The sequence below is a fragment of the Lysinibacillus sp. TE18511 genome (assembly GCF_054062295.1).
Genome location: NZ_JBSSFD010000012.1, coordinates 1 through 57671, shown reverse-complemented (window position 1 = coordinate 57671; position 57671 = coordinate 1). Strand labels below are relative to the sequence as shown.

At 35.7% G+C, this 57671-nt stretch carries 57 protein-coding genes, 3 pseudogenes, 1 riboswitch and 2 other annotated features; of the genes and pseudogenes, 48 read left to right on the top strand and 12 right to left on the bottom strand.

Annotated elements, in window-relative coordinates; translation table 11 throughout:
• Positions 1–159 precede the first annotated feature (159 nt).
• Positions 160–379, top strand: a binding site (T-box leader).
• A 182-nt stretch (positions 380–561) separates the two neighbouring features.
• From argS to recQ, 4 genes are all read left to right on the top strand, one after another.
• Entirely contained in the window at positions 562–2235 is a 1674-nt protein-coding gene (gene argS / locus ACVWXS_RS11425; protein ID WP_456958287.1) for an arginine--tRNA ligase, read from the top strand.
• Positions 2236–2404: 169 nt separating this feature from the next.
• A complete protein-coding gene (locus ACVWXS_RS11420; protein ID WP_456958286.1) occupies positions 2405–3583 on the top strand; it encodes an MFS transporter in 1179 nt (392 codons plus the stop codon).
• Between the two features lie 377 nt (positions 3584–3960).
• Positions 3961–5088, top strand: coding sequence for a TcaA NTF2-like domain-containing protein (locus ACVWXS_RS11415; RefSeq protein WP_456958285.1), 1128 nt, complete (start codon positions 3961–3963; stop codon positions 5086–5088).
• Between the two features lie 8 nt (positions 5089–5096).
• Entirely contained in the window at positions 5097–6866 is a 1770-nt protein-coding gene (gene recQ, locus ACVWXS_RS11410; protein WP_456958284.1) for a DNA helicase RecQ, read from the top strand.
• Between the two features lie 75 nt (positions 6867–6941).
• Here the strand turns inward: recQ and ACVWXS_RS11405 are convergent, their stop codons facing one another.
• Positions 6942–7289, bottom strand: coding sequence for a VOC family protein (locus ACVWXS_RS11405; protein ID WP_368634750.1), 348 nt, complete (start codon positions 7287–7289; stop codon positions 6942–6944).
• 819 nt (positions 7290–8108) lie between these two features.
• Positions 8109–8645, bottom strand: a complete 537-nt coding sequence (gene msrA, locus ACVWXS_RS11400; RefSeq protein ID WP_456958283.1) for a peptide-methionine (S)-S-oxide reductase MsrA — start codon at positions 8643–8645, stop codon at positions 8109–8111.
• A 178-nt stretch (positions 8646–8823) separates the two neighbouring features.
• On the opposite strand from msrA, the gene ACVWXS_RS11395 reads away from it, so the two are divergent.
• Together ACVWXS_RS11395 and ACVWXS_RS11390 are read left to right on the top strand one after the other, a co-directional pair.
• On the top strand, positions 8824–9774 hold the full coding sequence (locus ACVWXS_RS11395; RefSeq protein WP_456958282.1) for an LCP family protein: 951 nt from the start codon (positions 8824–8826) through the stop codon (positions 9772–9774).
• Between the two features lie 64 nt (positions 9775–9838).
• Positions 9839–11032: an AI-2E family transporter gene (locus ACVWXS_RS11390; protein WP_402987203.1), complete on the top strand. Its 1194-nt coding sequence runs from the start codon at positions 9839–9841 to the stop codon at positions 11030–11032.
• Between the two features lie 103 nt (positions 11033–11135).
• Here the strand turns inward: ACVWXS_RS11390 and ACVWXS_RS11385 are convergent, their stop codons facing one another.
• On the bottom strand, positions 11136–11996 hold the full coding sequence (locus ACVWXS_RS11385) for an alpha/beta fold hydrolase (RefSeq protein ID WP_456958281.1): 861 nt from the start codon (positions 11994–11996) through the stop codon (positions 11136–11138).
• A gap of 283 nt (positions 11997–12279) precedes the next feature.
• Here ACVWXS_RS11385 and ACVWXS_RS11380 point away from each other — a divergent pair, with 283 nt between their 5' ends.
• Complete coding sequence (locus ACVWXS_RS11380) at positions 12280–12750, top strand: NUDIX hydrolase (RefSeq protein ID WP_456958280.1); 471 nt, start codon at positions 12280–12282, stop codon at positions 12748–12750.
• A gap of 31 nt (positions 12751–12781) precedes the next feature.
• On the opposite strand, the gene ACVWXS_RS11375 is transcribed toward ACVWXS_RS11380, so the two are convergent.
• Positions 12782–13957 carry an aminotransferase class I/II-fold pyridoxal phosphate-dependent enzyme gene (locus tag ACVWXS_RS11375; RefSeq protein ID WP_456958279.1) on the bottom strand — a complete coding sequence of 392 codons (1176 nt, stop codon included), beginning with the start codon at positions 13955–13957 and terminating at the stop codon, positions 12782–12784.
• A gap of 227 nt (positions 13958–14184) precedes the next feature.
• Between ACVWXS_RS11375 and ACVWXS_RS11370 the strand changes: the two genes are divergently transcribed.
• On the top strand, positions 14185–15000 hold the full coding sequence (locus tag ACVWXS_RS11370) for a hypothetical protein (protein ID WP_456958278.1): 816 nt from the start codon (positions 14185–14187) through the stop codon (positions 14998–15000).
• A gap of 47 nt (positions 15001–15047) precedes the next feature.
• On the opposite strand, the gene ACVWXS_RS11365 is transcribed toward ACVWXS_RS11370, so the two are convergent.
• Complete coding sequence (locus tag ACVWXS_RS11365) at positions 15048–15842, bottom strand: enoyl-CoA hydratase/isomerase family protein (protein ID WP_456958277.1); 795 nt, start codon at positions 15840–15842, stop codon at positions 15048–15050.
• 367 nt (positions 15843–16209) lie between these two features.
• Here ACVWXS_RS11365 and ACVWXS_RS11360 point away from each other — a divergent pair, with 367 nt between their 5' ends.
• From ACVWXS_RS11360 to queE, 4 genes are all read left to right on the top strand, one after another.
• Positions 16210–17085: a tyrosine-type recombinase/integrase gene (locus ACVWXS_RS11360; RefSeq protein ID WP_456958276.1), complete on the top strand. Its 876-nt coding sequence runs from the start codon at positions 16210–16212 to the stop codon at positions 17083–17085.
• A gap of 252 nt (positions 17086–17337) precedes the next feature.
• Positions 17338–17384: riboswitch (PreQ1 riboswitch) on the top strand.
• Positions 17385–17748: 364 nt separating this feature from the next.
• Entirely contained in the window at positions 17749–18408 is a 660-nt protein-coding gene (gene queC, locus ACVWXS_RS11355) for a 7-cyano-7-deazaguanine synthase QueC (protein WP_456958275.1), read from the top strand.
• Positions 18409–18411: 3 nt separating this feature from the next.
• A complete protein-coding gene (queD, locus tag ACVWXS_RS11350; RefSeq protein WP_456958274.1) occupies positions 18412–18885 on the top strand; it encodes a 6-carboxytetrahydropterin synthase QueD in 474 nt (157 codons plus the stop codon).
• Positions 18878–19606, top strand: a complete 729-nt coding sequence (gene queE, locus ACVWXS_RS11345) for a 7-carboxy-7-deazaguanine synthase QueE (RefSeq protein WP_456958273.1) — start codon at positions 18878–18880, stop codon at positions 19604–19606. Before queD ends, queE begins: the two co-directional genes overlap by 8 nt.
• 119 nt (positions 19607–19725) lie before the next feature.
• Here queE and ACVWXS_RS11340 read toward each other — a convergent pair whose 3' ends face one another.
• The 3 genes from ACVWXS_RS11340 to ACVWXS_RS11330 all read right to left on the bottom strand — a co-directional run bounded on the left by ACVWXS_RS11340 (position 19726) and on the right by ACVWXS_RS11330 (position 23051).
• The gene (locus ACVWXS_RS11340) at positions 19726–20580 is read right to left on the bottom strand and encodes a transglutaminase family protein (protein WP_456958272.1); all 855 of its coding nucleotides are present in this window, start codon (positions 20578–20580) and stop codon (positions 19726–19728) included.
• A gap of 61 nt (positions 20581–20641) precedes the next feature.
• Positions 20642–21607 (bottom strand): alpha-E domain-containing protein, encoded by a 966-nt coding sequence (locus ACVWXS_RS11335; protein WP_456958271.1) that lies wholly within the window; start codon positions 21605–21607, stop codon positions 20642–20644.
• Entirely contained in the window at positions 21561–23051 is a 1491-nt protein-coding gene (locus ACVWXS_RS11330) for a circularly permuted type 2 ATP-grasp protein (protein WP_456958270.1), read from the bottom strand. Before ACVWXS_RS11330 ends, ACVWXS_RS11335 begins: the two co-directional genes overlap by 47 nt.
• Before the next feature lie 50 nt (positions 23052–23101).
• Between ACVWXS_RS11330 and ACVWXS_RS11325 the strand changes: the two genes are divergently transcribed.
• From ACVWXS_RS11325 to ACVWXS_RS11245, 17 genes are all read left to right on the top strand, one after another.
• Positions 23102–23308, top strand: coding sequence for a hypothetical protein (locus ACVWXS_RS11325; RefSeq protein WP_456958269.1), 207 nt, complete (start codon positions 23102–23104; stop codon positions 23306–23308).
• Positions 23309–23323: 15 nt separating this feature from the next.
• Positions 23324–23737, top strand: a complete 414-nt coding sequence (locus ACVWXS_RS11320; RefSeq protein WP_456958268.1) for a hypothetical protein — start codon at positions 23324–23326, stop codon at positions 23735–23737.
• 365 nt (positions 23738–24102) lie between these two features.
• The gene (locus ACVWXS_RS11315) at positions 24103–25065 is read left to right on the top strand and encodes a tyrosine recombinase XerC (protein WP_456958267.1); all 963 of its coding nucleotides are present in this window, start codon (positions 24103–24105) and stop codon (positions 25063–25065) included.
• Positions 25066–25177: 112 nt separating this feature from the next.
• On the top strand, positions 25178–25690 hold the full coding sequence (locus ACVWXS_RS11310; protein ID WP_456958266.1) for a DinB family protein: 513 nt from the start codon (positions 25178–25180) through the stop codon (positions 25688–25690).
• Positions 25691–26181: 491 nt separating this feature from the next.
• Complete coding sequence (locus ACVWXS_RS11305; RefSeq protein ID WP_456958265.1) at positions 26182–26448, top strand: hypothetical protein; 267 nt, start codon at positions 26182–26184, stop codon at positions 26446–26448.
• Positions 26445–26957, top strand: coding sequence for a hypothetical protein (locus ACVWXS_RS11300; RefSeq protein WP_456958264.1), 513 nt, complete (start codon positions 26445–26447; stop codon positions 26955–26957). Before ACVWXS_RS11305 ends, ACVWXS_RS11300 begins: the two co-directional genes overlap by 4 nt.
• 306 nt (positions 26958–27263) lie before the next feature.
• Entirely contained in the window at positions 27264–27413 is a 150-nt protein-coding gene (locus tag ACVWXS_RS11295) for a transcriptional regulator (RefSeq protein WP_402987164.1), read from the top strand.
• A gap of 201 nt (positions 27414–27614) precedes the next feature.
• Positions 27615–27767 carry a transcriptional regulator gene (locus ACVWXS_RS11290; RefSeq protein WP_068984236.1) on the top strand — a complete coding sequence of 51 codons (153 nt, stop codon included), beginning with the start codon at positions 27615–27617 and terminating at the stop codon, positions 27765–27767.
• Between the two features lies 1 nt (position 27768).
• Positions 27769–27939, top strand: coding sequence for a transcriptional regulator (locus ACVWXS_RS11285; protein WP_456958263.1), 171 nt, complete (start codon positions 27769–27771; stop codon positions 27937–27939).
• Between the two features lie 130 nt (positions 27940–28069).
• The gene (locus ACVWXS_RS11280; protein WP_456958262.1) at positions 28070–28615 is read left to right on the top strand and encodes a TVP38/TMEM64 family protein; all 546 of its coding nucleotides are present in this window, start codon (positions 28070–28072) and stop codon (positions 28613–28615) included.
• A 382-nt stretch (positions 28616–28997) separates the two neighbouring features.
• Positions 28998–29217, top strand: a binding site (T-box leader).
• Positions 29218–29280: 63 nt separating this feature from the next.
• Entirely contained in the window at positions 29281–30717 is a 1437-nt protein-coding gene (gene proS, locus ACVWXS_RS11275; protein WP_456958261.1) for a proline--tRNA ligase, read from the top strand.
• Positions 30718–30940: 223 nt separating this feature from the next.
• Positions 30941–31324, top strand: coding sequence for a hypothetical protein (locus tag ACVWXS_RS11270; RefSeq protein WP_456958260.1), 384 nt, complete (start codon positions 30941–30943; stop codon positions 31322–31324).
• On the top strand, positions 31305–31508 hold the full coding sequence (locus ACVWXS_RS11265; protein ID WP_456958259.1) for a DUF1963 domain-containing protein: 204 nt from the start codon (positions 31305–31307) through the stop codon (positions 31506–31508). Before ACVWXS_RS11270 ends, ACVWXS_RS11265 begins: the two co-directional genes overlap by 20 nt.
• Positions 31509–31696: 188 nt before the next feature.
• Entirely contained in the window at positions 31697–33001 is a 1305-nt protein-coding gene (locus ACVWXS_RS11260; RefSeq protein WP_456958258.1) for a hypothetical protein, read from the top strand.
• Positions 33002–33206: 205 nt separating this feature from the next.
• Positions 33207–33617 (top strand): hypothetical protein, encoded by a 411-nt coding sequence (locus tag ACVWXS_RS11255; protein WP_068984245.1) that lies wholly within the window; start codon positions 33207–33209, stop codon positions 33615–33617.
• 167 nt (positions 33618–33784) lie between these two features.
• Entirely contained in the window at positions 33785–34069 is a 285-nt protein-coding gene (locus ACVWXS_RS11250) for a hypothetical protein (protein ID WP_456958257.1), read from the top strand.
• A gap of 53 nt (positions 34070–34122) precedes the next feature.
• On the top strand, positions 34123–34830 hold the full coding sequence (locus ACVWXS_RS11245; RefSeq protein ID WP_456958256.1) for a WGR domain-containing protein: 708 nt from the start codon (positions 34123–34125) through the stop codon (positions 34828–34830).
• 140 nt (positions 34831–34970) lie between these two features.
• Here ACVWXS_RS11245 and ACVWXS_RS11240 read toward each other — a convergent pair whose 3' ends face one another.
• Complete coding sequence (locus tag ACVWXS_RS11240; RefSeq protein ID WP_456958255.1) at positions 34971–35711, bottom strand: SDR family NAD(P)-dependent oxidoreductase; 741 nt, start codon at positions 35709–35711, stop codon at positions 34971–34973.
• Between the two features lie 267 nt (positions 35712–35978).
• On the opposite strand from ACVWXS_RS11240, the gene ACVWXS_RS11235 reads away from it, so the two are divergent.
• The 4 genes from ACVWXS_RS11235 to ACVWXS_RS11220 all read left to right on the top strand — a co-directional run bounded on the left by ACVWXS_RS11235 (position 35979) and on the right by ACVWXS_RS11220 (position 39539).
• A complete protein-coding gene (locus ACVWXS_RS11235) occupies positions 35979–36803 on the top strand; it encodes a LysR family transcriptional regulator (protein WP_456958254.1) in 825 nt (274 codons plus the stop codon).
• A 113-nt stretch (positions 36804–36916) separates the two neighbouring features.
• The gene (locus ACVWXS_RS11230) at positions 36917–38104 is read left to right on the top strand and encodes a hypothetical protein (RefSeq protein ID WP_456958253.1); all 1188 of its coding nucleotides are present in this window, start codon (positions 36917–36919) and stop codon (positions 38102–38104) included.
• Positions 38105–38329: 225 nt separating this feature from the next.
• Positions 38330–39016, top strand: a complete 687-nt coding sequence (locus tag ACVWXS_RS11225) for a Dph6-related ATP pyrophosphatase (RefSeq protein ID WP_456958252.1) — start codon at positions 38330–38332, stop codon at positions 39014–39016.
• Between the two features lie 88 nt (positions 39017–39104).
• Entirely contained in the window at positions 39105–39539 is a 435-nt protein-coding gene (locus ACVWXS_RS11220; protein WP_456958251.1) for a hypothetical protein, read from the top strand.
• Between the two features lie 536 nt (positions 39540–40075).
• Here ACVWXS_RS11220 and ACVWXS_RS11215 read toward each other — a convergent pair.
• Positions 40076–40639: a GNAT family N-acetyltransferase gene (locus ACVWXS_RS11215; RefSeq protein WP_456958250.1), complete on the bottom strand. Its 564-nt coding sequence runs from the start codon at positions 40637–40639 to the stop codon at positions 40076–40078.
• A 370-nt stretch (positions 40640–41009) separates the two neighbouring features.
• On the opposite strand from ACVWXS_RS11215, the pseudogene ACVWXS_RS11210 reads away from it, so the two are divergent.
• From ACVWXS_RS11210 to ACVWXS_RS11200, 3 genes and pseudogenes are all read left to right on the top strand, one after another.
• Positions 41010–41393, top strand: a pseudogene (locus ACVWXS_RS11210) (DUF4158 domain-containing protein); the annotation flags it as partial.
• A gap of 91 nt (positions 41394–41484) precedes the next feature.
• A complete protein-coding gene (locus ACVWXS_RS11205; protein ID WP_427522207.1) occupies positions 41485–41880 on the top strand; it encodes a VOC family protein in 396 nt (131 codons plus the stop codon).
• Positions 41881–42035: 155 nt separating this feature from the next.
• Positions 42036–42812 carry an alpha/beta fold hydrolase gene (locus ACVWXS_RS11200; protein WP_456958249.1) on the top strand — a complete coding sequence of 259 codons (777 nt, stop codon included), beginning with the start codon at positions 42036–42038 and terminating at the stop codon, positions 42810–42812.
• 255 nt (positions 42813–43067) lie between these two features.
• Here the strand turns inward: ACVWXS_RS11200 and ACVWXS_RS11195 are convergent, their stop codons facing one another.
• Complete coding sequence (locus tag ACVWXS_RS11195) at positions 43068–43775, bottom strand: DUF421 domain-containing protein (RefSeq protein ID WP_427419055.1); 708 nt, start codon at positions 43773–43775, stop codon at positions 43068–43070.
• 248 nt (positions 43776–44023) lie between these two features.
• Between ACVWXS_RS11195 and ACVWXS_RS11190 the strand changes: the two are divergent.
• The 4 genes and pseudogenes from ACVWXS_RS11190 to ACVWXS_RS11175 all read left to right on the top strand — a co-directional run.
• Positions 44024–44203: pseudogene (locus ACVWXS_RS11190) on the top strand (ABC transporter); the annotation flags it as partial.
• 767 nt (positions 44204–44970) lie between these two features.
• Positions 44971–46455 (top strand): DHA2 family efflux MFS transporter permease subunit, encoded by a 1485-nt coding sequence (locus tag ACVWXS_RS11185; protein WP_456958326.1) that lies wholly within the window; start codon positions 44971–44973, stop codon positions 46453–46455.
• Positions 46456–46652: 197 nt separating this feature from the next.
• Positions 46653–47264 (top strand): TetR/AcrR family transcriptional regulator, encoded by a 612-nt coding sequence (locus ACVWXS_RS11180; protein ID WP_456958248.1) that lies wholly within the window; start codon positions 46653–46655, stop codon positions 47262–47264.
• Between the two features lie 5 nt (positions 47265–47269).
• Positions 47270–48550, top strand: coding sequence for an MFS transporter (locus tag ACVWXS_RS11175; RefSeq protein WP_456958325.1), 1281 nt, complete (start codon positions 47270–47272; stop codon positions 48548–48550).
• 66 nt (positions 48551–48616) lie between these two features.
• Here the strand turns inward: ACVWXS_RS11175 and ACVWXS_RS11170 are convergent, their stop codons facing one another.
• Complete coding sequence (locus tag ACVWXS_RS11170) at positions 48617–48793, bottom strand: hypothetical protein (RefSeq protein ID WP_456958247.1); 177 nt, start codon at positions 48791–48793, stop codon at positions 48617–48619.
• A 226-nt stretch (positions 48794–49019) separates the two neighbouring features.
• On the opposite strand from ACVWXS_RS11170, the gene ACVWXS_RS11165 reads away from it, so the two are divergent.
• The 8 genes and pseudogenes from ACVWXS_RS11165 to ACVWXS_RS11130 form a co-directional block, all read left to right on the top strand.
• Positions 49020–49412, top strand: coding sequence for an immunity 22 family protein (locus ACVWXS_RS11165; RefSeq protein ID WP_456958246.1), 393 nt, complete (start codon positions 49020–49022; stop codon positions 49410–49412).
• 371 nt (positions 49413–49783) lie between these two features.
• Positions 49784–50908, top strand: coding sequence for an ABC transporter (locus tag ACVWXS_RS11160; protein ID WP_456958245.1), 1125 nt, complete (start codon positions 49784–49786; stop codon positions 50906–50908).
• Positions 50909–50920: 12 nt separating this feature from the next.
• Entirely contained in the window at positions 50921–52132 is a 1212-nt protein-coding gene (locus ACVWXS_RS11155) for an ABC transporter permease (protein WP_456958244.1), read from the top strand.
• Positions 52133–52143: 11 nt separating this feature from the next.
• Complete coding sequence (locus ACVWXS_RS11150) at positions 52144–53094, top strand: ABC transporter ATP-binding protein (protein WP_456958243.1); 951 nt, start codon at positions 52144–52146, stop codon at positions 53092–53094.
• A gap of 1061 nt (positions 53095–54155) precedes the next feature.
• Entirely contained in the window at positions 54156–54575 is a 420-nt protein-coding gene (locus ACVWXS_RS11145; protein WP_456958324.1) for a GNAT family N-acetyltransferase, read from the top strand.
• Positions 54576–55092: 517 nt separating this feature from the next.
• Positions 55093–55776 carry a response regulator transcription factor gene (locus ACVWXS_RS11140; protein ID WP_456958242.1) on the top strand — a complete coding sequence of 228 codons (684 nt, stop codon included), beginning with the start codon at positions 55093–55095 and terminating at the stop codon, positions 55774–55776.
• An 11-nt stretch (positions 55777–55787) separates the two neighbouring features.
• On the top strand, positions 55788–56924 hold the full coding sequence (locus ACVWXS_RS11135) for a sensor histidine kinase (RefSeq protein WP_456958241.1): 1137 nt from the start codon (positions 55788–55790) through the stop codon (positions 56922–56924).
• Positions 56925–57273: 349 nt separating this feature from the next.
• Positions 57274–57671, top strand: a pseudogene (locus tag ACVWXS_RS11130) (hypothetical protein); the annotation flags it as partial.

Below are 57671 nucleotides of genomic sequence, written 5' to 3'. Positions count from 1 at the left end.
ACCATTCTTAAGGAAGTCGAGGTCTATTAGACGACTTACAAATAGTTCGGGTTTTATTTTATTATCTATAAACTATCAGTTATTAAAAAATAAAATAATAATTCTGAATAAACCATTGACTTTAGAAAGTCGAGCATGTAAAATATTTCAAAATTACTGTTAAATTCGATGAAAAAGAGAGTAGTTTATGGTGGGACTGGAAAGCGAATTAGGGACGGTGTGAGCCTAAAGCAGGAACCATAAATGAAACGCACTTTGGAGAAGGTTCTCGAATGAGTAGTAGAGAATACCGGGGAGTCACCTCGTTAACAACGGAAAGTGGTCATATAATATGGCAACTAGAGTGGTACCACGGGATAACTATGCTCTCGTCTCTATTTTAGAGACGAGGGCTTTTTTTATCTTCATTCAGCAGAAAACGCTTATCTCTAAAGGTAAGAAATGAAAAGGGGATGTGATTCCTTTTCAGTTAGTTTCCAACCCGCTACTGAATGATGATAATGCCTCCGGACGTTATTACGCCAAGGCAAAATTGATTATATATTGGGAGGAGAAAAAAACATGCATACACAAATCGCGAAAAGCATTGCTGAGGCATTAAAGAACGAGCTGTCTGTCAATGAAATTCAACATTTACTGGAGAAACCGAAAAAATTGGACTTAGGGGATGTGGCATTTCCATGCTTTATACTAGCTAAGAAATTAGGGAAATCGCCTCACAGTATCGCTTCCGAACTTAAAAACAATATACGTTGTGAAATAGTGCAAGATGTTCAAGTAGTAGGTGCTTACGTCAATATTTTTTACCATCAGCCGATGATTACAAAACAGGTGCTTAGTCAAATAGTAAAAGAAAAAAATTTATATGGAACCCAACAGGAACCAAAAGGAAATGTAGTTTTTGATTTTTCTTCCCCTAATATAGCGAAGCCTTTTTCAATGGGCCATTTACGTTCTACAGTAATCGGAAATGCTTTAGCAAACATTGCCGAGAAAAATGGCTATAAAGCAATTCGTATTAATCATTTAGGGGACTGGGGAACACAGTTTGGAAAATTAATTGTGGCCTATAAAAAATGGGGAAATCGACAAAAAATTGAAGCTGCTCCCATAAAGGAATTATTAAAAATATATGTGCAGTTTCATGAAGAAGCGGAGAAAGATGATGCACTTAATGAACAGGCTCGTGCCGCATTTAAAGCATTAGAGAATGGGGATGAAGAGACATTAGCTCTTTGGCAATGGTTTAGAGATGCATCACTTGTAGAATTCAAGACCATTTATCAACTGCTTGGCATTGACTTTGATTCATTCGATGGGGAAGCTTTTTACAATGATAAAATGGCTGCTGTTGTGAAAGAGCTGGAAGAAAAACAATTGCTAGTGAAATCGGATGGTGCGTATGTCGTTGAATTAGACAATATGCCGCCATGCTTAATAACTAAAGCAGACGGTGCTACGCTTTATGCTACCCGTGATTTAGCAGCAGCTTTTTATCGACAAAAACAATATGACCCTAAAAAAATATTTTATGTTGTAGGGAATGAACAATCTCTTCACTTTACCCAATTATTTAAGGTTATTGAAAAGATGGGGTACAATTGGGCAAAAGACTTACAGCATGTTCCTTTCGGGATGATTCTGCAAGAGGGGAAAAAAATGTCGACGCGTAAAGGCAAGATTGTTTTATTAGCAGATGTACTGAAGGAAGCGATTGCTACAGCGAAGCGAAATATCGATGAAAAAAATCCAATGCTTGAGGAGAAAGATAGCATCGCACATCAGGTCGGTGTTGGAGCGGTCATTTTTAACGATTTAAAAAATGATCGTCTACACGATATTGAGTTTTCCATTGAGCACATGATGAATTTTGAGGGAGAAACAGGGCCATATATACAATATACTTATGCACGTATTTCATCTCTATTAGAAAAAGCAGAAGACAACGGTAACGAAGTATCTTGTGAAACATTAGGTGAGCAAGCATGGCCAGTCATTTTATTACTAGAACAGTTTCCCAATGTAATTACCAACGCTTTTGAGCAAGCAGATCCATCACAAATTGCTAAATATGCCCTACAATTAGCGCGTCTATTTAATAAATATTATGCGCAAAATAAAGTATTGGTCGATGACAACCAAAGAAGTTCACGATTAGCATTTTGTCAATGTGTATCTGTTGTTTTAAAAGAATCGTTAGCATTGTTAGGAATTGAAGCGCCTAAAAATATGTAGGCGCTTCTATATCATCGTTGTAGATGCATTTTCAGTCATTTATTGATATGAAATTGACCGCAACTAGAAAAAATGGTACAAGGAAATAGTGTGAAATTTAAGGTCTTATCAGAATGTTAGACTTTAGTGGGATTTTTCGAAATATATAGAGAGAAGGTTTATAGAAAGTATGAAGAAAAAGCAATGGCGTGTTTCCGCGCTACTTGTGATTGTCAGTATTTTTTTCGTTGCACTCAATATGCGGCCAGCAGTCACAGGAATTGGACCACTATTTAATGTACTTTTGGAGTCACTCCATGTATCCAATACAAAAATGAGCTTTTTAACGTCTATTCCGGTGTTTTGTATGGGACTCTTTGCACCATTCGCAGTACCCTTACAAAGGAAACTCGGAACAAAAACAGCAATCACGCTACTACTAATCATCATCGCATTAGCAAATGGGCTACGCTTTTTTAAAGAAAGCTATGGACTACTTGTGGTCACAAGCTTTGCTGCAGGGTTTGCCATTGCGCTAATTGGTCCAATGTTAAATGCCTATATAAAAAAGAAATTCCCGACCCGTTTTACAACAGTTGTAGGTATTTATTCATTTGGAATAGGAACAGGGGCAACATTAAGTGCAGCACTAACAGTAACATTTTATAATCGTTTTCATGAGAGCTGGACAATGGCGCTCGGCAGTTGGGCAGTACTAGCAATGATCGCTCTTGTCATTTGGTTACTGACAATACAAAAAGACCAGGATGAGTTATCAGAAACAGATGTATTGAGTGAAAATGATGCGCGAAATCCATGGAAAAATGTTCGTGCTTGGACTATTTTAATTTATTTTGGTTTACAAACATCGTTGTTTTTCTCAATGATGTCTTGGTTAGTACCGATGATACAGGATAAGGACTATTCACTTGTTGCTGCAAGTTTTATGCTAACATTTATGTCAATCGTTCAAATGATTGGAAATATCTCTGTCCCTATACTAATGGAGAAGTGGGCGAATCGAATGGGTTGGCTTTTCTCTTTAGGAATCCTAGGTATTTTCGGCTTTGCACTACTATGGTTAAGTTCAGGTGCTATGTTGTGGATTGCCGTATTAATAATAGGGATCGTTTTAAGTGGCTTATTTCCAATTGGTCTATTGTTACCATTGGACGAGGCAAAAAATGATGAGGAGGCCAATAGCTGGTCATCAATGGTGCTTTCCGGAGGCTTTATGATAAGTGCCATCATTCCTATACTAATCGGCTATTGCTATGATGTGACGGGTAATCATACTTTTACCTATGCCATATTTATGCTGTTAATGCTTGGCATAGTAGCTACTACAATTATGCTAAAGAAAAAATAATTTTGAGGCATGCGAGAATTTACGCGCATGTCTTTTTTTTATAAATAATATTACAAACGCGATTTATAAGTCATTTTTCATAGCAAAGCTAGAAAAGAATCGTTTTTTATAGGTATAACGAATTGAATAAAAGGGATGAGTAGTATTATCACAACATGTCTAAACTAATAATATTATTATGTAAACTTGAAACGTATAAAAACCTTGTTTATGATAGAGAAGAAAGATGGTTAACTTCTTTTAGTGCTTGTCCAAACATCCGTTAAAAGAAGTTATAGCCTCCGGCGGATGTCACGAATTTGGAATAGTGTTAATAATGGCTAACTGACCTGCATCCAGCAGGCCTAAGTACAAAGCCGAATCATGCCGAGGCATAATTGATAGAAAGTTTTGGTGAACGTATGCGGAAAAAGATGCTCATTCTTGGAGCAACAGCTTTACTATTAACAGGCTGTGAAAATGATTCATTGGCAGAAATGTTTCATACTAAAAAGGCCGAGGTAAAATCGGAAAAAGTTATTATGAAGAAAGAAGAAAAAATTGTACCAGAAGTAAAAATAGTTGGAGAGAATGGAATCGGTGCAGGCATTATTGTAAAAAAAGAGGACGCGAAGCTTTATATTGTGACAAATGGTGCGCTCGTAGCTTCAAAGCCAGCTGCTCTCGTCCAATTTAATAATAATAAGCTTGTGGAAGCCAATGTGCACTATATGTCTACAGCATATAATATCGCCATTTTAGAAGTTACCTACAAAGCATCGGTAAAGGTGCCAACTGTTTATAACGGGGAATTAAATCAATTAGCTGTTTTTGTCGATAGTTTACCGCACGTCATTAAAAAATATAGTGACAGAAAAGCAGCTTATTATATAGATGCAGAACAAAACATACCTTTAGGGAGCCCTGTTCTAGAAGCGGAGAGTGGTGAAATTGTAGGCATCTATTTTAAACGCCAGCAAAACGATGTTTCACAGCCGTACATACTGCCATTTAAAGATATTGAGCCGTTTTTAGATGAATGGATTGAAGAAGGTATGAAGACAAGAGATCGGTTATCTCAGTCAAAAAATTTATATCCATATATAGAACAGGGTGACAAAGAAGCCGTCCAGCAAGCTATTGATCGATATGGAAAGAACATTTTTGCTTATAATAGCGATGAAGTAAAACTATTTATAGATACATTTCATAAGCATTTACAAGCAGCTGTTGAGATTCATGATGCTAGTGTAATGAAACCTTTCGCAGGTACAGATGAGTTACAAAGCACACTGAATAATATGGTTGCGTATTATGAATCCAAACACGCGAAAATTCAATTTTCCAATACGACGATTAAAAACATCAAAATGGATGGACAAAATATTGTAGTTCGTGCAAAAACGGAATATGTACTAACGAATGCTGCTGGTCAAGAAGCACTTGCGAATTCTATGATGGTATATGAAATAAATAAAAATGAACAGGGCGAGTATCAGCTTATTCGTCTAACAACTGAGGAGTGAAAAGTTGGATGGAGCAAGCAAGACAAATGCTACAACATCATTTTGGCTATGATTCATTTCGCAATGGACAGGCACCAATTATCGAACAAACATTACGAGGTCAATCAAGTCTTTGTGTGATGCCAACTGGCGGAGGTAAATCAATTTGCTATCAAATTCCGGCACTGATGCTAGATGGACTCACAGTCGTCATATCCCCCTTAATTTCTCTTATGCAAGATCAGGTAGAAGCATTACGTGCTGCAAATATCCCAGCCGCGTATATAAATAGTACCTTAACCGTGCAAGAAGTGAATGAAACGATGCAGCTTGCGAGTGCAGGTTATTTAAAGCTACTTTATATAGCGCCAGAGCGATTAGAAAGTGCAACATTTTTACAAGTATTAGCGAATTTATCTGTTCCATTGATTGCTGTAGATGAAGCTCACTGTATATCCCAGTGGGGGCATGATTTTAGACCAAGTTACCGAGCAATCCAAAAATTATTTACTTTGTGGCCGCAAAAGCCAACTGTCTTAGCACTTACAGCAACAGCTACACCAGCTGTTTGTGACGATATTAGACAATTATTAGATATTGACGAGCAATCAACTGTGATTACCGGTTTTTCGCGCGATAATTTAGCATTCTCTGTGTTAATTGGTGAAAATAAAGAACGTTACATTAAAGATTATTTAGTGAAAAATAAAAATGAAGCGGGCATTATTTATGCAGCGACTCGAAAAGCAGTCGACGCCATCTATGAGCTTTTAAGTCGTTTGGGCGAATCTGTTGCTAAATACCATGCGGGACTACCAGAGGACATGCGTACGTCAGAGCAGGAGCGCTTTTTAAAAGATGAGGCACGTATTATGGTAGCAACCAATGCATTTGGAATGGGGATTGATAAGAGTAATGTACGCTTTGTCATTCATTATCAAATGCCGCGCAATATGGAGAGCTATTATCAGGAAGCGGGGCGTGCAGGACGTGATGGCTTACCAAGTGCCTGTATTTTGCTGTATGCATCAGGGGATGTCCAAACACAACGCTTTTTAATTGAACAGACGCAGGATGAAGCTCGCATTACGCAGGAACTAGCAAAGCTACAAACGATGGTTGACTATTGTCATACAGAAGGCTGTTTACAAAATGCGATCTTAACGTATTTTGGCGAAGAAGCAGGGGTGCCTTGTAGTCGTTGTAGTAATTGTAATGATGGACGGGAAGTCAAAGATGTGACAGTAGATGCACAAAAGGTGTTAGCCTGTGTCGTAAGGATGGGGCAAAAATTCGGCAAGACGATGGTGGCTCAAGTGCTAATTGGCTCCAAAAATCAAAAAATGACTGAATTTGGTTTTGCAAGGCTGTCTACCTATGGCATTTTAAAAGGCCAATACTCCTCGAAGGATGTCTCAAGCTTTATAGAATTTTTAATCGCTGAAGGGTTACTGGCTGTTAAGCATGGCACGTTTCCAACTATTTATGTACCTGAGGAAGGCAAAGAGGTGCTAATGGGTAATCGAACGGTTATGCGAAAAGAAGCGGTTACTGTGCGTAAACTCGCAGACAATGACCCGTTATTTGAGCATTTACGAGTATTGCGTAAAGAGATTGCGGATGAAGAACAGGTACCACCATTTGTTGTGTTCTCTGATAAAACATTACGTGAACTATGCGACAAAAAGCCAATGGAGCTTGAAGGGTTACGACATGTTAGTGGGATTGGTGAAGTAAAATTCGAAAAATACGGCAAGCGTTTCTTTGATGCCCTTCAGTCTTTTTTGAAAACAACTTAATAATATAGGAAAAAAGGAAGTGCTTAATTCAAAAAATTAGGCACTTCCTTTATATTCGTAAAGTATTAAAACTCGCTATTTCTCCCAAAGTTCGATCAATCGACCTTCAGGATCTTTAATCCAAATAAACTTTCCATATTCACTAATCTCTTCTTTTTTTTCAAGAGGTACACCAATATGTTCAAGATGCTTAATCGTCTCGTTAATATCATGTACTTGGAAATTTAACATCACTTGTTGTTCTGTTGGAAAATAGCCGTCATCTTCGGTAAAGAAAGAAAAGATCGTCTCATTTCCTGATTGGGGTTTAATCACAGCCCCATTCCAATTTTCTATTTCAATCTTCAACACTTCGCTGTACCATTTTTTGATAACATCAAGATTTTTAGTTCTCCAAAATATTCCTCCGAAACCTTTTATCATCGTATCTAACTCCTGTCTGTCTTTAAATTTGATTTTCGATTAAAAGATAAGTTCCTTTTTCAACTATACAGCTCCGTTAGACTAAGTACAATTTCAACATAAATAAAAAAATCACCGTAAAAAAGTATGATTTTGTACAAAGCTAAAGTATGGAAACAAAAATAAAAAACCCGGGAATTATATCCCGGGCCTGATTCTCACTTACTTATAGTGCTCCATGACACACTGCCTCGCTTCCGCATTGAATCTTAAAATTTTTTAAGAAAACTGTGCTTTAGCTTCATTCAGCTTTGATGGTCCTTCTGAGTTACCGGTCAGCCCCACTCATCGGGTTAACCCTCCTTGTCATTGGATTTGGAAGTGAAATCTTTAATAGTATAGACCGTTTATTCTTCAACTATACCGTTAGCCATCCATGAAATGCAAAAATCAGCACTTCACCACAGAAAATGAAAGATGATTAAGTTCTTTCATGGGAGTTGAAGTACAATTTTACTTAATATTTATTGGAAAAATTACCTCAAATAAATCAAAGCTACAATATCGAAAAAATAAAAACCCGGGAATAAATCCCGGGCCTGATTCTCACTTACTTATAGTGCTCCATGACACACTGCCTCGCTTCCGCATTGATCTTAAATTTTAAGACAACTGTGCTTTAGCTTCATTCAGTATTGATGGTCCTTCTGAGTTACCGGTCAGCCCCACTCATCGGGTTAACCCTCCTTGTCATTGGATTTGAAGTGAAATCTTTAATAGTATAGACCTTTTATTATCTTTTATACACGTCATTTAAATTTTTCGATTCAAAGAGATAAATTAATCAGAAAACGCTTTTTTCTCCCAATGCTCAGTGATGAACTGATCTCGACCTGACAGCGCACGATCTTTCTCATAATGCTCCGACTCTTTTTTATAATAGTCCTGATGATAATCTTCCGCAGGATAAAACTGTTTGGCATCGCGAATTGTGGTTACAATAGGTTTAATATAGCGACCACTTTTTGCTAGTTTTTCCTTGGATAATTCGGCAATGCGCTTTTGCTCTTCTGAATAAGTGAAGATGGCCGTCGTGTATGATTCACCACGGTCATGGAATTGACCATAGGCATCCGTTGGGTCGATTTGCATCCAGTAAATATCAAGAAGCTGCTCATAACTAAAAACGCTAGGATCGAATTCGATTTCGACTACTTCTAAATGGCCAGAAGTACCTTTTTTGACATCCTCATAAGTAGGATTTTTTAAATGGCCACCCATGTAGCCAGAAGTAACCTTATGTATGCCATCCCATTCAACAAATGGCTTAACCATACACCAAAAACAGCCACCAGCAAACGTCGCTTTTTCAATCATATTGATCATCCTTTCTACTCTGTTTTGAAGAAATTATAGCATTATTTTGCTCGTTATTGGCATTTTAGGTGTAAAATAACGAATAGGTAGTTGATGATAGGCGCAGCAACGTTTAAAATGAAACTTTCCTTACGATGAATCGTTACATTAACTATAAAAAATAGAGGAGTTACTAGTTATGGAAGAGCAAGATTATACAAGACGCTCGCAACGTCCCAAAAAACGTCGATTGCGAAAAGGGAGAGTATTGTTCACATTGTTATTACTCTGTGTCATTGTCGGCGTGGGCTATGCTGTTAAGCAATATCGAGATGGGCTAGAATTAGCAAGCGATACAAAGGTAGCTCAGGAGGATTTCAGCGGCGACACAGTAAAAGGCGATATTGAAAACTATTTATTATTAGGAATCGATACACGTGGTGAAGAGAAATCACGAACAGATACAATGATGGTATTGTCTTGGAACAAGAAAACAAATGATGTCAAACTCGTATCATTTATGCGAGATATTTATGCGGATATCCCTGGTTACCAATCCTATAAGCTAAACACGGCTTACTATCTAGGTGGTGTTCAATTATTAAAGGATACGATTAGCAATATGTTTGGTCTTCCGATTCATCATTATGCTATTGTCGATTTTAAAAATTTTGAATCACTTGTCGATATTTTAGCGCCAAATGGAGTGAAAATCGATGTAGAGAAGGATATGTCTGAAAAAATTGGTGTTTCATTAAAGCAAGGTGAGCAAAACTTAAATGGTCAAGAGTTACTTGGTTATGCCCGATTCCGCCACGATGCTGAAGGCGATTTTGGTCGTGTCGCACGTCAGCAAAAAGTGATCGAAGCCTTAAAGAATGAAATATTAGCGCCTCAAAATATCGTGAATTTACCAAAATTCGTTGGTGCAGCACAAGGCTATATAACAACGGACCTTTCATCTAAAGAAGAGGTTCAACAAGTGCTTAAAATGGTGTCTAAAGGTAAAATCAACATAGAAAAAGCAACGATTCCAATTGAAGGTAGTTTTAGTTACGAATACTTTAGTCATGCTGGTGATTCAATCGTTATTGATGTAGAGAAAAACAAAGAATTTTTACGTAAATTTTTAGGTATTTCTTTGGAGTGATGTTTCGCCAAAGCTAACATTTTCTTGTAAAATAAAGGTATAGGATTTGTATTGGGGTGAGTACATGGAAAAAGAAAGACCAAGAGAGCGATCGAATTTCTTTTCAACAAAGTTTATTCGCTTTTTAGGTGGTAAAAACTTATTTTTTACACTAATTATTTTAGTATTACTTGCGTGCGTTATTTTTATGTTCCAAAAAGTTTCCTTTATATTTACCCCGCTAAAGGTTTTATTTCAGGTAGTAGTTCTACCAGGGGTACTTGCCGGTATTGCGTATTATTTATTACGCCCATTATTAGGGCTTTTAGAAAGGTGGCGTATCCCAAGAATTTGGGGTATTTTACTACTGTATATCGCTGTAATTGGCATATTAACGTTATTAGTATTACTTGTCTATCCGTTTTTGCGAGACCAGTTTACTAATTTAGCAAAGGAATTCCCAGAGTATTTTATGGCGTTAACGCAAAATACGGTTGATTATCTCAATAATTCACGCATTACTGAGTACTTAGATAAAATGAATTTTAATGACGTAGTGAAGAACTTTACTACGGATATGGTGAAAACAGTAAAAGATACGGCTACCAACTTAGCGCAAGGCGTAGCATCTGGTATTACTGGCTTCGTTTCAACATTAACGGGAATTGTTCTGTCATTAGTGACGGTGCCATTTATTTTATTTTACTTACTTAAAGATGGTGAAAAACTACCGAATTTTATTTTAAAAGCATGCCCACCACGTATGCGCAAAGAAGTACATGAAATTTTCCACGATATGGACAAGCAAATTAGTTCATACATACAGGGGCAAATTTTAGTTTCCATGTGTATCGGTTCAATGGTAACAATCGGCTTTTTAATTATCGGTATGAAATATGCTTTATTGCTTGGGTTCCTTGCGATGATCACGAGTGTGGTTCCATACTTAGGGCCAGTCATTGCGATTACACCGGCTGTTATTATCGCTCTTGTAACATCACCGTTCATGCTGTTTAAATTAGCCATTGTATGGACAGTTGTACAGCTGATTGAAGGGAAATTCATTTCTCCTCAAATTATGGGTAAATCACTAAGTATCCATCCAATTACAATTATTTTTGTGTTATTAACGGCAGGTTCATTATTTGGCGTACCAGGTGTTATTTTAGGGATTCCAGGCTATGCCATCTTAAAAGTACTTGTGACACATTTATTCAAGCTATTTAAGCAACGTTATAATCGTTACGAAGATGAGGAACAGCAAAAATATGAGGTGTAAGAAGAGACAGTTACTGCGAAAGTGCAGTAACTGTTTTTTTGATTGAAATCAAAGTTCACAAGCTTACTCAACGTGAAGGAATGAAAGCAATTGTGTCATTTTTTTAGAGAGTCGAAGTGTTTGAAGTTAGTCGATTTGTAAAAGTATATAGTGCATCTAAAAATTTTTCATGTTCTTCAATAAAAGGGAAGTGGTTACTATTTTCAAATATTTGAAGGCTTGAATTAGGCAACAAGTTATGTAGTTCTTCAGAAAATTCAATAGGACATTGAACATCATATTTTCCGCATAAGATTAAAGACGGAACAAGGTTATTATTTATAGTTTCACTGACATCATAATTACGTAATTCAGATGAATAAGCTGCCATTCTTGATTTATTAATAGCGACAAATTGCATTTTTTTGTAGTATTCATCAACTTTTTCTTTAGAATGAATACATAACTCGAAGAATTTTTTTGCTGCAGATTCTTTACTTTTCTTACTCATAAAAGGTAACATTTTAAAGAAGATTTTTATCATATCTTTTTTGTATTTTCCATTTTCCACATTGAATAAATTGTTTTTAGACCGGTTTATTCTATTGGATGCTGCTGTCCCACATAAAATAATTTCAGAAAGTTTGTCTGGATACATAGAAAGATAAGTTAATCCTAAAAAACCTCCTGTTGAGTGTCCAGCAAAAGCCCAATTAGAGTATTTAAGTTTTTTTCGAATACTTTCTAAATCTTTCACAGTTTCTTCTATGCTTAAATCTTTCTTTGATTTAATTTTAGTGGAAGATCCCGTATTTTTTAAATTTACTAATATTACTTTATAATATTCTCCAACTGCAGCGGAAAATGGCTCTTTACCAGATAAAAATTCTTGGTATAAATGTGCTATGCAAATTGGGTCTGTGCCTTTTCCACCAATAAATACTTCAAATTCTCCACGATCTGTTTTAATCATTTCTCTCAGCAAAAGCCTTCATCCTTTCTTATATAGAGTGGTAAAAAATAAAGGAATAGCTATAAATTAAATGGGTTGTATAGTTTGTAAGATACGAGTTCATGTAGAAGTTGTATCTTAGGAATATTGCATTTTGGTTGTGGGTTCTTCTTGAAAAGTCAATTTTTTTGAAGTATTTTAATATTAAGAAAGGTAATGTTTGGTAAATATCCCACTTTTCTAAGGTTAATTATATCACAAAAATTGGAAATGAACGGATGATTCAAATCATATCTTATCTTATTAGGAGGGCTTTATGGGATATATAAAGGATTTGCGTAAAGTAGTTGGAACTAAACCATTAATTATGTGTGGTGCGTGTGTATTAGTTATCAATAATCGTCAACAAGTTTTACTACAGCTTCGAATAGACAACGGGTGTTGGGGCTTGATTGGGGGTTCAATGGAGCTAGGTGAAACTTTAGAACAAGTCGCCCATCGAGAATTATTTGAAGAAACAGGGCTTACAGCTAAAAACCTAAAATTAATTAATACTTATTCGGGACAGGATTTTTATTATCAATATCCTCATGGTGATGAAGTGTATATCGTAGTTACAGCTTTTGAATGTCAAGAATATAGTGGTTTACTCACTTATGATAGTAACGAGGCAACGATGCTTCAATTTTTCCCTTTAGATGATTTACCCAAAAATATTAGTCCACCGGATCGACCGATACTAGATGATTACATAGTAAGCTACAGCAAAAACCCTTCCAACAAGTAAAGTTAGAAGGGTTTTCATAATGTTTACATGTTTATTTTTGTGGTGTTACTTGTACTTGTGCTAATCGATCAACAGCTTCCTGTAACAATTCTTTTGGTTGTACTAAGGCTAAACGTAAATAGCCTTGTCCAGCAGAGCCGAATACTGTACCAGGAACTGTCACAATGCCGGCTTGCTCAATTAGTTTAAAAGCTAGCTCTGTACAGTCAATGTCGTACGGATATTTTGCCCAGACGAACATGCCACCGTCAGAAGGGGCTGCATCCCATCCTAAATCACGTAAGCCGTTCATTAGTGTTTTATGACGTTCTGAGAATGTTTCACGTAAACTTGCTGTAATTTCCTCGGCATTATCAAGCGCTACGACCGCAGCATCTTGAATAGGCTCGAAAATACCGAAGTCTAGGTTTGATTTTAATTGCTTGATGATGTTAATCATTTCAGCGTTGCCAGCGATATAAGCGATACGTGTACCCGCTAGGCTAAAGCTTTTCGATAAAGAGTTAATTTCCATCCCGACTTCTTTTGCTCCGGGAGCGGCTAGAAAGCTAATTGGGCCATCACCTGAAAAATAGAACTCAGAGTAAGCCGCATCATGTAAGACGATGATGTTGTATTTTTTCGCAAAGGCAATGACCATTTCAAAATAAGCTAATGAAGGCATTGCAGGCACTGGGTTACCTGGTAAGTTTAAAATCAGTAGTTTTGCTTTTTGTGCAATTTCTTCAGGTACAGCGTCAAGATCTGGTAAATAGTCGTTGTCAGCTGTTTGTGGCATATAGTACGGAGTTGCACCTGCTAAATGAATCCCTGCATCATAGGCAACGTAAGCTGGGTTTGTGGATAGTACGATGTCACCTGGATCACAAAAGGCGATTGGTAAATGCACTAAGCCCTCTTGAGAGCCAATCGTTTGAATGATTTCAGAAGCGGGATCTAAATCTACATTACTACGACGTTTATAGTAGCGGCTAACGGCTTCATAAAAACGTTGTGTGCCTGTTAATGTATACCCGTAAGATTCTGCTAAACCTGCTCTATAGGATAAATGCTCACGGATTTTAGCGTGTGGAGGAAGGTCAGGGCTACCTAAACTTAAATCAATCATTGTCATACCTTTAGCTTCTTGTTGTTTAGCATGTTTTTTTAAATCTCCGAAAATTGCTGGTGTAAATAAAGACATTTTTTTAGATGGTACGATTTTCAAACTAGTACACTCCTTATAGTTGTATAACAGAATAGTAGTACACATTTTATCATACTAAAACACATAAAGGGAAAGTTATTCTGAAAAAAGAATATATTTAAATAATGGACAAGATGTGTGCGTAGGCTAGCGGAAATAATTTTGCTAATGCTGGAAATAATAATTTTGACGGAAAATGAATAACATTTCTGCTATGATAATGAAATGGAAGGGAGGCTATGAAAACTATGAATGTTTATTCGTTAAGTGGCCCAAGCGGAACAGGGAAAAGTACAAGCGCACTTGTTTTTGCCCATAAAATCGGTGTAGAGGCTCTTATTGATGATGGACTTTTAATTGTAAATGGTGTGAAGGTAGCAGGAATCTCGGCAAAGTTTGAGAAAAATACGATTACAGCAGTTCGTCGAGCCATTTTCACAGACGATGTCCACCGTGAGGAAGTAAAAAAAGCTCTTGATACATATAAAGTACAATCGATTTTAGTAATCGGCACGTCCGATAAAATGACGAAGACGATCGCTCGACAGCTAGAGCTTGATCCTATCGAGAAATATTACTATGTCGAGGATGTACGTTCGCCAAAAGAAATCGCCAAAGCTCGCTTTATTCGACAGACGCAAGGGAAACACGTCATGCCAATACCATACCGCCAAGTCGAGCAAAACTTTTTTAAACGGCTCGTGCAAAAAGGGAAGGAGATTTTCTCTTCAAAGCGTGAAAAAATAGGGGAGACGACGATTGTTCGCCCTGATTTTCAACAGGAATATATAGCTATTGACAGGCATGTTTATGTGCAGTTATTAACGTATTGCTGTGCAAAACAAAATATCGTACACAAGGTCGAACAAGTACAATTTATCTTTGGTGAGCTAGCGCAAGCAACGATTACATTACAACTTAAGCTACCAATCAACTATTCATTACCAGACCGATTGTATGAATTACAGAAAACGATACAGGCAGAATTTTCTCAGCATTTTGGTTATGAATTAGATGCGATTCATCTTCACATTAAGTCGGTAGTAATTAAGCGAAAATCATAAAAAATAGGTACTCCATTCGCAACAAAGGCGAGCAGAGTACCTATTTTTTATTTTGATTGACGTGTAAATTGAGGCTGACGCTTTTCGACAAAGGCACGGCAGCCTTCTGCAAAATCGTTTCCTACAAACGGTGTTGAACCGTTCCATAATGTTGGCACACTGTCCACGCATTCTTGAACAGATTGCTTCACGGCTAATAACGATTCTGGTGACATCCCAGCCACAAGCTTACCCATGCGAATCATGTATTTATTTAAATCTTTTTCAGCTACTAAATAATTAAGCATACCAAGCTTAAAGGCTTCTTCCGCTTTAAACATGCGACCGGTAAATACTAAATCCTTCGTAGTTGAAGGGCCTACAAGTTGTACTAAACGCTGTGCAAATTTGTTATTTAAGGTAATCCCTAATTTACCGACAGGAATCCCAAGCTTTGCTTTCTCGGAGCCAATACGGATGTCACAAGCTAAAGCGAGCTCTAAGCCGGCACCCATTGCGGGACCATTAATGACGCCGATCGTTGGAATTGGTAAACGTTCAATAGTGGAGATCGTTTTTTCCATATGTACAAAGGCTTCTTCCGCTTTTTCAAGGGAAATGGCGTTGAATTCTTTAATATCAGAGCCAGCAGTAAAGTTTTCACCAGATCCGCGTAATAACAGTACTTTATTTTTCGGATTATCTAATACTTGAAGGGCAATTTTGGCTAATTGATCCCACATATTTGCTGTAAGTGCGTTTTTAGCCTGGGGGCGGTGGATCGTAATAATCGCTAGCCCAGCTGTTTCTTGATAAATAATTTTTGCTTCTTCTGCCTCAAGTCGAGTTGTTCTTACTTGCATACTTGATAATCCCCCTATAGTTGAAATTTAATACACTTATTATATAACAGAAACCGTAATAAACACTAAATTATACGAATTTTCATGTAAATTATCCTTGTTATACAAGAATAAGGACATTTTAAAGAAATTGTACTACTACAGAGTACGAAAAATTGCTATTGTAAGAAAACAAAAGATGTGAGACACTGCTATAGGAACATTTGTTTCTTTATTGTAAAAGGAGCATTTGAACACTTGAAGCGGGATCGTGTTTGAATAATACAGATTATCCGACATTACTCTTTATATAAATAAATTAAACGTACGCACCCAAAATATAGTAAACTATTGATAAAACACGCACAGTTTACAAGGAGGGAGCCAGATGGTCACACTAGAGGCGGCATGGAACAGCTATTTATTACTTTTAAACTCTTTAAAGAAAAGTGCTGCTACCAAAAAGCAGTACAATATCGATGGACAGCAATTTTTAGCATTTGCTCATGAAAAAAACTACTTGTATGTGGATCGTCATTTAAAAGAATTGTTATTTATATATAATAATTATCTGAAGGAATCCTATGAAAATGTCAACACATTTAATCATAAAATTGCTACATTGCGAGGCTTTGTAGACTTTGTCTTTTTACGAGAGTGGGTAGAGCCTTTTGATTACGAGGGTATTTTACAACCAAAAAAGAGGCACAAAGAGGCTTTAAAAATACTGACAAAGAAGCAATTGATGCAAATTACAAATGTCTGGCCGACTTATTTTCAATATGCGAAAACGATGGAACATGCGTGGCTAGCAAGACGTAATGGCTGCATTATCCAAATGCTGATGGAAACAGGATGTAAGCCAGCTGAGCTTGTTCGAATGAAATGGGCGCATATGAACATCGACTCTTCCTTCATCTACATTTCTAACCACAACGGGCGTCGAGAAATAAAGCTTTCTCCGATCTTAATGGATATGCTAACACATTATCAAGAGGCAACAGAGGAATTACATGAAGAAAAACTAGGGGAATGGGTTTGGGTTAGCGGGGCTAGTCAATCAAAATCCATCTCAACCAAAACAATTGAGCGAATTTTCCAAACGATGTCAAAGGATATCGGAACAAATGTGAGAGCAACAGATTTGCGCTACACGGTCATGCAAAAAGCATTTCAAAGTGAAAAAACAATCGAAAATATTCAGGAAAAGATGGGGTATGTACGAAAATGGGTGCTTACTGAAAGACAGGGGCGTTTTGAATAGAAATGGATAGTTTTTTCGTCTGTATTGAATTGTTATTAAGCGTCCTTAAGGAGAACACATCATAAATAATTGAGGTTATTCTGTTTGAAAAAAAAGTAATGAATCTAAGCTCAGCAAAGTGTTTAGTGTACTACTAAAATAGAGGGCAGTGGTTTTTCTAGAGAAGCATTTATGGGAAGATTTTATAAAAAAAATCATTTGACGTTTTGTACTATTTTATGTATTATATTGAAAAAGAATGCCCGGACTAGAACGGGAGAGGTTCATAGCTGATACCCTCTATAAAAAACTATGGAAACATGATAATATGCCATGTCCATATCGGGCGTGGCTTTTTTTATGTTTTTACTTATGTTTTATTAGAATGATTGGTGATGCCTCTCTTGAAAAGTGTTGGGAAACATTTTACAAGGAGGTTTTTTGTTTGACCAAAGCCATGAAGAAGGACTGACGGATTTAACATTTTGGGGGAACCAAAGTACACAATATTCATATTTCGTTTAATGAATCACGATCTTAATCCAGATAAAATTGATGATCGATCAATGCGGACTTGAATAGTTCAATTAAAAAAGAGGTATTTAGCTACCCTCTAAAAAAAACTAAAAAGAAAGCAGTACTTTTTCTTAGAGTGCTGTTTTTTGATACAAGGGAGTTTTATAGATGAAGCAGGAAAAAGCAATTGTTGTATTTAGTGGAGGTCAGGACAGCACAACTTGTTTGTTCTGGGCAAAAGAACGTTTTGAAGAAGTTGAGGCAGTAACTTTTGATTATGGTCAAAGGCATCTTCTTGAAATTGAATGTGCGAAGATGATAGCAGAGGAGCTCGGTATCAAGCATCACATTCTTGATATGTCACTCCTAAATCAGCTTGCTCCGAATGCATTGACACGACAAGACATAAAGGTAGAAGATGGAGAAAATGGTGAGCTTCCATCGACTTTTGTACCTGGCCGAAATCTTCTCTTTCTTTCATTTGCGGGCGTTTTAGCGAGTCAAGTAGGAGCTAAGCATATTGTAACTGGTGTTTGTGAAACAGATTTTAGCGGATATCCAGATTGCCGAGATGTTTTTATTAAATCCTTGAATGTAACGTTAAATTTATCGATGGATGATTCCTTTGTGATTGATACACCATTGATGTGGCTGAATAAGGCACAGACATGGGAACTTGCTGATCAGTTTGGGGCACTTGAATTTGTTCGGGAAAGAACGTTAACTTGCTATAACGGTGTAATTGCAGAAGGCTGCGGTGAATGCCCAGCATGTAAACTACGAAAAATAGGGCTTGATGAGTATTTGAGTTACAGGAAGGAGTCTTAAGGCATGTCAGATTTTAGAATCGTCGATAAGCTCCAAAAAATAGATGAAGATATTCAAAGAAATCAATTGAACTATCATGCAAAGCGTGTTCTCGTAAGCAAAGAATTTACCTTCGATGCTGCCCATCATTTACATAATTATGAGGGGAAATGTAAAAACCTGCACGGTCATACGTATCGCGTAGTATTAGGACTGAGTGGATACACAGATGAACGCGGTTTGATGATTGATTTTGGTGATATAAAAGGAATATGGAAAGAAAAAATAGAGATTCATTTGGATCACCGTTATTTAAATGAAACGCTTCCACCCATGAATACGACGGCAGAGAATATTGTTGTTTGGATTTACGAAAAGTTGGCTGCGGCCTTGCTTGATGAACAAAGATATAACGGTGCGCGTGTTGAATTTATCCGGCTATACGAAACTCCGACTAGCTATGCAGAAGCGAGACGGGAGTGGATGGAAGTTGAGTAAGATACCTGTTATCGAGATTTTTGGACCGACAATTCAAGGAGAGGGAATGGTAATTGGCCAAAAGACAATGTTTGTGAGAACGGCCGGCTGTGATTATTCCTGTTCTTGGTGTGATTCATCGTTTACGTGGGATGGCAGCGGAAAGCATCTTATTGTCCAAATGACGGCGGAAGAGATTTGGTCTGAGTTGAAACGTCTCGGAGGCAATGGCTTTCCATTTGTTACAATTTCAGGCGGAAATCCTGCACTCATCCGAAATTTGGAGGAGCTCATTGCCATTTTAAAAGAAAATGACATAAAGGTCGGGGTGGAAACACAGGGAAGTAGGTGGCAAAAATGGATGTATGAGATTGATGAGCTGACAATTTCACCAAAGCCACCTAGTTCTGGAATGACCACAGACTATTCGGTGCTCTCTGATATCTTTGAAAAACTTAAAAATCGAAACAGTAATTACCATATATCCCTCAAAATAGTCGTCTTTAATCAAGCAGATTACGATTATGCTAAACAAATTCACCATCGATATCCGATGATTCCTTTTTATCTACAAGTCGGTAATGATGATCTCACGACGACTGACAATTCAAGATTAATACTACATTTATTAGATAAATATCATGCGCTGATTGATCGAGTGATTAAGGATGAGGAATTAAGAGATGTCAAAGTACTGCCACAGTTGCATGCCCTTGTTTGGGGGAATAAAAGAGGTGTATAGTGTGGCCTAATAAAAATGTCTTTAAATTTTCTTGAGGAGTCATATATTTAATAAAACCCCTGATTCTTCTGCTTAGCGTAGCAAATCAGGGGTTTAAATTTAACTATAGCACTTCTTTGTTACAAATGATTCACTGCTTTGACGCTCACTTTAACTGTTAAATCATGTTTTCCACCTGAATAAACACCTTCAACCGGGCTAATATCGGAATAATCACGACCAATGCATAAAATAATGTGATTTTCTAATACTTCTACATTATTAGTTGGATCTAGCCCAATCCAGCCGATTCCTGGTATCATGACTTCGACCCAAGCGTGGGTTGCAATATCACCGACCAAGGCAGAGTTTTCATCAACATATAAATAACCACTAACATAGCGAGCTGGAATTCCTTTTGCTCTTAATACCGCAAGCATGACGTGGGTGAAATCCTGACAAACACCTCGCTTAAGGGCAAAGGCTTGACTTGCAGTTGTCGTAACATCAGTCGCACCTGGATCATATTCAAATGTCGAGTATAAATATTGCATTAAATTCAGCGAAAAAAGCACCGGATTTTCCGCATGACCAATTGCATGATAAACTTCCTCTAACTGATTTTCTGTCATATACGTAAAATGTGTAGACTTTAAATAGGGCAAATAATGTTCATAAAACAGCTGAGAATGAAAAATTGTTTGCATCTCGTGTGAATATTGAATGCGATGAATAAAGGGTGCACGTTGAATGCTGACAATAGATGTCGTTTGAATTTCTAGCACTTGATGCTGCTCAGGTATATAAAAAGTGCCAACCGTATTGCCCCAAATATCTGTATGCTCACGCGTTAAAGATGAAGGTGTAATGGCAATTCGATAGGATAATAAGCGCTGACGCTCATCACCTCTTGGCTTCAAGCGGATAGTATTTAAGCTTTGATCGACTTCAGACTCATATTGAAAAATATTAGTATGTTGAATTTCAAATTTCATGGTGTCCGCTTCCTTTTGATTACTGACTTGCTTGTTGAAAGGGAGCTGTGGTTGATTCCTTTCAAGGTTGTACGCTGGGTTCATATAAATGATAAATTGTTGCAAATGTATTGCCAAAATCAATACATTGACACAATCTTTCCTCCATTAACAGAATCGTTTCCTCTAAGGTAATATTCCATAAATCCACATTCATCATGGCAAATAATAAATTCTTTAATGGGGTATGAAGCTCTATATATCTTGCTGAAATAGGATCATTTTCTAAACAACTTAACGATTCCTCTATTTTTTGTAAGCAAAACATCACTGAACGTGGGAAGTGCTTATCCTGTAATAAATATTGAATGACACAAAGTAAATTTGTTTGGCGATGCTTCCGCAAATAAGACTCCGTCGCCTCCGATAAATCAAGTAAAAACGATCCGTCCGCTTCAAATAAGGAGATGGCTACCTCTTTATGTTGCTCCAGTATAATTAAAGCCATACGAATTGTCTTTTCAGCTCGTTCTAACCATTTCCCAACGTGCATGAAATAAAAAGGTAAATCTCGATCCATTGAGCCTTCGATAAGCCCGGTAACCGTTAACGAAGTCTTTCGAACATTTTGCAAAAAAGAATTTAGAACAATAAGTGGAATGGGTCTTTCACGTCCGATTATTTCTTGCTGTAAAGATAAATAAAAGGCATTTTGCAATTCCCAAAGCTCAATCGGGATGCTATCTCGAGTTACCCGCGCATTTTCCCTAACCGCACGTAAAGTAGCATGAACGGCGTTACAGTTTTTATCAGAAAATAGAAGATATTCGATCAGTAGATTAACTCGAATGGATTCATAAAAAGTCAAAAACTCTTCCTTCGAGGCACAAATATCTAACACAGCTTCCCAATGGTCGATGTATTCATTTTCTTTACCTGATTGCTCCAACATATTCAACAGCTGTACTTGTAATATATGTGCATTCGTTTGTGTTCGTTCACTATATCTTGCCATCCAATACAGTGCATCGGCTACTCGACTTAGCATGCTGTAATTCCTCCTTTAATATCCATGTATCTTTTGCTCCTCCGCCCTGTGACGAATTCACGACTAAAGAACCTTCTTTCAGTGCCACACGAGATAAACCACCAGGAAGTACATAAATATCATCACCCTTCATGACATATACACGCAAATCGACGTGGCAAGGATAGAATCTCCCATCCTGAAAAGCAGGTGCTCTAGACAAGTTAATCGTCGGTTGAGCAATATATTGAATCGGATTTTCTATAATTTTTTCTTTAAATTTAGTAATTTCTTCATCACTCGCATGCGGACCAATTAGCATATCATAGCCACCAGAGGCACTAACATTTTTTATGACAAGCTCTCTCATATGCTCAAGAACCCAAGCACGCTGTCTGTCATCATCTAAATGATAGGTCTTCACATTTTGTAAAATAGGCTCCTCATTTAAATAGTAGCGAATCATATCCGGCACATAGGCATACATCGCTTTATCATCGGCTACACCGTTACCAACAGCATTTAAAATAGCAATATTTCCAGCTTGATAAGCATCCATGATATGAGGGACTCCAAGCAAAGAATCCTTTCGAAAAACAACAGGATCTAAGAAATCATCATCAATTCGACGATAAATAATATCGATTTGCTCTAGACCATAAATTGTCTTCATATACACCTTATTATCTTGAACTACTAAATCATGCCCTTCAACAAGTTGAATATTGAGCTGCTGAGCTAGGAAAACATGATCATAATATGCTGAATTATACATGCCCGCTGTTAATAGGACAGCCTTAGGTTCTACATCTGGCTTCATACAAGGTGATCGATGAGCAAGTAGTGCCTTTTTCATAAAGGCCATTTGTTTATCGAGTGACTGGATGGAATGTTTAGAGAAAAACTCAGGATATACTTCCTTCATGACATATCGATTTTGAAAAACATAGGATATACCTGAAGGATTACGTAAATTATCCTCTAAAACGTAGTAAATACCGTTTTCATCACGAATCAAATCAATGCCCGCTAAAAAAATATGATTATCGATCGGTACTTTTACACCAAGCATTTCTTTATAGTAGTACGGATTGTTTTCAATAAGCCGTTTCGGAATAAGCCCATCCTCAAAAATGGACTGTTCATGATAGACATCATGCAAAAAGCAATTTAAAGCTTTGACACGTTGCTTCATACCAGCTTCAATTACTTCCCACTGTTCATGTGGAATAATAATAGGGATAAAATCAAAGGGCATTGTCCGTTCTGTACCACCTTGTGCTCCATATACGGTAAATGTAATGCCTTGTCTAAGGAAACTTGATTGTGCTTGTTGGTATTTTTCATCTAACTGTTCCTTGGGAAAAGCATTAAGCTTATGATGGAAAGACCGATAATGAGGCTTCGGTTGATTGCCATCAAACATTTCATCAAAAAACTTACCAGATTCATAGAACTTCATCATATGGATCGCCCTCCGAATTTAAGTAGTAGAGAAAACGTGTTAAACTAAATATGAAACAATTTCGCCTTGGCGTAATTGTCGCTTTCGCACAGAAAACATTTGTAGCTGACGCTTTGCTTTTGCGCAGAAAAAATGCGACTGGACATGGCGTTCTTAGACTGGGTTACTCTATTTCAGTTTGTGTTAGGGCACTAATTGAAAAGGAACCACAACTGCATTCATTCTCCACTTTTAGAGGAATGAAGATAAATACATAAAAGGAGCTAGAAAAAATGACAATCATTAATTTAATGCAAGCTTATGAGTTAGACAAGCTTTCAAAATTAGGTTTAACAGATGAGGAGATTGTAGGCACATTGCATTCAGGGGAAGTATCCGTCTGGCAAGAAAAAGTACCAAACTATGAATTTTCCGAAACAACGGCACTTTTTAAAGAAGGGGAACAATCGTTCTTAGACGCTCTGCATGGTAACTATCGTATCAAATATGTAACTTTGCCAGGCATTCAGCGTTTGCTGCATCTTCGTTTTTCATTAGAAGAAGATAAGGATTATCAATTACTAGAAACAGGAATCCAACATTTAACTTGTAATGAGGAAACTATCGTGAAGCTTCAACATATGCTATCAACAAACTGGTCTCTAGCAAAACAAGTAGATGGAACATATAGTGTTTTTGTTAAGTAATTCGATTTCGCACAGAAAAACTATACGTCCGGAATCAACAAAACCAGATAATTCCATGCGCATTGTGAGATAAATCGACACGTATAGTTACCCAGCTTTTCTTTTTTCGAATCGTCTCACAGCATTTTAGTACACTAGATTTTAATATTCATTTTCCTTGCACTTTATGCATGAAAAAGTAGATCTTTCAAAAAAACTTTCAAAAAGGTGATTTTCTTTATAAAGAGAATCATCTTTTTTTACTCTCAATTAAACAAACATATGTTCCATTTCGAGAAAAACGGCACTTTTTTCACTATAAAGTTCCCAAATTTATATTTGGGAACGTTTTTTCGTGGTAAAATAGAGAAAATAGAGGTGATTTTATGGAAAAGACTAAGCTCCCTAAAATAATGAGAGACTTCCTTGTCTATTTAACGACGATTAAAGGGAAGTCTCCGCGCACAAGAAAAGAATACGAATATGATTTGACATTATTCTCCCGTTTCTACATAGCAATCCAGAATGATCTTGAAATAACAGATATAACGAAAATAGATATTTCTACTATTACAATAGAAGAAATCCGAGAGATCACACTGGAGGATCTTTATTTATTTATGGAGTATTGCGAAGTACAGCGCGGAAATTCTGCATCCGCGAGAGCACGTAAGGTGGCAACGTTAAAATCATTTTTTAAATACCTTAAAGGAAAACGCCGACTTCTTGAGGAAAATCCCGCTGATGAATTAGAAACACCAAAGATTGGACGAAAAAGACCTATCTATATGAATCTTGAAGAAGCCACTCAATTTATTGATGGCATCCAGCCAAATCGCGCATCTCCAAGAAATTATTGTATGATGATGTTTTTCTTAAATTTAGGGATTCGTGTAACCGAGCTATGTTCGCTACATAGGTCATCTATACAAGGGCGCTACTTAACTGTTGTTGGTAAAGGTAATAAGGAACGTACCGTATATTTGAATGATAGCTGTATGCAGGCACTTGCAGACTATGAAAATAGTGGAAAGGCACCATATAAAGGAGAGGGAGAAGAGCCTCTTTTCGTCTCACAAAAGGGCACACGCTTTACACGTCAAACCGTTGCTAAAATCGTTAAACGAATCAATCAGCATTCTGGGCTTCAAAAAGAACGACTGACACCACATAAATTACGTCATACATCCGCAACGATGATGTATAAATCAGGGGCAGATATTCGAAGTCTCCAGCATATACTTGGCCATTCAAGTGTTGCGACGACACAAATCTACACACATATTGAAGATGAAGAACTGCAACATGTACTCGAAAATAATCCGTTCAATATTGTGCGAGAAAGATAATTTTCAAAACTACTTTCCAAAATTTTAAAGGAAATCAAAGTAATCGAAGAGAATACATTACATTGGATAGATTTTATACAGAACCAATAACTTTTGGTGAGGGGAGTAGTTTATGAATCCATTAATAAATGATCATCTGCGTGAAACGAGAAATACTTTAGTGAAGGAAATTGAGTTATTAAGTGATCGTCAATTAAATGATAAACCTGATTTAAAAAGTTGGAGTATAGCCCAAATTTGCCATCACCTAGCTTTAGTGGAAGAGTCTTCAGTAAAGGCGATTGCCTGGGGATTAAAACAAGAAGATAGTAAGCAAACTGAACGCAAAAATGTTCAATTTATCGTAGATCGAACAAAGAAAATGACAGCTCCAAAAATTGTTGAACCGGCTGAAGACTTATTTACAGTTCAGCAAATCATTGAGATGCTAAACGATTCGAGAAAAAAATTAACAACTTTCCTTGATACAATTGAAGATAAATCAATATTAGGTGAAAAATCCGTGAAGCATCCTGCACTCGGTGAACTACCTCTTGATCAATGGGTTGAACAAATTTATTTACATGAGCAACGACATATCGTGCAAATATTAGAAATCAAAATGTGTTTAGAGGTTGAGCATTAATGAATTCACAGGAGACGGAATACAAGCAATGTAAGCCTGTTCGTTAAAGAAATGATACTAGCAAGCAAAAATTCAATTTTAATAGAACTTGTCTGGAACATGTTAATGTTTTTTCCAAAAATGATAATCTGATTATTGGAGTAGCGTCAGGGAAATGCGGATTTACAACGTTAAGGAAATTCCAATATTAAAAAGCCAATTTCTTAGCATTAAAATAAAGAAATTAGGCTTTTTTTTCGTTGCATCGGTAAAGTATTCGCTACTGAAAGTTTTCTATATAATGAAGCTCTAGATTTTTGTAGAAAAGTTATCAGGTATGTTGATTCACCATTTTTATCCACTCTAATTAATTAAAAGGCTCTGATTTCCGCTACGGGTTTTTCACTAATAAGACAGATTTTTTAAATGGAAAATTTATTTAAAATTGGAACCTGTATTTGTTTCATGCGTTTTAAATATAGAGGGTAGTATTTTGGAATAGGGGCGAATGAATGGTTAGAAGAAGAGGAACATATCAAATAAAAATTCGTGACAAACAGCTCATTTGTTTATTTTGTCAGAACGATCAATTTCAACATCGTGAAGTTTATCTGAATTTAAGTCCTTTAGGTGAATCGGTGAAGGACCAGCTCACATTGCAATCATTTTACTGCACGTCATGTGGTAATATCCGTATGTTTCAAGAAAAGAATCGATTTGACCATACATTACAAAAACAAGTATCTATAATTGAGTATTCGGAAGTGTTAAAAGAATGAGTATAAGTAATTTAATGCAGAAAAAAAGTCGTATTACAATTTTTGATGAGCCTGTTATTTGTAGGTTTTGTTCACATGATGTGTTTATCCCTTATGAAGTTAATGTGAATGTTGAACAACCGGGTATCGGTGTTCGTCATACTCGTGATATAGCAATTTGTCAATATTGTGGTGAAGGGAAATTTTTTGGAGATCCAAGTTATTATGATGCTGAAAAAGATAATTTTATTTGGGCATTGAATCAGCAATTACTTTCCGTTAGAAAATATAAGATTAAGTTTTCATTATATGTTGGGAAAAGAAATAACGATAAAATAACTTCTTTTATAGATAAACTTATTCAAGACTTAAGAATAGAAGTAGAGAATATGAGTGATTTAAAAGGTGGAGTAGGAGTAGTACTTCAAATAAAACTTTCTAGTTTAAATGATATTCAAACGATTAGATCTATTATAATCGATTCTGCAAAGCGAATGAATATCACGATTAAGGATCTAACCATTAAATAGTATTTTCTAAGTGACATTTATTTAAATGTCACTTAGATATTTTATGAGATATTTTCACTAAAACGAAACTAAATGAAAGTAAATAGTCTAATTTTTTATTAAAAATCGCTTAAAAAATCGAAGAGAGCCATTGTTTTGATCAATATTATTCAAAACAATGGCTTTGTTTATGTCGTAAGACTAAGGCTACAAAGGTATTTTTAATTAAACCTTTTTGTAATGCTTGACGAAAGAAACAAACTGTTATATATTAAATAAAAATAATATCAACTGTTATAAAACAGTTTGGTTCAGGGAGGAATTCTAATGTCTAAGTATCGTGTTGGTTATGATTTTTATTGTGAAATGTGTGAGCGCTATGGTTTAGAGCCAATTTCATTCCGCTATTATGTATTACAGTTATCACAGCAGCAACTTTCAGCTTATAATATGCAAGCAAAACAATTAGTTATTTAATAGTTATTGTTTTAAAGGATGTGGTTATTACGGAAGCCGACGTGAATATTTTATGAAAAGCCCAGCCATACTAAAATAAATGGACTGGGCTTTCGTATATTTAAAAGAAATATCAGATAATTTATTGACATAATAATTTACCTGTTATATATTATTAACAAATAAATAAAACTGTTATAGAACAATGGAGAAGGAATGCAAATGTCACATTATAAAGCTGGTTATCAATTTTATTTAGAGAAGTGTGAACAATTTGATTTAGAACCGATTAATTTCTATTATTATGTCAATCAATTATCGCAAGAACAATTAGAGTATTATAACGAAGCTGCACAAATGAAAGGAAGTTATTAGGATGACAGATTATCGTGAAGGCTATGAATTTTATCGACAAGTATGTGAGACACACGATCTAGAGCCAATAAATTTTCACTATTATATTTTAAACTTATCTCATGAGCAACTAAATGCTTACAATGAACGAGCCAAAACATTTGGAGGTCCAATAGAATATGAAGTCTCTTAATTTATAAATGCCTTACTGCCAGTATGTGACAGTAAGGCATTTTTGTCATTTCATAATTAGAAATCAACCAAATTTGTTTATGTTGTCATTTTATTTTATGATTAATATAAAAATAAGAAAGAGATATACTATGCAAGAAAATTTTTTTCAATTATTAGAACACGCTGGTCTGTTTGCCGTATTTTTAAGTTTATTCATTAATATATTAGTGAGCATTATAGGTGTATTACCAAGTGTATTTATTACAGCAGGAAACCTAACAATTTTTGGTCTATATAATGGTTTAATCGTTTCTATTATTGGTGAGGGGTTAGGCGCATTCATTAGCTTTATTTTATATAGAAAAGGGTTAAAGAAATGGAGACATACGGATTACCAACATCCGGTAATTTTAAAATTAAAGCAGCTTGAGGGATATAATGCATTTTGGGTTATTTTATGCTTAAGAATTCTCCCATTTACTCCATCTGGTGTTATTACGTTAGGAAGTGCATTTTCAAAAGTTTCACTGGGTATATTTACAGTTGCTAGTACGTTAGGGAAAATACCTTCACTTATTATAGAAGCAAGCGCAATATATGGTTTTATGCAAATTGATTCTAAGTGGAAATATGTAATCATTGTTATTACCTTGATTCTCTTTCTATTATGGAAGGTAAAGAATAAGTCTTCATGATGAAGTAAGCATTCGAAAGGGAGCATTATTCCAGTAATGAGCAATTCGAAGCTCAGCACCCTAACCTTTGGTGATAAACCACTTTGTGGAATAACTATAAGATCTGCAATAAAATAGAATGCTATTTTTCTTTAACGGAATCCGCTTGCTATCGCAAACAATGAAAATGTCAGTCAAAATGAGTGTCAAATTGTAGATGTATTTGACACTCATTTTTTTGTTGTGGAACCCTTTTTATACTATTTTTTGTTAATTAAGATTGCTTTGAAATATTTATGAATTAGTTAAAAGCAATTCTGTTTACAAGCAATAGAAATAATTTTCTGATATTTCCGGAAAAATAATTGATATTATTTAACAGTTTTGCTAAAGTTATATAAAATATCAATCGATGATGTGGTCAAGTAAGTAAGAAATGTGAAACAGAGAATATAGCAATCGCTGAGAGCTATATCACCGCTTCTTATCTGAAACCTACCACGGAGATGTTATGCAAACATAACCGAGTCGTTTTCGTTACAAAACGATAGAGGGTTTTAAGATTTTCTTAAAACTAAATTCAAGGTGGTACCACGTTTATCCGGCACAAAGACGTCCTTATGTAGAGGACAGCTTTGTGCTTTTTATTTTTCAGTAAGTAAAGTTACAGAAATGGAGGAGAGAATATGACAAAACAACAAAATGATTTTTCAAAATGGTACATTGATACAATCCAAAAGGCAGATTTAATGGATTATACACCGGTTCGAGGCTGTATCGCATTTAAACCAGACGGCTATGAAATTTGGGAACATATTCAGGAAGAAATGGATCGTCGTTTTAAAGAGACTGGTCACCGCAACGCTTATTTCCCTATGTTAATTCCTGAATCTTTTTTCCAAAAAGAAAAGGATCATATTGAAGGTTTCTCTCCTGAGCTTCCTTGGGTAACGGAGGCAGCAGGTGAGAAATTAGAAGAACGTTTAGCGCTTCGTCCGACATCTGAAACGATGATTGGACATTTATATTCGAATTGGATCAAAAGTTACCGTGATTTACCGATCTTGATTAATCAATGGGCAAATGTCTTTCGTTGGGAAAAGAAAACACTCCCGTTCATTCGAACATCTGAATTTTTGTGGCAAGAGGGCCATACAGCGCATGTTGATGAAGAAGATGCGCGTAAAGAAACAATGCAAATGTTAACTATCTATAAGGAAGTTGTAGAGGAGTTGCTGGCAATCCCTGTCTATGATGGACAAAAAACACCTTCAGAGCGTTTTGCAGGTGCTGTTGATACTTATTCTATCGAAGCAATGATGAAAAATGGGAAGGCCGTACAAGCCGGTACCTCTCATTATTTAGGGACAAAATTCGCTGAAGCTTTTGATATTAAATATTTAAATAAAGCCAATCAGCATGAATATGTACACACAACATCCTGGGGGACTTCCACACGTTTAATAGGTTCAGTAATTATGGTTCACGGTGATGAGCAGGGGCTTATTTTACCGCCACGAATCGCACCAACCCAAGTTGTCTTAATACCTGTAGGGCCATGGAAAAAGAACCCTGAAATTATGGAGAAACTAGATGACATTTATGCAGTCCTTAAGAAGAAGGGAATTCGAGTACGTCTTGATGACTCCGATCAATCACCAGGCTTCAAATTTAATGAATGGGAATTAAAAGGTGTACCGGTTCGAATTGAATTAGGACCGCGTGACTTAGAAAACAATCAAGCCATGTTAAAAGCACGCGATGAAGATGAGAAACATGCGATTAATCTTAACAACATTGTTTCTGCAATTGAAGAAGAACTAACAACGATGCAAACTCGTTTATTTGACAAAGCACGCCAATTCCGCGATGCAAATGCTCATACACATATTGATACGCTAACTGAATTGCAGCAGCATATTAATACTTCTAAGGAAAATGGCTCTATTCCAGGCTGGGTGCTTGCTGGGTGGTGTGGAAATGATGCGTGCGAAGAAAAAGTGAAAGAAGAGACTAAATATACGTCTCGTAACATTCCGTTTCATCCACCAACTACTAAAACAACGTGTATTTGCTGTGGAAATGAAGCGAAACATACAGTTTGGTTTGCTCAAGCATACTAAAAAGAGTTGTATATAAAGTTCCCTCTATGTTTGACTACATGAGTAGAACAATCGTAGTAGGGATATTCTTTCAATTCTGTTTTTGTTTGTTTACGACTCGTTTTCCTCTGCATCTCCATCTGGGAATGTAGTGTGCAATGTTTTTTCTGTGTTTTCAAAAAAATGCTGGTATGCTAAAATAAAAACAGAACATATATTCTTTTTTTCGTGGAGGGTGAAAACAATGAGTTATGATTTAATGGTCTTTGATAAAGAGCAAGCTCCAAACAATAAAGAAACATTTTTGCAATGGTATGATGAACAAACAAAATGGGCTGAACCACATGATTACGCAACAATAACGGTTACAACACCAGCATTACAAAAATGGTATCAGGATATGGTGGAACAATTCCCCAATATGAATCTGGTGGATGAGGAATTATTGGATGAGGATGAAGTTGACGAGTTAGAGAGTCGTTTGACTGAATATAGTATTGGTTATGCCGTGATTTACACAGCTTTTGCCTGGTCTGTAGCGGATGAAGCATATAGTACGATGAAGGAGCTTGCAAAAAAGCATGGAGTCGGTTTTTTTGATGTGAGTGGTGAGGGGGAGATTTTCTAAATCATTATTATTTGAAAGTAAGTTCGAAGGCAATCCCTATTTCCCATTAACAATGGAATATCCTAAAAATGAAAAAGATCAGCCATTAAAGCTATTAGCACAAATCAATTTCACAGATGGAGACATGGAGAACTTGCGGCAGGTCGATTTTCGTATTATTGATTTCAACATGGGACGTATGTAGCGAAGAATGAACAACTGGAACGAATAGGCAAGGGCATCTTCTATATGAAAATATTCCAGAAGATCAAAGTTTGCTCCTTAGCACTGGGGCATCTGACTCCGATTACAATGTGATGGTGGCTTCGTTAAGGATTGAGGAAACCGTAAAACACATGATAAGATCAGTTATTTAACAAGGAGGCTACTACAATGACAAATGATACTTTACAATTATCCCAGAAATGGCGAGATGAGGGGTTACGTTATGCAAGTGAGATTAATGCCTACGTGCGCAGAGGATTAGAAAGCAACTGGGAGACACCTGGGGAGGAGCCGTCTGAAGATTCACGTGGACAATTAGCTTCGCAAGTGTACAAATTTATTAAAGAGGCGAATAGAACAAAGGATCTGGAAACGCTCCGTGAACAGTTTCCAGCTGCTTCTTGGCCTTTTCAGGATACGCACGGCCAACAAATGCGAGCTGTTTATCCAATTGCGTTTCTACGTGATGGTGCATTACTTGTAGCAGCGCAAAATGAAGATTTATCACGCACTGTCTATGTGATGGATAAACAGGAAGCAAACCGTATCGAGCATGTACAAGCGGCAAGTTGTTCTGCGGATGGGCGCGACATTGCTTTGATGGATGAGCAAGGAGTTCGTATCGTACGCGAGCCTGATCGAGAGTTGAACGGTGCTCTGCTGGCTACATACACATGGGCGACAATCATCGACCAATTGCGCGTAAAATACCCCGACATTGAGACCTTACAGCCAGAAAGCTATCGAAGCGCAGATGTCATTCCATTCGCTGATGGCACGCAGTTGTTGATGGTGTCGCATGACGGAATCTATTTGATTGAGGAAACAGGTGCCCTCTTGTTACACCCGACAGTGGAAAATATACGGGAATGGGCAAGGGAAGATGATGACTTGACAGCAAGTTTAGCGATGCCACATGGAGCTGTTTCGCGAAGCGGCAAATGGCTGGCTTATGGAAGTCAAGACAGCGATCATTTGTTGCTAGATATAGAAAAGTATGTTTTGCACTCGTTTGAACCGATGTCGAGTTATCCGCATTACAGCTTGTTCAGTGCCAATGATGAGCATGTTTGGTTCAATGCATGTCATTTTTACAATGGATGTACGCTAGGTATTTCACTCCATGATCTAGAACCGGACAAATATGAAGAACCCCTTTCAATAGATGATAGTATGCGTGTATATGACGGTGTTGCAGTGCAAGGGGGCAACATCATGGGTGACGCATATGGTTATTTGCGAATGATTGATTTGGAGGGGAATGAACTTTGGCGTTACTTCGTATCTGGGACAATCAGTGGTATGGCATTAAACTCTGACGAGACAATATTGCTTGTCGGTACATACAATGGAACGCTACATGTACTTGATTTGACTAGTACAGAGCCAAGTCCGTATGAGATTAGCACAAGTTCAATACGTGAATCGTACCGCTGGATCTTCTGGGATAATCAACAACCACTGTACTGGTAGTTTTTATAGGCAAAATCGACGAAACTAGAAGGTTCTTTTTATCAACATTATATGTAAATGGATATTGAAGACGCATTAAGGAACGTGAATGGTAGTGAGTTATGTTTAAAATAACTGTTACGATCTACGCAATACTCTATATTATAAAGGCTTTTATAGAGGGATTTTTTACTAATTAGAAACTCAAGATAAAGGGGAATGGACTATGCAAGATATTCGACCAACATCACGCTGGCGCAATGCTAAAAGAGAAGAAGAGGAAGAATTTACTGCTGGATTGATTGAGAAAGATGACTGTATTTACGCGGAATTGTTTCCAGATAGTTTTATTCATCAGACGGAAATGGTGCTAGAGCAGTATGCAGCATCCATTGCGAAACTACCAAATCACCCAGATAGCTATCCTGCAATTATGAAATCTATTGAAACGGCGGTACTTGCCCTAAATGAGATTAATGAGGTGGGTGGAGGCGGATTAATTGAAACTGAAGAACGAGAGGAGCTTTGCGACTATTTTGACCAAGTGCTGATTCATTGTGGACTTGATGTTGATGACCTTGCTAAAAGCCAGAATCTGGGACGTTATGAGTTAACAGATGATTGGCGTGAGTGGTAATTAGAGGGAAGTGTACGTTTTGCTTGAATTGACGAGTGCAGTATCAACAGCATGGATATCTCGTCTGCATGTAAAGTAAAATAGTCGTGAAGTGAACTGTCTTTCAATGTAGTGTAAATATACAAATTTGGTCGGCGCTACTTAAGCAGTACTGGATATATTGAAAATTGAAATACCAAGAAGAAATGAACTCTATTTTTTCTCAATATAGTCTCAAAAGTGGCGTTGATCCAAATTTTCAAGAAAAATGCTCTTCTATTCTTAAAATAACATTTATTCTTGGGAATAATGAGTTAATTGACAACCAGAAATACGAGATGACTCTTTCTTTATCACTTAATGCCTTTGACTATGGTATCTACAAATTGTGTGATTTTAATGATTATGCGATAGAAAGAAGTATTTTGGTGAATGGATTAAAAACAGTATTTCTACCACAAAAGAGTGTGTAACAGTATTACGAATGTTTGAAATAAAGACAACACAGGAATGGATGAAAAGTTAGATGAAAAAAGCTTTTACATATCAAGACGAAAAATCAAATAAATTTTGGACAATTGATTATTTTGGGATGACAATATGTGTGCATTACGGTAAAAATGGAACGGTCGGGAAGTATGATATGAAAGAATTTGAGTCACAAGAAATTTGTGAAAAAGAAGCTCAAAAGTTAATTGCCAGTAAAATAAAAAAAGGGTATCAAGAAAATCCTACATTTGATTTTGATAATTGTCTTTACTTTGATGTAGGGGAATATGGTCCACAGCCAAAAACGTCACACCCACGTTTTGTCGCCCATTTCACAGAAGAGTTTTATTATGATTGTGGTGATGAAGAAGCACCTTTTGGTAGTGATGAAGGGTCTGATACACTTTACGAAATGGAAGAAGTCATAAGAAAGAAGCACATCATTGACTTCGCTACTTTCCCGAAGCATTTAATAGAGAATATATGGGGAATGCATTATATATCAATTGACACATTGGATGAAAAAGCTGTGCGTGATATGGCAAAAGAGCATGAAATGGATATGATGCAAAGTGACATGATTACCTATGCAACAGCCTTTGGTCAAATTAAAATTACCGGGAAACTAGATTCAACTTTGAAGAAGAATGCACTTTTAGCATTGAAGCGCTTTGCTATCATGTATTCTGATGGACAATTAACGGAAACACAGCAGACAATGTATAATGATTTACTTGCATTTTAAATTGAAGTCAACAGGAAATAGACGGATTATAGCAAGATTGACCGGTATTTGGAGTAACGAGATGCCGCCGTTCGAAAGTGCTCAGGCATATTAATATCCAAACACCCTCTTACCAATCGAATAAGAGGGTGTTTAACATTTCAAAGTGTTTGACCATTATCAATTGTAAAAACTTGTCCTGTCACTGATTTTTGAGTCAATTGAAATAGAATAGCCTCTGCAATATCATCTGGTGTTGAAATTCTTTTCAATGGTAAGTTACCTGCAAGTTGATACATTTTATCTTCATTGCCAGACCACCATCTTGTTTCAATGGCACCTGGAGATATACAATTCACTCTAATATTAGGTGCTAATGCGATAGCTAACGATCTAGTCATTGTGTGAATGGCTGATTTTGTTGCTGCATAGGGGATTGATGAGCCTATTCCAGTCATTCCCGCTACGCTCCCCATATTTACAATCACACCCGATTGTTGCTTCTTCATATAAGGGACAACAGCTTTTACGCAATGAAACATTCCTTTCACATTTACACTGAAAAGGGAATCCCATATTTCATCTGTTACAGCATCTAAATCATCTAAAGCTATTTGAGCAGTAATACTCGCATTATTTATTAATGCATCAATTGTCCCGAAAGATTCTGCGATATAGGATACTAAATCATTCACCTCTTTTGCAATCGCTACATTTGCTTTATAAGCGATTGCTGTTCCTCCTAGCTGTGTAATCTCATGTACAACATCGGAAGCTTCTTTTTCAGAACGACTATAATTAATAACAACTTTTGTACCTTCAGCTGCTAACTTTACAGCTGTTGCTCTTCCAACACCAGTGCCGCCACCCGTTATGAGAACTACTTTATCTTTTAATTCCATGCTAAAACATCCTTACTTTATTTGGATTTTTAATAGGTTTCTAGCTCATCACTATGACGTGTGGTTGATCTCCGTTCCAACCATACGCTTTCCTAGTGGCGTCCGATAATTCGCTTCGCTGCAGTATCTCGGGCTAACAAATAATGTCACCTACAACTTTTGGTGATGAGTCATGTTTCTATTATATTTTTATGAATATGAAGTGTATAATACTGAATAATGAAGAAGGTATCATTTTAAATGATATCAATGAGAGGAATATAATTCTTGGAAAGTCATGATTTGTGGATTTTTAAACATGTTGCAGAACTACAGTCAGTATCAAAAGCTGCTGAAAAATTGGGTTATGTACAACCTAATGTTAGTCAACGAATTAAAGGGTTGGAAGAAGAACTGGGGGTAAGATTATTTAAGCGTAATAATAGAGGGGTAACATTAACAGAGGAGGGTAAAGTCTTACTAGAGTATACAATTCAAATTATGCTTTTAATGGATGAAGCCAAGTCATTAGTTAATCCTAAAAAATGGAGAGAATCTCTTGCAATAGGTGCTTCTCAAACGATTTCTGCAGTTAAAATACCTCAATTATTTTCTTCTTTTTTGAGTGAACAAACAAATATTGATGTAAAAGTAAAAACGAATGATCAGGAAAAGTTACAAGACATGCTTACTTTTGGAGAGCTCGATGGTGTTTTTATAAAGGGTCCATGTAATCACGCACAGTTTGAAACCGTTTATAGCTATTTTGAGAAACTCGCACTTATTTCACCTAAAAATAAAGAATGTGAAAAGCAACATCGTCAAACTTTAATTGTAAATAGTGATAAAAATTGCCTATATAGAAATAAAACATTGGATTTTTTCAAAGAGAATCAATCCATACTAGAGTTTGATTCACTAGAATCTATTCTTCAAGCAGTTCACGATGGAATTGGGATCAGTATAATACCTGCAGACGTCGCAAACAGTCGAAAAAAATCTATTCAATATCAGGAGCTTTCTGAAACAATCAAGATAGACTTCATTATCAAACATAGAAAACAGCAAACGCAAAGTCTAAAAAAATTTATTGATTTTTTACTGAGGATATAACTTCTACTATACAGCGAGTTATTTAAAGATTAATAGCTGCTCAAAATTACTGAAAAAGCTAAAGGGTATGAATTGATAAAGGTTGAATACGACATAAATACTAGGAGATCAAAATGCATATTGTTGAAAGAATTAGCACTTTAGAAAAGTATTTAAAAGCATTCGATTTACATAATTATTGGGTAGGGTTTAAAACGATACCTTTTGCAATTTTTAATGACAAAATTGTCTATTTATTTAATCATCCTAATTATACAAATCATAATCCTAAATCGTATGTAGTTCTTGATAAAACGGATGATTTCAACGGGTGTACACTTATCTTATTTGAGAAAATACCTACTGCTATTATCGATATTTCATATTACGATACAGATGAATTATTATATTCTATTTTAGTGCATGAATTATTTCATGGTTTTCAATATCTCAATGAGGAATCAAGGTTTGCCAATGAAGTAGTGGGCGCTACATATACAAATCACCCAGAAAATATTGAAATAAGAAATCAAGAAAGGATCGCACTATGGAATGCACTTAACGTCCAAGAAATAGTTGAAAAAGAATACTATACTCAACAATTTGTATCTTTTAGAAAAAGTAGACAAGAGAAATCCCCAGAATATGTAGCGTATGAAAATTTTCTTGAAACAATTGAAGGTCCAGCATTTTATGTAGAATATCAGGCTTATCAAAACGTTATGCCTGATGATATACTGAGTGATTTTATCCGTGATCTGCACAATATTGAAGCTTCGACACTGAACATTCGACAAAGTTGTTATTCATCTGGATTAGCGTGCTGCTTATTGCTTGATATAGTTGAACCAAATTGGAAGAAAGATTTTTTCCGTACACCCAAGCTATTATTTGAAATCCTTGAACAGTATGTTAGTACCATTCCTGTCCCATCCATTGAAATCAGTGAAAAAGCATTTCAGTTATCGAAAGAAATGGATATACGTAAGCAAAAGGAAATCGAAAATTTTACAAAGAAAAATGTCTCAAAAATTGTAGCAATCGGTTCTATCAAAGTTGTAGGATTTGATCCAATGAATATGGTTGTAATGAATGAGCTGACATTCCATAAAACATTTGTAAAGCTACAAGTAAATAATGATGTCATGACAATAAATCAACCAATTGTAATTAAAAAAGTAGATGAAGAAAACACCATATTTTATTTAGAACTAGCAAATCAACCTGCTATTGATGAACCGTCAATATGCATTAAGGAATTGGGGAATTTAAAAGGTGAATTGGTTTCGATGACTGAGAAAACCTTTGTGTTAAAAGTGTAAATTCGTGATATCATCCAGAGGTTTGATCTTGTCTAGTAATTGTTTATAAAATGCAAATAAATATATTATGTAAACTAATAAGAGAATCGAAAGTAAAGAACGAATTAGCATAGCATCAAATGTACACCGTAAAATAAATAAATCTGGTAATAACTTATCAGATTGATTAGTGGTGCTATTAGTAGGGATCGAGAACAAGTTATTAGAATAAAGGAGAAAGATATCATGACAGAATGTATAGATTGGAAAAATAATGCTCGTGGGCATAAATTTATAGCTTCTTTTAGCGGAGGAAAGGATAGTGTCTTAGCTTTATATAAAGCAGCGAAGGTTGGGGAAGCGATTGGACTGATCGTCATGCTGGAGGAAGAAGGGAAACGTTCTAGATCTCACGGAATGCCACCAGAGCTTATATGTGCCCAAGCAAAATCTATCGGGTTGCCTGTTTATACTGCTGCTTCAAGCTGGACAGATTATGAAAAAGAATTTATGCGCCTTTTAGAAAATGCTAAAAATCAAGGGGCAGAAGTATTAGTAACTGGCGACTTAGATATGCCTGCACATGGCTGTTGGCATGAAAAGGTTACAAACAATGCTGGATTAAAGCTTGGCATGCCTTTATGGGAAATGGACCATCGTGAAGCTGTCGAGGAGTTCATAAATTTAGGATTTGTCACGATCCTTGTAACGGTAAATTTATCATTGGGAATGCGAGAGGACGATTTAGGACGAACGCTAACGCAAGAATACGTGAAGGAGCTTGAAGCTCGTGGTATTGACCCTTGCGGAGAAGGCGGAGAGTTCCATACTACCGTATTAGATGGGCCTATTTTTAAACATCCGATTCCAGTTCGTAAAGGGGAAATTATTAAAGACGGAGAATATGCTTTTTTACCTTTAGAGCTAGATTAGAATGAGCGAAGGGGTACCTTTCATGATGATCAATGTTTTTCCAAATTGAGAGCTTTTCGATATAGTCTTTATAAAGGAGAATGTTGAATTGAAGACAATCATTTTATCCATTGTCATGGCTATTATTTTGACTGGCTGCAATGTATTTTCATCTGATATTGTTAAACAACCAGAAGGCAAAGTTGTTTTAGATAATACATCCTATACGATGGTGGCGGGTGATTACCAATGGAAAGAAGACAACGTTGAAATTAATACAAAAAGTTCTCCCGATATACATGACCTAGCAGATCTATTCGAAACATTAGAAGTTGACACAGGAGATACTTTAACATTTGAAATTGAAAAAAATCCTTCCTCCATAACAGTTATTAGACTGAATGAAGATGGTACAGATGAAATTGTTGAAATGAAAGATTATACAATAAACATGCCATCAGAAGAGGGATATTATATATATGAGCTTAAAACAATTTGGAATAAGGGCAAAGAAACTTTTGTTTTTGACGTTCAAGTAAAATAAATACAGAGGTTGTCTAAAAAGTCCTTCTTAAGAATTCTAGCATCATTGTAAATGGTAAAAATCCGCTTCGCTTTCCGCGGGCAAGGCACGAGCCGCATTAGTCGCTAACTCTCCCTGCTGGGTCTCGTGCTCTTGCTTTTCCCGCAGGAGACTACGCGGATTTTTACCTTTATATCAAAAAATAACATGATAGAATTTCTTTGACCTTTCTATATATACTTTTAAGACAGCCCCTTATATCTCCACAATGGGAATTGAGTTTGTTCTCGTCCTTGTTCAAAAAGTTACGAGAGGATGAACTAAATCCTTATGCTTTAGCTCATAAACTTAGCTTTTTAAGGGGTAGCACCAACAAAACGCGAATTTCGTACGCTAAGGTACAATCGAGCTTGATTTCTAAAAACACAAGTTGTGGAACAAGCAATTCTATCGTATCGAAGAAGATAATTAGGAGTTCCTTATCTTGTTTTAATAAAGTGTTCGTTCGATAAAACATATAAAAGGCAGACCATATTACTGGTCTGCCTTTTAAAGTATCATTTAAGCTTTTCGTTTTCCCAATCTTTTCTAAGTAACCCCATAATATAAATGTCATGGTAACTACCGAACCTAAATAATTCTTCTTTTAAAGTCCCTTCTACGGAAAATCCGCATTTTTCATAAGAAGTGATAGCTCTTTTGTTGTAACTAAACACTTGGAGTTTGACTTTATTTACATTCATATAATTGAAAATAAAGTCAACCAATATTTGCATTGAATCAGTTCCATAACCTTTCCCTTGATATTCAGGACCTATTGAAACGCCAACGTGACAAGTACCATTTTTCCAGTTCACTAAGTAAACAGCTATTGTCCCAATAAAGATTTTTTCATCTTTAAGTTCAATACCAAACATGTAATCCTCTTTATCAGAACTTATTTCATTAAGAAATTTTTCATGGTCACTCTCAGTAGGAGGAAATGGTATTCCATCATTCATTAATAACCGGCTCTCCATTACATCTTCAATGTTATAGTAGTTTCCGTAATCCTCTTTAGTTATTTTTCGTAGAGTGACTTTATTACCTGTTAAAAATCTTTTACTATATTGCTTAATCAAATTAATATCCCCCAATTAATACGCAGGGGTATGCAGTAAGGGTTATTTTACTGTACCCTTGCGACGTTTTTTTGTTCCTTTAGTTTTTTTAAAACATCTACTGCAATGCTCGTTAACATAGGCTTATCTCCCTTTTTTCTAGATAATAAAAGTATATATAACATTACAAGAATTTTCAATCATTTCATCGAGGCTAATGAAAGTAGTAAACATTTAAGGGGTAGCTAAAAAATCGTTCCAAAAACGACCGTTTATAGTATTTTTTTTGGTTCTTTAACAAAAACGTGAAAAAACCCATCCATATTCAGTACCAAAGCTCATATCCAAAAACAAAGTTCCTTATTTTAAATTCAACAAGGTTTTTGGTGGTGAAAGACTCTTAAAGTTTGTCGCTAAACAAATTGGTGTAGGCTACACGGTCTATGAAGCATATGCGAAACGAGAACCTACTAGGTGAGAGCACTTAGAAGAAATACGTAAAGAATATGGATATCGTAACTTTACTAATCGTGATTATCGAAGGGTTTCTAAATTTCTACAACCATATGCATTAGAAAATGGAAATACAATGTATCTGATTCAAACTGCATTACAAAAACTACGAAAAGAGAAAATTATTTTACCTGCAATACCAAAAATAGAACGAGCTGTATGGGAAGTACGTAAGCGTACAGAAGAAAAGATTTCTAAAGTACTAACATCCTCTTTGACTTCTTCACAACAAGAAAAGTTAGATAGAATACTCCATCCAATTTGAAGTATTTTTCTTCTTTCGCAAGTTATTTCTTTCCTTTTCTCCTTAAAATAATTTATAGTCAATGTAATCGGATATTTAGGAGGAAATTATGGGAAGATTAGTTCATTTTGAAATTCATGTAAGTGACATGGAACGCGCAAAAGCATTTTATGGAGAGGTTTTCGGATGGACCTTTCAAGATTGGAGTGATTATGCCGGAATGCCTTACTTTGGGGCAGTGACTGGTAATGACGATGAACTTGGAATCAATGGTGCTTTAATGCAACGTCAAAGTGCTCCTCCAGAAACAAATCAAGCTTTGAATGGATTTGCTTGTACAATGGGAGTAGAAAATTACGATAGTACGGAAGCTAAAATTCTCGAGAATGGCGGCACGGTCGCAATGCCAAAGTATGCACTACCTGGAATGGCGTGGCAAGGATACTATCTTGATACCGAAGGCAATATTTTTGGCATTCATCAACCTGATGTAAATGCAAAATAGACTCTTTGAACTACTCCCACCTCTATAAGTGGGAGTAGTTCAAGAATTCAGGACTGAAAACCCAAATTAACATAGCAAAACGCATAGTATTGTTCTTTAAAATACATACTACCAATCAGCATTCTAAAAGTATTTGTTGTCTGGGGTGATTAGTCGTGCCAATGCTAGATGTAGAAGGTAGTAGCTTATTCTATCAAGTAAAGGGGGAGGGGACACCAATTGTCTTTATTCATCCTCCATTACTGACCAGCACCAATTTTATTTATCAAGTAGAACAATTATCTAAAAAATATAAAGTGATCACCTTTGATATTAGAGGTCATGGAAGAAGTGTGTATTCCAAACAAGCAATTACATACCCACTTATTGTCAATGATATTGTAAATTTATTGGATTATTTAGAGATAGAGAAAGCGTTTATTAGTGGCTATTCAACTGGTGGCTCGATTTTATTAGAGTTTTTATTATCATATCCCAGTAGAGCTTTAGGCGGTATCGTAATTAGCGGGATGTCTGAAGTGAAGGGTTTTTATTTAAAGCAGCGAATTTCATTAGCAGCCAAACTAGCTAATAAAAAAGCCATTTCTGTCCTTACACTTGCGATTTCATGGGGGAACTCCAAGACACGACAAGTCTTTAGTAAATTGTATAAAGATGCATCCTATGGAGATGTACGGAATATCCAGCAGTATTTCCGCTATAGCCTACACTACAATTGTACAAATCGACTTCAAGATATTGATTCGCCAGTATTGCTTGTCTTTGGTACGAAAGACAAAGCATTCTATCAATATGCCCACATATTAAATGAAAAGCTACCTCATAGTGTATTAGCGTTTTTAGAAAATGAAGAACACCAAATCCCTACAAAATCAGCTGTTAAATTAAACGAAAAGATTGATGAGTTTATTCAGCATCATTACGATAAATAAGTACCTTTTTTATGGATATCAATGAAATGGGATATATGGATTAGGGACTTGTACAAAAAGGAAAAAGTAAAATGGCTATTGAACTGCACTTACAATTGTCGGAACAATCTAACAATTATAGGTGCTTTTCTATTGGCCAAACTGGAGTACTGGTAAAAAACCATTTGAAGGAAAAATAAATTGGACTCAGTCTATTACAATACCGAACCCAATCCTCACTAGCTGCCTTATCCCGGTCTAATTTTTAAGGTCACTTCATGATTTGTATAGAAAAACTTGCAAGTTATCATTTTTGTCGATTGTCGCTAATATGACATCTCTAATGTCTACGTTATAGGTTGACGTAAGTTTATTTTTTAACCAATCCTCAGTAAATTTTGTTTTATTTAACTCATCGTAATCAATTTTTCCTTCTTTTATGAGGTTAAATGGGAGAGAAAAAGGTTCTGGTACCATGTTCAGATCTGCTCGTGTTGGTGGTTGTTGTTGCGGGTATAAAAAACTTGAAATAGATCCATCTGGTTCCCATAAAGCAAGAGCAATTTTTTGAACATCTTCTATCTTTTCTTTTCTTAACTCTGATAAAAGAAAATCAACGGATATTCTTGCCTTTCGTAAGTTTGCGGAAACAATCTGCCCGTTTTTTATAAGTGGAATCGGAAGGGGATCTATAAAATGTCGAAACGAGGCCCATTTCAGGCTCAATAATACACCAGCTGTATATAAAATAACTAAAACTGACATCGAAATCATGGACCCCTTCATCCCTAATCCTTCATCAGATAAGGGATGGGCAATGATATTACCTAAAGAAATTGCCATAGCAAAATCGAGTAATCTCAGCTGGGAAATAGAACGTTGCCCCATAATTTTTGTCGCAAAGAGTAAAAAGAAAAAAGCAATAATCGCTCTTAGAATCCATTGAATTGCTGTAAGTGATTCTTGTCCATTTAAGAAATCCACTCTGACACGTCCTTTTTCTCTTTATGATTTTCTCTTAATTGTCTCCTTTAACACTATTATTATGTGTTTGTGTCCTACACGGCGAATCCTTTGTGACAAAGCTAACATAGTCATTCGTTTACTATTTATTTGAATAATGATGTGTTCGTATTTTCTTTCTTCAACAAACGAATAAGAACTATTAAATACAAGGATTCACGACTACAATTAGTATGAGCCTGTTTATTTGAAAAAACACAACAAAATACATTAATGAAATCGTCGATGGCATATTAGTGCGATCATGGCTAACTAGTAAAGTAAGTGATGTTGTGACTGAAAGCTTAAATCTTGAGTCTGTTGCAGATATCCCAATTTTCAATCGTATTCGTGAGGTGAATAAACAAGAAATGATGGCGATTTGCCAATTCCTTGAGGGAAATAAATAAACATAGAGCTAGATGTCAGAGAACTCATTTGCAATGATCACTGGCAAATGAGTTCTCGTGAATGTTTCCCAGGTCAACATATAATAAAGACAACTTTCACATAAAAACAATCTTCGCTATAGCTTTACCTTACCCGTATAATAATCCTCTGCAATTTCATGAAGAGTTGATGAAAGGACTTTGTCAAAGCTGAGAGAAGGGAACAAAACAAAGTAATGAGGGGCAGTATCATATAAGCTCCAAATCTAAAATGGATTGAAGAAGGTTAGAAACCAAATAGATCAAACTAAGAAACGCACTAAGAAAATATTTAAAAAAAGTCGAATTCCTGTACGAAAAGGAACCGACTTGGTGTTAGATGTATAGAAATTGAAAGAATCCACAATCAAAAAAATAATGTACAACACATTGAAACAAATGATCTTTTGTGTTAAATTTATATAGATAGACATTGTATAAATGGAATTCGGCGTGATATCCCTATTATAATTATATAATGAAATCTATCCTTTCGTCAACTCTTATATTTATTTTTTTAAGGAGTGGTTGTTATGAATTTGAAAATTCAGCAAGAGAAAACAGCAAACAGATTGGAGGACCTAAGTAGTTTGTATCCAGAATTCTGAAGGACGTTGGATGGAGATAACAAATTAGAGAGACTTCATAAAGAAGTAATTGTGATGAAAAACATAGAAATGAGATAGAAAGTAGGACTGATTTTATTGTCGGAGAAAACCCATTCTTTAGAGAAAAAAGCGCCATACGGCATGATTGCCATTTTATTTATTGGTGCCTTTGTTGCTATTTTAAATGAAACATTACTAAACATTGCCCTTCCGTCTATTATGGAAGAATTCGAAGTGAAAGCCACGGCAGTGCAGTGGCTTTCTACGGGCTATATGCTTATTAACGGTATTTTGATACCCGCGAGTGCGTTCTTTATTCAGCGCTTTTCTGATAAAAAGTTATTTATAACAGCTATGTCATTGTTTACTTTAGGAACGTTCTTAGCTAGTATCGCACCTTCGTTCGGTGTGTTATTAGGGGCTCGAATGATTCAAGCTGCAGGATCGGCGATTATGATGCCGTTATTAATGAACGTCATGCTTACCGCTTTTCCAGTCGAAAAAAGAGGGGCAGCGATGGGGATGTTTGGACTTGTTATGATTACAGCTCCAGCGATTGGTCCGACTCTTTCAGGATGGTTGATTGAACATTACAATTGGAGAATGTTATTTGATCTTGTTCTGCCAATTGCCATTGTAACCTTAATTTTTGCAGCCTTTAAATTAAAAGATGTAACACCACAACGTGCTATTAAGCTTGATGTCTTTTCTCTTGTTTTATCTAGCATTGGATTTGGTGGCTTGCTTTATGGCTTTAGTTCCGCGGGGGAAAAAGGATGGGATAGTCCACTTGTTTACGGCACGATTATTATTGGTACACTTGCTTTAATTACCTTTACACTTCGTCAACTTCGATTGGATGAGCCTATGCTTGAGTTTCGCATCTTTAAATATCCAATGTTCGCCTTATCATCGGCCATTTCAATTGTAATTGCTGTCGCGATGTTTTCAGCCATGATCTTGATGCCCATTTATGTACAAACAATTCGTGGGATTTCACCAATGGATTCCGGACTACTAATGCTTCCTGGAGCTATTGTCATGGGGATTATGTCGCCAATTACAGGGAAACTCTTTGATAAGTATGGAGCAAGAAGTTTGGCAGTGATCGGATTGACTATTACCATTGTGACAACTTATTACTTTAGCAAAATTAGTATGAATACAGCATATTCTACCCTTGTTTTACTGTATACTCTACGTATGTTTGGGATGTCAATGGTCATGATGCCAGTCATGACAAATGGTTTGAATCAATTGCCAGCGCATAATAATCCACACGGAACAGCTATGAATAATACACTACAGCAAGTATCAGGTGCAATTGGTTCCGCGGTGTTGATTACCGTAATGAACCATCAAACGACTGCAAAAGCAGAGGAACTAGCTGCTGACGCAATGGCAAACATGAGTGCAAACGCAGTTCAACCATCTGCACAGGCTGCAGCTGAAATGCAACAACACATCATGAATGAAGCGATGTTACATGGTATTAATTTTACCTTTTTCATTTCAACATTAATTGCGGTGATCGCCCTTATCCTTGCATTCTTTATTAAAAGAGTTACACCTCCTCACGAAGTTAAGACGGATGGGGAACATTTAGAAACTGTTAATGAGCAATAATTAAGCTAGAAAACGGGTGATGCTTACCTCAAGCAACACCCGTTTTTATTTGTTTGAAATTGTCCGCAGACTAATTCTTTCATGATTTATCGAACTGTAAAAATATAAAAATAAGTCTGAAAATTAAATTGACAATGGAAACAAATTACAATACAATTTGATTGATTCATCAATCATTTTCTGAAAGGAGTTTCTAAATGGAACCTAAACTTACTATTGATGAAAAAAAGAAAATAAAAAGATCTACTATTCTAAACGCCGCAATCAAATTATATAGCGAGAATGGTTTTGCAGAGACAAAAGTTGCCGAAATAGCGAAAGAGGCAGGCGTTAGTTTTGGTACTGTATTTACGTACTTTGATTCAAAAGAAGCTCTTTATGAATCAGTGTTTCTAGAGCCATTGGAGGAAATCAAAACCTATTTTATCGAGATAGAAAACCACTTTAAAGGTGAGCCTCTTGAAGTCGTGAAGGAAATGATCGATTGCCATGTACAACTGTTTTCAATGAGAAATGAATACCTTCGTATAATTCAGCAGGTTCTTGCGAGACCTGATCGATTTCCAAAACTTTTTAATGAACTTAACGATTTCGTCAATGGGTTTATCGTCAGTATTCATCCAGTTATTGAAGCCGGGCAAAGGCTTGGTTACTTTTATGAAGAACCAACGTCATTAATTGCTAAATCATACTTATCCATCTTAAATGGGATGCGTTTAACGTTTGTAGATGAATATACAAGTATGATGTGGAAGGAAATAACGAGACAAGCGCTGAGATTATTTGGTCCTATCACGAATAAGGGGTGATTAATATGAAATGGAGAGATATCCATCCAAATGTCAAACTTCGTCTAGCCATGCAATTTCTAGGCAGCCTTATTTCGATGGCTGTTATACCGTTTCTAGCAATCTATTTTTCTCAAAAAATCGGCGCCACTAAAACAGGTATTATTCTTATCATCATTGTTATGAGTGGGGTCATTGGTGGGTTAATCGGCGGTCATGTCTCAGACAGAATAGGTCGAAAAAAAATAATGATTTATTCTGAACTGGGTCTATTGCTTTCATATCTGTTTATAGCACTTTGTAATTCCCCTTGGTTTGACGTACCATATTTATCTGCAGCATTTTTTACCATCAATATGTTCTGGGGTGGAATGTTTCAACCAGCAGCACAGGCTATGATTATTGATATTACTAATTCCGAATCGCGTAAGGTTATATTTACAATTAGCTATTGGTTAGGGAATTTAGCAACTGCTATTGGAGGAATTATTGGCGCATTTCTTTTCAAAAATTACTTATTCGAATTATTTATTGGGATATCACTCATCTCTTTATTATCTGTATTAATAACCTTATTTTTCATTACGGAAACCTACACACCCGAACCTTCTTCTAAGACTTCAAATCAAACACAAAAATTTGCATTAAAAGCGATGTTTAAAAACTTTTCTACCGTTTTAAAAGATAAGCTGTTTATGTTTTATATTTTGGGAGCAATTTTTATTTTTTCTTTGGAACAGTCATTAACTAACTATATTGGGATTCGTCTCGAAAAAGATATACCTCATCAGTCTGCTTCATTGTTTGGAATAGATTTCATACTTGATGGCACAAAGATGCTAGGTTTTCTTCGAACGGAGAATACAATTCTTGTAGTCCTCCTATCCGGTGTCGTATTATTCGTATTTAAAAAGTGGAGTGATCGTTGGACTTTAGTTACAGGGATGTTGATTTTTTCGATCTGTTTTAGTGTTTTTGCCTTTACAAATAGCGTGTTGATTCTTTTTATTGCTATGTTTATTGGAACAATTGGTGAACTGATGTATGTTCCTATTAAACAAGCGATGATAGGGGAAATTGCACCACCAAACGCTCGTAGCACCTATATGGCTTTTAATAGTATGACGATCTATGGCGCAATAGTTGTTTCTTCGCTGCTGATCATCGTTGGGGAGTGGATTCCTCCAGTATATATGGGAGGATTGCTTCTTGTACTAGGATTAACGGGTACATTTTTGTTCTACATAATAACAAAAACACTAGACTCTAAAGTAAGTGAGGAAAATGAAAGTAAAGTACCTGTTTAGTATTAAAGGATATCCTCATCAGAAAACAAAAAAGTTTTTTGTTTTCTAGGGAAAATAATAAGCTCATCACCATAACGTGTGGTTGATTTCCGTTCCGACTGGGCGCTTTCCTGTGGGCGTCCGATGAGCCGCTTCACTCGCGATGCTCGCTGCAGGGTCTCGGGGCAACAGGATGTTGGTCACGAAGGCGTTATCACAGGACGTGATGGTTTTAGCCTTCGTTCCTCTAACGCTGATCTCCAAGGAGTCGCCCAGCCTTCACTTCAATCAACTTATACACAAAGCATTTATCTTAACAAATGTCATCCACAACTTTTGGTGAAGAGCCAAATAATGACGAAAGAATGTACTAGGAGCAATATAGTAATTTTCATAGAAAACTGTTTCAGGCTTTATGTGGAGCGAATTCCAACAGGGAAGCCAGAATAATAAATCAAATGAAAGTGAGTTGCAAATAATAATGGAGATAATGAGTAAGGTTCATGTTTGGATGGGAATTAGCAACGTAGATAACGATACTTTTAATGAATATTTTGAAATCGATTATAGTGATCCAGACATGGATATTGATGATCCTAAATATAAAATATGTGAATTTTGTAAGGATATTAATGAAAAATTCTATGACGAGGATTGGATTGGTGTCTACTGGCAAGATAAATTAACAGATGTGGATGAATTTATTGAGGAACTCTCAGTAGAGGATGAGAAGATGGTTGAAATAAAAAAAATTTGTATTCACAAAGGATTAGAAAAAGTAAACACAATGTTTTATTATTTCGATCCGGAAATAGAAATTACTGATGTTAACAAGCTTTATAACGGACTGCATTATATCGGATTATTCGATACCGACTTTTAGTGCAGTAAGTGTGTTAAAAGAGGAGGAAATTCCTTGGTAATAGATGGTGTTTCTGCTCAAGAAATGAGGCTGCTTCTGCGTTGCTGGGGAATATCCTTCTGCTCAAATGGCAAGAGATACGCGACATTTATAAAAAAGTTTGATTAAAAATCCTGTGTTGATATATGCAGGATTTTTTCTTGTTCCACAAACTTGTGAGATTTCCTCGCAAAACAGGTGGTTAAAAAGGTCATTGAGACCACTCCAAATGAATATCTTTTCCTTCGATATATAAAAACTTTATGTCGAAATAACCGAAATGTAAGAATTGTAAAAATATTCATAATATCTTATCATAGAACTGTAAATGCTTTCATTGATAAGTGAGGAGGATGACAGTGTTAAGAGCATTAAAAGTAGGTCTAGTTATTGAGCGAGCGAATCGGAAAAATTTAGTCGCATTACTAGCTGTTGTTATGATCGTTTTTGGTTTTATGTTTTATATAAAAGCACAAGCTGTTGGTAATCAACTTGTCGAGAAAAAGGGTGATTTTTATTCAGCACAAGCTATACTATCAAAGTTTCAAATTAAAGATGCTTCAGAAACAGGTGACGGAAGCGACTTATATAAAAATTTAGTTAAACAAAAAAGCACTATTGCTTTACAAATAGCAGCATTAACGATGGACAAACAATCTATGTATTATGAGACTTCACTTAAACTCGCAGAATTAAGACAAGAGGCATTCGAATTAGAAGGATATGAAAATGTTGCAGAATTATTACCTTCTAAATTGCAAAATTCTATGGACTATCTTTATTTTAAGAGGATGGTTGATGAGGGAAAGGATACAATATCCGATTTATTTCAGTACATGCCGTTTTTATTATTTTTCTTTTTACACGTTGGAGCAGGCTGGTACATATTTATAAGCTTCCATACAAGTTCTATTTTGCTTGATGACTTTGAGCATTCTAGTATAATTAAGGGCTTTCCTGTCCGATTTGATCACTATATTTTATCTAAATGCATTATTACTTTTTTATCTATAGTTATAAGCATTTTGCTCATTTTTATTTGCGCGATTCCATTGTGGTTATTAAATGGACTTGGTAACCCATTAGAGCCTGTAGGGATCTATATAGGAAATGCCACATTAATATCTACAATTCAATATATTGCAATGAGCGTTGGTTATATGATATTAATTTCAATTTTTGTAACGCTATTGTCGATTATTTTAAATGTGTTACTGAAAAATATGTATTTAACTTTATTTGTACACTTTATTTTATTCTTTTTACCGATGATTTTTCCATCTCTTATTAGTTTATTACCCTATAATCCTTTTAATTTCATGAACTTCAATGATATTTTACTAGGCGTACCAGTAGATTTAGCGAAGCCTGTAGATATTACGATGAATTTAGGCTTAATCATCATATGTATAAGTATTATTTTAATGTTATTCGTGATTAAAACATTTTTCTCAACAGGAAAAATCAATAGGGCATAGGGGGTATTAAGCATGTGGAGTTATTTTAAATTTGAATTCAAGCAGTTTTTTACGAATAAGAAAAACGTAGCCATCTATTTTTTGCTTGCTTTTGCAACCCTTTTTTATGTATTTAAAATAGCGCCAACTTACAATCCAATTGAAAGTGTTGACTATGATGAAATTGAGGCGCGCTATTTAACACGTCAGGAATTTTTAGATCATATGGAAGGACAAGATTTACATAATGTACATCCTTCCGTTATTTACGCTATTGAAATATTTAAGGAAATTAACCCTATAGATAAAGGAAGATTAGATGCATTAGATGAGGGCAATTTTAAAAAATATGCAGATTTAACTAGCGATTGGTACTTCTTTACGAATTCGATTACATATAGAAATGAGGCATTTTCATATAACTCAAAGTATTTTATAAAAAATAACAAGTATGCAGAAGATGATGCCTTTTACGCCTATTTAGAGCAGGCTGTCCGTTATGATTCTTATTCGAAAGCAGATTATGAGTTATCATTGGAAATTTTTGAACAACGTACAGCGCTTCAAACGTTCGAACGTCTATTAAAGAGTGTACTTCCAATTATTTTAATTGTCTGTGTACTTCTTTTATCAATTGATATTGTAAAAAAAGATCAACGTCATCCATCTATTTTAAAGGGTTTTCCAATTAGTGATTGGAAAAAGCTACTTGTGAAAATGTTCGTTGCACTACTAGGTAGCGTGGTATTATTTGTACCGCTTATAGTTGGCATCTTTATCATAGGATTACAATCCGGTTTTGGGAATTTCAATTTACCATCTCCTGTGTATGCAGCTCATCTCGATTGGCGTGTGGACGGTAAATTTGAAATGATGACATTAGGTACGTTTTTAGGACAATCCTTCATTTTACTTTTTACCTGGTTTATCGTCATGATCAACGTTGTGCTATTATGCAGTATTATTTTCCGCAGTGAGATGGTCAATTTCGCTGTTGGCTTGTTCCTTATTTTCGGCGAGAATTTTTATTCCAGCCGTTACGTCGGCTATTTTTGGGACGTTCAAAACTATCCGACTTCTTACATTCAAGTCGGACAAATTATTTCAAAAAGGCGAAATTTTTATTATATGAACAATCAGTTAGATTTTACTTTAGGATTACAGCTGTTACTTGGACTAGCAGGGGTTGTCATTTTTTTAATGATACTGATTGCATTGAATAGGCGATTTAAGCTAATTAAATAGGAGGCGTAAAGATGCTTGAAGTTCAAAATATAACCGTGCAATTTGGGGAAAATAAAGTGTTAAATGATATTTCAATGACATTTGAGCAAGGAGAAATGATCGGGCTTGTTGCACCAAATGGAACGGGAAAATCCACATTAATGAATGTGTTAATGAATTATGTGAAACCTACGAAAGGAAAAGTAGTATTTAAAGAAGGTCTAAGTTACTCGAATAAATCAAATGAAGTAAAAATTCATCAATTCGTGTCGATGATGCCAGACCAAAGTGACTTGTATAATCACTTAAGTGGGCGCGAGCATTTAAAAATGTTCGCAACCATGTGGCAATCCGATTTAAAACTGATTGATGAAACAATCGAAGCATTAAACATGGGGCATTATGTGAATAAAAAAACCGGCACGTATTCCCTTGGTATGCGACAACGTCTATGCTTTGCAATGCAAATTGTCACAAATACGGAAATTATGATGATGGACGAAGTAATGAACGGACTTGATCCAAATAATGTAGAAATCATTTCGAAAATATTAGTAAAGAAAAAGGCGGAAGGTAAGATTATTATTATTGCCTCCCATTTACTTGATAATTTAGAGAAATATGCAGACCGAATTTTCTTATTTAATAAAGGAAAGCTAGTTAATACCAATCAAGTAATAGAAGGTTTTAGTCAGGCGCATATTAAAACTATTCGAGTAAAAAACATGGAAGATCATACTAAAAAACAACTTCGCGAGCTATTTCCAAATCTAGAACTTCAAACACTTACAAATGGAATGTCACTCATTCATTTACCAAGTTCTGAAGCAAGTTTATTAAGTTCGCTTACATCTTTTTTAGTTGAGAGAAATGTGGTGGATTTTGCATTTGGGAAAGTTACATTAAATGATTTGTATTCAATGTATTATCATGAAGATAGCATTGGAGACAGCCAGAACAACCACTTTAATTATGAGGACTAAAAATCAGCTTAATAGAGGGATTTTAAAAAGGAAAGTCCTAACTTTTATGCCCTTGTATTTGGACAATATAGTTAGGACATTCTTTACTTCGAGACATAAAAGTAGGGATATTTGAAATTGAAATCTGTAGATCCTTGTCCATATACTTCAAGGTGGTTCAAACAAAACTACAGGGATTAGGTTTTCAAATTCACTCACTTGTACATTCCAGTTTAAGTTGTAATTATTCAAACTGGCTTTTCTCCGTTAGTGAAGCTGGTGCTAAAGCAAATGCATCTGTTTAAGTTTGGCTGAAACGGCAAAAGCAAACGGAATCGGTATGGAAATATTGAAAACATTTCCATATACCCTATAATTATTTGCATAAACAAATTTCTAGCAAGGGCTTGTTTATAATAATTATTCGAGGTAACTAAATGAAAAGAAAATACAATAACATGTTTCCATTCTTGTTTTCACCCTTGATAGTGGCGTTAGTTACTACATTCATTATTCAATTCATTGAAGAGAAGCCGGAATCGGAATTAATTGGGTTCACAATGTTTGAAAATCTCATGATATCTGCATTGATTTTTTTAGGTCTCTATTTATTTACAATAATCGTTGTAGCACCTATTGATCTTTATTTAATGAATAGGTTAAAAAACAAAATACTATACTTTATCCTATTCAATAGCATCGGTTTAGTGTTGATAGCGTGTCTTAACGTGTGGATATTGAAAAGTGATGATTTAAAATATTTGTTTTTAATTTTCCCGTTATTTGCAATACTTTCATTATCAGTTGAAGTCTATTTCAAAAAATGATTTTGTGCTTAGAATTTATCATAAATCACAGCGTCAATTTACTTTGTGGTGATGTTTGCAGTTTCATTCTTTTCATCTCGTGAAGCAATGGTTAATCATACTAGTATTTTATTAAACAAAAAGAAGGATTTTTAGCATTTGAGTAGAATATTTTATAGTATCCCAGGAAATGTTTGGAGGTAGCAATGATGTTACTTTATAATTGATCGATCATCTCCTTAAAAAATTATTAAATAATTTAGGAGTTGATATATGATGATTTATAAAAAATCTATGGATGGAATTTCTTCTGATATGTTGAATGGCTTTTTTGTTGATTGGCCAAATCCACCAAATCCACAAACGCATTTAAAGTTGTTAAAAAACAGTAGTAAAGTGATTATTGCTATAGATGATCACACGAATCAAGTAGTTGGGTTTATAACAGCAATTAGCGATGGCGTTCTATCTGCCTACATTCCGTTCCTTGAAGTGTTGCCAGCGTATAAAAAGAAAGGTATTGGCAAGGAATTAGTAAAACAAATATTAAAAGAACTTGATGATATATATATGATTGATTTGTGTTGTGATGATGACTTAATTCCTTATTACGAGAATTTTGGCATGATAAAATCAAACGGAATGCTCGTAAGAAATTACGAAATGCAGTCGGGAATATCAAATAAAAAGCGATGAGTAACAGCTCATTTAGCAACGAAAAAATAACGATAAAAGACACCAAGGATTCTGCTTTGGTGTCTTTGTCATTTTAGGATTTACATATAATTATCCTTAATCCTGCCTCCATAGTTAAACGACAATTAGTAATCAAAGGCAGTCGTGTTGATTAGGAAAAAATAAGTTTATTATTGAGAGATAAAAGGATTTTTTTGTTGCTATTTTGCTAATATATGACCATCTTAACTGATTGTAGCGTAGGGCTACTCGACTCCCGCGGGAAAGCGAGACAGACGAGACCCTGCACGAAGCGGAGCGGAGGAAGCGGCTCGACGCTCGCCCGCAGGAAAGCGAGTAGCCCGTAGCGAAAATCAGAGCCTTTTAAATATATAAAGGAACATCGGATCATTTGTAAGCTTAAACTAGTTACAATGATTGAATTCCTTTACAGAAATAAATTATTATTTGATAATAATTGCTTAACATAGATTTAACACGCACCTATTTAAAATAATGAAAATGAGGTGATGACGATATGAGAATTCTTGTTGTTGAAGATGAGATAGATTTACAGGAAGCTATCGCTGAGGGACTTAGAATGGAAGGGTATGCAGTTGATACATGTAGTAATGGAGAAGATGCTTATGAACTGGCGTACGTTGAAAACTATGACTTAATAATCCTTGACTTAAATCTTCCGAAAATGGACGGATTAAAGGTTTTAGAAAAGATACGAGAAGAAAATAACGAATTAAAAGTCTTAATCCTTAGTGCAAGAAGTAGCGTAAACGACAAAGTTAAAGGCTTAGATATTGGTGCGAATGATTATTTAACTAAACCATTTGAATTTGCAGAATTGGAAGCAAGAATAAGAAATTTATTAAGGCGAAAATTTGTGCAGGAAAATAGCCTTTTATCTTGCGGTCACATAAATATTGATTTATCTAAACGCACCGCATTTGTGGGTGAAAAAGAACTGATACTCACAAAAAAAGAATTCGCATTGCTTGAATACTTTCTGCTAAATCAAGAAAAAGTAGTCAGTCAAGAAGAGTTGATTGAACACGTTTGGGATGGAAGTGCTGATAGCTTTAGTGGTGCTATTCGCGTTCATATCGCCACATTACGAAAAAAAATGAAAGTTCTTTTAGATTATGATCCAATACGTACAAAGATTGGTGAGGGGTATTTTATAACTAAAAATGATGGTGATGCTTGATGTTCAAAAAAATGCCAATTCGGCTGCGACTTACTGTAATGATGATCATTTTATTAACGATTTGTTGTATAGGACTTACATTAATTTTGAATTTTTCTGCCGGTATAATGGCAACAAGAATTGATGCAGCCGCTTTATTACCTGCACAAGTGGTTGGTGAAGGTAGCAATAGTATGGACAGTCTCCAAACGCCACCAGATGTCATGATGCCTACACCATCAGAAGAATCACAACAAGCAAGAACGGACTTTAAGATGAATAGTATTGTTTATCTGCTTATAGTTATAGTCGGTGGTGGCGTATTGACATACTATGTATCGGGTAAAGTGTTAAAACCACTTGATACACTAAATAGTCAAATTAAAAATAGGACTGTACATAATTTATCGGAAACGATGGACATTCCCTCAACCAATGATGAAATAGCTGAGCTAACGCAGTCCTTTAATGAAATGACGGATACGCTAAACGATGCTTTTATGATGCAAAGTCGCTTTTCTGCAAATGCGGCTCATGAACTTCGAACGCCACTTGCGGTTTTAAAAACAAAGGTGGATGTATTTAAAAAGAAACATATACATTCTACAGAAGAATATGATGCGCTGATTTCAGTTTTTGAAAAGCAAATACAGCGATTATCTGAGCTTGTTAGTAGCCTTTTAGATATGACAAATATGAACGATGAACTTGCGAATGAAACGATTTGCTTGAAGGATGTTTTAGAAGATATTGTTTCTGAGCTTTCTCATATTGCTGATGAAAAAGATGTTACATTATATTTGGATTGCGATGAAAGCGTTGTTTATGGTAATACCGACTTACTGTATCAAGCGCTTTATAATATTATTGAAAATGGTATTAAATACAATATTGTCGGTGGTATGGTAATCATTACTGATAAAACGGATAAAAAGCAGGTAATCGTTGAAATTAAAGATACGGGAATCGGGATCCCTGATGATGAAAAAAAGAATATATTTGAGCCGTTTTATAGAGTGGATAAATCACGCTCTCGTGAAATGGGCGGTTCAGGCTTAGGACTTTCTATTGTGCAAAGTATTATACACAAGCACAACGGAAGCATCGTAGTTACGGATCATGAAAACGGCGGTACTTGTTTCGAAATTACGCTTGGCAAAATAAAATAAGAAAATGAAAAGGCTTTGAATGGCAGTTGAAACTGTTTATTTAAAGCCTTTTTTTGTGAATTTATAAAAACTATTCCTCTTAACATGGATTTAACATGAATTATTATAAACTGGTGATATCAAGTAGAAAGGTTGCAAGCTATGCTGATGAAGTCTGTGGTACGAACGATGGCAGACTTTCTCTTGTGAAGAAAATAGATGACTAAGTCAGATAGGGGGATAGAAAAATTACAGGTGAACCAACTCTAAGGTTACAATGAACATTTTAAGAGTGATGTCAAAAAATAGAACGGTTAACATTGTTACAAATCTTGGGTAGTAACTAAAAACATTCTAGGAGGAATTTATGATGAAGAAAAAATTAACAATTACAACATTGGTGCTAGGATTATCGATTGTTGCAGGATCTGCATATGCTGCGAGCAATAACGACATGTGGGAAACTACTAAATCCAGTGAACCTGTCAACTTAGAAGAAATGGCGAAAGAAAAAGGGATTACAGTAGACGAATTGATTGCTCAACTTGAAAAAGAAGGCAAACTAACAAAAGCTGCTAATGTAACTGAATCTACGAAAGCTAAAGGCACGATTGAGTCAGATACGGCCAGCAATACTAGTGAAGTCACAAATTCTAGTGAACCCGTTAACTTGGAAGAAATGGCGAAAGAAAAAGGGATTACAGTAGACGAATTGATTGCTCAACTTGAAAAAGAAGGCAAACTAACAAAAGCTGCTAATGTAACTGA

Coding starts and splice junctions, on each gene's coding strand:
- ACVWXS_RS11390 (WP_402987203.1), top strand. CDS start 9,839: ATGGAAAAAGAAAGACCAAGAGAGCGATCGAATTTCTTTTCAACAAAG.
- ACVWXS_RS11230 (WP_456958253.1), top strand. CDS start 36,917: ATGCATATTGTTGAAAGAATTAGCACTTTAGAAAAGTATTTAAAAGCA.
- ACVWXS_RS11225 (WP_456958252.1), top strand. CDS start 38,330: ATGACAGAATGTATAGATTGGAAAAATAATGCTCGTGGGCATAAATTT.
- ACVWXS_RS11310 (WP_456958266.1), top strand. CDS start 25,178: ATGAATCCATTAATAAATGATCATCTGCGTGAAACGAGAAATACTTTA.
- queD (WP_456958274.1), top strand. CDS start 18,412: ATGTCAGATTTTAGAATCGTCGATAAGCTCCAAAAAATAGATGAAGAT.
- ACVWXS_RS11155 (WP_456958244.1), top strand. CDS start 50,921: ATGTGGAGTTATTTTAAATTTGAATTCAAGCAGTTTTTTACGAATAAG.
- ACVWXS_RS11295 (WP_402987164.1), top strand. CDS start 27,264: ATGTCTAAGTATCGTGTTGGTTATGATTTTTATTGTGAAATGTGTGAG.
- ACVWXS_RS11320 (WP_456958268.1), top strand. CDS start 23,324: ATGACAATCATTAATTTAATGCAAGCTTATGAGTTAGACAAGCTTTCA.
- ACVWXS_RS11340 (WP_456958272.1), bottom strand. CDS start 20,580: ATGAAATTTGAAATTCAACATACTAATATTTTTCAATATGAGTCTGAA.
- proS (WP_456958261.1), top strand. CDS start 29,281: ATGACAAAACAACAAAATGATTTTTCAAAATGGTACATTGATACAATC.
- ACVWXS_RS11290 (WP_068984236.1), top strand. CDS start 27,615: ATGTCACATTATAAAGCTGGTTATCAATTTTATTTAGAGAAGTGTGAA.
- ACVWXS_RS11260 (WP_456958258.1), top strand. CDS start 31,697: ATGACAAATGATACTTTACAATTATCCCAGAAATGGCGAGATGAGGGG.
- ACVWXS_RS11405 (WP_368634750.1), bottom strand. CDS start 7,289: ATGATAAAAGGTTTCGGAGGAATATTTTGGAGAACTAAAAATCTTGAT.
- ACVWXS_RS11185 (WP_456958326.1), top strand. CDS start 44,971: ATGATTGCCATTTTATTTATTGGTGCCTTTGTTGCTATTTTAAATGAA.
- ACVWXS_RS11165 (WP_456958246.1), top strand. CDS start 49,020: ATGAGTAAGGTTCATGTTTGGATGGGAATTAGCAACGTAGATAACGAT.
- ACVWXS_RS11240 (WP_456958255.1), bottom strand. CDS start 35,711: ATGGAATTAAAAGATAAAGTAGTTCTCATAACGGGTGGCGGCACTGGT.
- recQ (WP_456958284.1), top strand. CDS start 5,097: ATGGAGCAAGCAAGACAAATGCTACAACATCATTTTGGCTATGATTCA.
- ACVWXS_RS11285 (WP_456958263.1), top strand. CDS start 27,769: ATGACAGATTATCGTGAAGGCTATGAATTTTATCGACAAGTATGTGAG.
- ACVWXS_RS11325 (WP_456958269.1), top strand. CDS start 23,102: ATGAAACAATTTCGCCTTGGCGTAATTGTCGCTTTCGCACAGAAAACA.
- ACVWXS_RS11280 (WP_456958262.1), top strand. CDS start 28,070: ATGCAAGAAAATTTTTTTCAATTATTAGAACACGCTGGTCTGTTTGCC.
- ACVWXS_RS11270 (WP_456958260.1), top strand. CDS start 30,941: ATGAGTTATGATTTAATGGTCTTTGATAAAGAGCAAGCTCCAAACAAT.
- ACVWXS_RS11360 (WP_456958276.1), top strand. CDS start 16,210: ATGGTCACACTAGAGGCGGCATGGAACAGCTATTTATTACTTTTAAAC.
- argS (WP_456958287.1), top strand. CDS start 562: ATGCATACACAAATCGCGAAAAGCATTGCTGAGGCATTAAAGAACGAG.
- ACVWXS_RS11135 (WP_456958241.1), top strand. CDS start 55,788: ATGCCAATTCGGCTGCGACTTACTGTAATGATGATCATTTTATTAACG.
- ACVWXS_RS11160 (WP_456958245.1), top strand. CDS start 49,784: ATGACAGTGTTAAGAGCATTAAAAGTAGGTCTAGTTATTGAGCGAGCG.
- ACVWXS_RS11205 (WP_427522207.1), top strand. CDS start 41,485: ATGGGAAGATTAGTTCATTTTGAAATTCATGTAAGTGACATGGAACGC.
- ACVWXS_RS11145 (WP_456958324.1), top strand. CDS start 54,156: ATGATTTATAAAAAATCTATGGATGGAATTTCTTCTGATATGTTGAAT.
- ACVWXS_RS11365 (WP_456958277.1), bottom strand. CDS start 15,842: ATGCAAGTAAGAACAACTCGACTTGAGGCAGAAGAAGCAAAAATTATT.
- ACVWXS_RS11370 (WP_456958278.1), top strand. CDS start 14,185: ATGAATGTTTATTCGTTAAGTGGCCCAAGCGGAACAGGGAAAAGTACA.
- ACVWXS_RS11305 (WP_456958265.1), top strand. CDS start 26,182: ATGGTTAGAAGAAGAGGAACATATCAAATAAAAATTCGTGACAAACAG.
- ACVWXS_RS11150 (WP_456958243.1), top strand. CDS start 52,144: ATGCTTGAAGTTCAAAATATAACCGTGCAATTTGGGGAAAATAAAGTG.
- ACVWXS_RS11395 (WP_456958282.1), top strand. CDS start 8,824: ATGGAAGAGCAAGATTATACAAGACGCTCGCAACGTCCCAAAAAACGT.
- ACVWXS_RS11175 (WP_456958325.1), top strand. CDS start 47,270: ATGAAATGGAGAGATATCCATCCAAATGTCAAACTTCGTCTAGCCATG.
- ACVWXS_RS11335 (WP_456958271.1), bottom strand. CDS start 21,607: ATGCTAAGTCGAGTAGCCGATGCACTGTATTGGATGGCAAGATATAGT.
- msrA (WP_456958283.1), bottom strand. CDS start 8,645: ATGATTGAAAAAGCGACGTTTGCTGGTGGCTGTTTTTGGTGTATGGTT.
- ACVWXS_RS11330 (WP_456958270.1), bottom strand. CDS start 23,051: ATGATGAAGTTCTATGAATCTGGTAAGTTTTTTGATGAAATGTTTGAT.
- ACVWXS_RS11255 (WP_068984245.1), top strand. CDS start 33,207: ATGCAAGATATTCGACCAACATCACGCTGGCGCAATGCTAAAAGAGAA.
- ACVWXS_RS11380 (WP_456958280.1), top strand. CDS start 12,280: ATGGGATATATAAAGGATTTGCGTAAAGTAGTTGGAACTAAACCATTA.
- ACVWXS_RS11140 (WP_456958242.1), top strand. CDS start 55,093: ATGAGAATTCTTGTTGTTGAAGATGAGATAGATTTACAGGAAGCTATC.
- ACVWXS_RS11245 (WP_456958256.1), top strand. CDS start 34,123: ATGAAAAAAGCTTTTACATATCAAGACGAAAAATCAAATAAATTTTGG.
- ACVWXS_RS11420 (WP_456958286.1), top strand. CDS start 2,405: ATGAAGAAAAAGCAATGGCGTGTTTCCGCGCTACTTGTGATTGTCAGT.
- queC (WP_456958275.1), top strand. CDS start 17,749: ATGAAGCAGGAAAAAGCAATTGTTGTATTTAGTGGAGGTCAGGACAGC.
- ACVWXS_RS11180 (WP_456958248.1), top strand. CDS start 46,653: ATGGAACCTAAACTTACTATTGATGAAAAAAAGAAAATAAAAAGATCT.
- ACVWXS_RS11300 (WP_456958264.1), top strand. CDS start 26,445: ATGAGTATAAGTAATTTAATGCAGAAAAAAAGTCGTATTACAATTTTT.
- ACVWXS_RS11315 (WP_456958267.1), top strand. CDS start 24,103: ATGGAAAAGACTAAGCTCCCTAAAATAATGAGAGACTTCCTTGTCTAT.